This is a genomic window from Fibrobacter sp. UWH9 (genome assembly GCF_900129715.1).
Lineage (GTDB): Bacteria > Fibrobacterota > Fibrobacteria > Fibrobacterales > Fibrobacteraceae > Fibrobacter.
Window position 1 is genome coordinate 1 of the sequence record NZ_FQWP01000006.1, and the last position, 57,671, is coordinate 57,671.

The 57,671-nt window shown below is 49.4% G+C and carries 46 protein-coding genes (1 of these 46 running past the window's edge); 26 read left to right on the forward strand and 20 right to left on the reverse strand.

Annotated features, from left to right (window positions below; translation table 11 throughout):
- Both BUB94_RS16710 and BUB94_RS06920 read left to right on the forward strand, forming a co-directional pair.
- Positions 1–384, forward strand: a 384-nt coding sequence (locus BUB94_RS16710; protein ID WP_175549689.1) for a hypothetical protein, incomplete at its 5' end; no start/stop codon positions are given.
- Positions 385–603: 219 nt separating this feature from the next.
- Positions 604–1,293, forward strand: a complete 690-nt coding sequence (locus BUB94_RS06920) for a PD-(D/E)XK nuclease family transposase (RefSeq protein ID WP_073157374.1) — start codon at positions 604–606, stop codon at positions 1,291–1,293.
- Here BUB94_RS06920 and BUB94_RS16715 read toward each other — a convergent pair.
- The 3 genes from BUB94_RS16715 to BUB94_RS06930 all read right to left on the reverse strand — a co-directional run bounded on the left by BUB94_RS16715 (position 1,290) and on the right by BUB94_RS06930 (position 5,482).
- Complete coding sequence (locus tag BUB94_RS16715) at positions 1,290–1,445, reverse strand: hypothetical protein (RefSeq protein WP_170932261.1); 156 nt, start codon at positions 1,443–1,445, stop codon at positions 1,290–1,292. The genes BUB94_RS06920 and BUB94_RS16715 overlap by 4 nt on opposite strands.
- Before the next feature lie 12 nt (positions 1,446–1,457).
- On the reverse strand, positions 1,458–3,257 hold the full coding sequence (locus BUB94_RS06925; protein ID WP_073235455.1) for a hypothetical protein: 1,800 nt from the start codon (positions 3,255–3,257) through the stop codon (positions 1,458–1,460).
- A gap of 746 nt (positions 3,258–4,003) precedes the next feature.
- Positions 4,004–5,482, reverse strand: a complete 1,479-nt coding sequence (locus tag BUB94_RS06930) for a GGDEF domain-containing protein (RefSeq protein ID WP_073287559.1) — start codon at positions 5,480–5,482, stop codon at positions 4,004–4,006.
- Between the two features lie 346 nt (positions 5,483–5,828).
- Here BUB94_RS06930 and BUB94_RS06935 point away from each other — a divergent pair, with 346 nt between their 5' ends.
- From BUB94_RS06935 to BUB94_RS06955, 7 genes are all read left to right on the forward strand, one after another.
- A complete protein-coding gene (locus BUB94_RS06935) occupies positions 5,829–6,836 on the forward strand; it encodes a hypothetical protein (RefSeq protein ID WP_073235460.1) in 1,008 nt (335 codons plus the stop codon).
- A gap of 11 nt (positions 6,837–6,847) precedes the next feature.
- Positions 6,848–7,000, forward strand: coding sequence for a hypothetical protein (locus tag BUB94_RS16720; RefSeq protein WP_175549690.1), 153 nt, complete (start codon positions 6,848–6,850; stop codon positions 6,998–7,000).
- Between the two features lie 68 nt (positions 7,001–7,068).
- Complete coding sequence (locus tag BUB94_RS16725) at positions 7,069–7,245, forward strand: hypothetical protein (RefSeq protein ID WP_175549691.1); 177 nt, start codon at positions 7,069–7,071, stop codon at positions 7,243–7,245.
- Between the two features lie 65 nt (positions 7,246–7,310).
- Positions 7,311–7,796 (forward strand): 2-C-methyl-D-erythritol 2,4-cyclodiphosphate synthase, encoded by a 486-nt coding sequence (gene ispF / locus BUB94_RS06940; protein ID WP_073235462.1) that lies wholly within the window; start codon positions 7,311–7,313, stop codon positions 7,794–7,796.
- A 182-nt stretch (positions 7,797–7,978) separates the two neighbouring features.
- Positions 7,979–9,682 carry a Na/Pi cotransporter family protein gene (locus tag BUB94_RS06945; protein WP_073235707.1) on the forward strand — a complete coding sequence of 568 codons (1,704 nt, stop codon included), beginning with the start codon at positions 7,979–7,981 and terminating at the stop codon, positions 9,680–9,682.
- Positions 9,683–9,814: 132 nt separating this feature from the next.
- Positions 9,815–12,178, forward strand: a complete 2,364-nt coding sequence (locus BUB94_RS06950) for an ATP-binding protein (protein ID WP_073235465.1) — start codon at positions 9,815–9,817, stop codon at positions 12,176–12,178.
- Between the two features lie 52 nt (positions 12,179–12,230).
- Positions 12,231–15,974, forward strand: coding sequence for an SNF2-related protein (locus BUB94_RS06955; protein ID WP_083538155.1), 3,744 nt, complete (start codon positions 12,231–12,233; stop codon positions 15,972–15,974).
- A gap of 158 nt (positions 15,975–16,132) precedes the next feature.
- Here the strand turns inward: BUB94_RS06955 and BUB94_RS06960 are convergent, their stop codons facing one another.
- On the reverse strand, positions 16,133–18,208 hold the full coding sequence (locus BUB94_RS06960) for a glycoside hydrolase family 5 protein (protein ID WP_073235469.1): 2,076 nt from the start codon (positions 18,206–18,208) through the stop codon (positions 16,133–16,135).
- A gap of 202 nt (positions 18,209–18,410) precedes the next feature.
- A complete protein-coding gene (locus tag BUB94_RS06965) occupies positions 18,411–20,543 on the reverse strand; it encodes a glycoside hydrolase family 5 protein (protein WP_073235472.1) in 2,133 nt (710 codons plus the stop codon).
- 396 nt (positions 20,544–20,939) lie between these two features.
- Between BUB94_RS06965 and BUB94_RS06970 the strand changes: the two genes are divergently transcribed.
- The gene (locus BUB94_RS06970; protein WP_073157339.1) at positions 20,940–21,503 is read left to right on the forward strand and encodes a GNAT family N-acetyltransferase; all 564 of its coding nucleotides are present in this window, start codon (positions 20,940–20,942) and stop codon (positions 21,501–21,503) included.
- A 79-nt stretch (positions 21,504–21,582) separates the two neighbouring features.
- Here BUB94_RS06970 and BUB94_RS06975 read toward each other — a convergent pair whose 3' ends face one another.
- The 7 genes from BUB94_RS06975 to BUB94_RS07005 form a co-directional block, all read right to left on the reverse strand.
- Positions 21,583–23,028, reverse strand: coding sequence for a glycoside hydrolase family 5 protein (locus BUB94_RS06975; protein ID WP_073235475.1), 1,446 nt, complete (start codon positions 23,026–23,028; stop codon positions 21,583–21,585).
- 123 nt (positions 23,029–23,151) lie between these two features.
- Positions 23,152–23,748: a hypothetical protein gene (locus tag BUB94_RS06980; protein WP_073235710.1), complete on the reverse strand. Its 597-nt coding sequence runs from the start codon at positions 23,746–23,748 to the stop codon at positions 23,152–23,154.
- A gap of 151 nt (positions 23,749–23,899) precedes the next feature.
- Positions 23,900–26,737 carry a DNA polymerase I gene (gene polA, locus BUB94_RS06985; protein ID WP_073235478.1) on the reverse strand — a complete coding sequence of 946 codons (2,838 nt, stop codon included), beginning with the start codon at positions 26,735–26,737 and terminating at the stop codon, positions 23,900–23,902.
- A 19-nt stretch (positions 26,738–26,756) separates the two neighbouring features.
- A complete protein-coding gene (locus BUB94_RS06990) occupies positions 26,757–28,364 on the reverse strand; it encodes an NAD(P)H-hydrate dehydratase (protein ID WP_139258216.1) in 1,608 nt (535 codons plus the stop codon).
- An 18-nt stretch (positions 28,365–28,382) separates the two neighbouring features.
- Positions 28,383–29,090 carry an outer membrane beta-barrel protein gene (locus tag BUB94_RS06995; protein WP_083538158.1) on the reverse strand — a complete coding sequence of 236 codons (708 nt, stop codon included), beginning with the start codon at positions 29,088–29,090 and terminating at the stop codon, positions 28,383–28,385.
- Positions 29,091–29,120: 30 nt separating this feature from the next.
- Complete coding sequence (locus BUB94_RS07000) at positions 29,121–30,941, reverse strand: hypothetical protein (RefSeq protein ID WP_073235484.1); 1,821 nt, start codon at positions 30,939–30,941, stop codon at positions 29,121–29,123.
- 14 nt (positions 30,942–30,955) lie between these two features.
- Positions 30,956–32,338 (reverse strand): hypothetical protein, encoded by a 1,383-nt coding sequence (locus BUB94_RS07005; protein ID WP_073235487.1) that lies wholly within the window; start codon positions 32,336–32,338, stop codon positions 30,956–30,958.
- A 292-nt stretch (positions 32,339–32,630) separates the two neighbouring features.
- Between BUB94_RS07005 and BUB94_RS07010 the strand changes: the two genes are divergently transcribed.
- The 8 genes from BUB94_RS07010 (at position 32,631) to BUB94_RS07045 (ending at position 41,189) form a co-directional block, all read left to right on the forward strand.
- Positions 32,631–33,065: a metal-dependent transcriptional regulator gene (locus BUB94_RS07010; RefSeq protein ID WP_073235490.1), complete on the forward strand. Its 435-nt coding sequence runs from the start codon at positions 32,631–32,633 to the stop codon at positions 33,063–33,065.
- Positions 33,062–33,346, forward strand: a complete 285-nt coding sequence (locus BUB94_RS07015; RefSeq protein ID WP_083538159.1) for a FeoA family protein — start codon at positions 33,062–33,064, stop codon at positions 33,344–33,346. The genes BUB94_RS07010 and BUB94_RS07015 overlap by 4 nt, the downstream gene beginning before the upstream one ends.
- Positions 33,346–36,186: a ferrous iron transport protein B gene (gene feoB / locus BUB94_RS07020; RefSeq protein ID WP_073235492.1), complete on the forward strand. Its 2,841-nt coding sequence runs from the start codon at positions 33,346–33,348 to the stop codon at positions 36,184–36,186. The genes BUB94_RS07015 and feoB overlap by 1 nt, the downstream gene beginning before the upstream one ends.
- Positions 36,187–36,461: 275 nt before the next feature.
- Complete coding sequence (locus BUB94_RS07025) at positions 36,462–37,595, forward strand: hypothetical protein (protein ID WP_254793698.1); 1,134 nt, start codon at positions 36,462–36,464, stop codon at positions 37,593–37,595.
- Positions 37,596–37,731: 136 nt separating this feature from the next.
- Positions 37,732–38,283, forward strand: a complete 552-nt coding sequence (locus tag BUB94_RS07030; RefSeq protein ID WP_254793704.1) for a DUF3793 family protein — start codon at positions 37,732–37,734, stop codon at positions 38,281–38,283.
- Positions 38,284–38,308: 25 nt separating this feature from the next.
- Positions 38,309–38,737 (forward strand): flavodoxin, encoded by a 429-nt coding sequence (locus BUB94_RS07035; protein WP_073235495.1) that lies wholly within the window; start codon positions 38,309–38,311, stop codon positions 38,735–38,737.
- A gap of 86 nt (positions 38,738–38,823) precedes the next feature.
- Positions 38,824–39,051: a DUF1490 domain-containing protein gene (locus tag BUB94_RS07040; RefSeq protein ID WP_073157310.1), complete on the forward strand. Its 228-nt coding sequence runs from the start codon at positions 38,824–38,826 to the stop codon at positions 39,049–39,051.
- 35 nt (positions 39,052–39,086) lie between these two features.
- The gene (locus BUB94_RS07045) at positions 39,087–41,189 is read left to right on the forward strand and encodes a heavy metal translocating P-type ATPase (RefSeq protein ID WP_073235498.1); all 2,103 of its coding nucleotides are present in this window, start codon (positions 39,087–39,089) and stop codon (positions 41,187–41,189) included.
- Here the strand turns inward: BUB94_RS07045 and BUB94_RS07050 are convergent.
- Complete coding sequence (locus BUB94_RS07050) at positions 41,186–41,791, reverse strand: HD-GYP domain-containing protein (protein WP_073235501.1); 606 nt, start codon at positions 41,789–41,791, stop codon at positions 41,186–41,188. The two genes, BUB94_RS07045 and BUB94_RS07050, sit on opposite strands and share 4 nt — an antisense overlap.
- A gap of 121 nt (positions 41,792–41,912) precedes the next feature.
- Here BUB94_RS07050 and BUB94_RS07055 point away from each other — a divergent pair, with 121 nt between their 5' ends.
- Positions 41,913–42,164: a hypothetical protein gene (locus BUB94_RS07055; RefSeq protein WP_073235504.1), complete on the forward strand. Its 252-nt coding sequence runs from the start codon at positions 41,913–41,915 to the stop codon at positions 42,162–42,164.
- 134 nt (positions 42,165–42,298) lie between these two features.
- On the opposite strand, the gene BUB94_RS07060 is transcribed toward BUB94_RS07055, so the two are convergent.
- The 3 genes from BUB94_RS07060 to ispD form a co-directional block, all read right to left on the reverse strand.
- Positions 42,299–44,584 carry an SUMF1/EgtB/PvdO family nonheme iron enzyme gene (locus BUB94_RS07060; protein ID WP_073235507.1) on the reverse strand — a complete coding sequence of 762 codons (2,286 nt, stop codon included), beginning with the start codon at positions 44,582–44,584 and terminating at the stop codon, positions 42,299–42,301.
- 12 nt (positions 44,585–44,596) lie between these two features.
- Positions 44,597–45,979: a hypothetical protein gene (locus tag BUB94_RS07065; RefSeq protein WP_073235510.1), complete on the reverse strand. Its 1,383-nt coding sequence runs from the start codon at positions 45,977–45,979 to the stop codon at positions 44,597–44,599.
- A gap of 87 nt (positions 45,980–46,066) precedes the next feature.
- Positions 46,067–46,786 (reverse strand): 2-C-methyl-D-erythritol 4-phosphate cytidylyltransferase, encoded by a 720-nt coding sequence (gene ispD, locus BUB94_RS07070; protein ID WP_073235512.1) that lies wholly within the window; start codon positions 46,784–46,786, stop codon positions 46,067–46,069.
- A gap of 268 nt (positions 46,787–47,054) precedes the next feature.
- Between ispD and BUB94_RS07075 the strand changes: the two genes are divergently transcribed.
- Together BUB94_RS07075 and BUB94_RS07080 are read left to right on the forward strand one after the other, a co-directional pair.
- Positions 47,055–47,339, forward strand: a complete 285-nt coding sequence (locus BUB94_RS07075) for a type II toxin-antitoxin system RelB/DinJ family antitoxin (protein WP_073157293.1) — start codon at positions 47,055–47,057, stop codon at positions 47,337–47,339.
- Entirely contained in the window at positions 47,320–47,580 is a 261-nt protein-coding gene (locus BUB94_RS07080) for a Txe/YoeB family addiction module toxin (protein ID WP_073157425.1), read from the forward strand. Before BUB94_RS07075 ends, BUB94_RS07080 begins: the two co-directional genes overlap by 20 nt.
- Before the next feature lie 86 nt (positions 47,581–47,666).
- On the opposite strand, the gene BUB94_RS07085 is transcribed toward BUB94_RS07080, so the two are convergent.
- Complete coding sequence (locus BUB94_RS07085; protein WP_073235515.1) at positions 47,667–49,109, reverse strand: alanine/glycine:cation symporter family protein; 1,443 nt, start codon at positions 49,107–49,109, stop codon at positions 47,667–47,669.
- Positions 49,110–49,419: 310 nt separating this feature from the next.
- Between BUB94_RS07085 and gltX the strand changes: the two genes are divergently transcribed.
- The 4 genes from gltX to queA all read left to right on the forward strand — a co-directional run bounded on the left by gltX (position 49,420) and on the right by queA (position 54,254).
- Positions 49,420–50,892, forward strand: coding sequence for a glutamate--tRNA ligase (gene gltX / locus BUB94_RS07090; protein WP_073235518.1), 1,473 nt, complete (start codon positions 49,420–49,422; stop codon positions 50,890–50,892).
- A 77-nt stretch (positions 50,893–50,969) separates the two neighbouring features.
- Positions 50,970–52,214 (forward strand): BON domain-containing protein, encoded by a 1,245-nt coding sequence (locus BUB94_RS07095; protein ID WP_073157284.1) that lies wholly within the window; start codon positions 50,970–50,972, stop codon positions 52,212–52,214.
- Positions 52,215–52,227: 13 nt separating this feature from the next.
- Positions 52,228–53,208: a WYL domain-containing protein gene (locus tag BUB94_RS07100; RefSeq protein WP_073235524.1), complete on the forward strand. Its 981-nt coding sequence runs from the start codon at positions 52,228–52,230 to the stop codon at positions 53,206–53,208.
- A 2-nt stretch (positions 53,209–53,210) separates the two neighbouring features.
- Entirely contained in the window at positions 53,211–54,254 is a 1,044-nt protein-coding gene (gene queA, locus BUB94_RS07105; protein ID WP_073235527.1) for a tRNA preQ1(34) S-adenosylmethionine ribosyltransferase-isomerase QueA, read from the forward strand.
- Positions 54,255–54,311: 57 nt separating this feature from the next.
- On the opposite strand, the gene BUB94_RS07110 is transcribed toward queA, so the two are convergent.
- From BUB94_RS07110 to BUB94_RS07115, 3 genes are all read right to left on the reverse strand, one after another.
- A complete protein-coding gene (locus BUB94_RS07110) occupies positions 54,312–54,677 on the reverse strand; it encodes an SH2 domain-containing protein (protein ID WP_073157275.1) in 366 nt (121 codons plus the stop codon).
- 27 nt (positions 54,678–54,704) lie between these two features.
- Positions 54,705–54,836 (reverse strand): hypothetical protein, encoded by a 132-nt coding sequence (locus tag BUB94_RS17305; RefSeq protein ID WP_254917571.1) that lies wholly within the window; start codon positions 54,834–54,836, stop codon positions 54,705–54,707.
- Between the two features lie 192 nt (positions 54,837–55,028).
- Positions 55,029–55,787 carry a nitrilase-related carbon-nitrogen hydrolase gene (locus tag BUB94_RS07115; protein ID WP_073157272.1) on the reverse strand — a complete coding sequence of 253 codons (759 nt, stop codon included), beginning with the start codon at positions 55,785–55,787 and terminating at the stop codon, positions 55,029–55,031.
- A 36-nt stretch (positions 55,788–55,823) separates the two neighbouring features.
- Here BUB94_RS07115 and BUB94_RS07120 point away from each other — a divergent pair, with 36 nt between their 5' ends.
- Positions 55,824–57,671: the 5' portion of a peptidase associated/transthyretin-like domain-containing protein gene (locus BUB94_RS07120; RefSeq protein WP_073235530.1), read on the forward strand. Its footprint extends 498 nt past the window's final position; only the first 1,848 of its 2,346 coding nucleotides appear in the window; it begins with the start codon at positions 55,824–55,826; its stop codon lies off the right edge, out of view.

A 57,671-nucleotide genomic window follows, 5' to 3' on the forward strand; every position in this document is an offset into this window, starting at 1 on the left:
AAGTATGCTTTCGACATGGCAAAGTACGAGTCCTTGCTGCCGGAAATCGAGAAAAAATTGCGTGTATTGCCCAGCAGCGAAAGTGCTTGCCTTGTAAGTAAGATTGAGTTATATTTGAGGGAGTACATTAGCCCAGAGGCATTGGAGGTTCTGAAAATGGCATTCCAGAGTATTGGACAAAGGCTTGGCTTTGTGAGCGCCGGAGACGAATACCGCGCCCTTGAACGCAAGGTTCGCAGAATGGAGTCGGCAAGCAAGGCAAAAGATGCAAAACTGGCTGCGAGTGAAGCTAAACTGGCCGACCAGGCCAATGCTCTTGCCGATAACGCTGCTGAAATTGCTGCTCTCAAGGCAGAAATCGAACGGCTTAAGAGTGGCAAATAGCTGCTGCAAGCATTTCGCATAACGTCAGGACCCCTCGCGGGTCCTTTTTTTATTGTATAAAATGAAAACCCCCAGCCGGTGGGTTCCTTTTTTGTTTTTGGGATGAAAAAAATCAAAAAAAACGGGAGCGTCGTCTTGAAAAAGTCGTGTTATATAGCAGGTGGATAATTCACTCCGCCTCAACTGCTGTTTGGCATTTGAACAAGAATAAAGAATAGCATGACACGAGAAGAATTTGCCGAACTTTTGAAAAAATTGAGGGTGGCGAATGAAAATCTTGACTTGACCACGGATCTGGTGAATGCAGCTCTTAATTTGCAAGGCGAAGAACGTATAGAGAATCCGACACTCACGAATCCTTACATTCCCGGAGAACTTGGCTTTAAGAACGTTGAACCTGATGTTTTGCTGCGGAAAGTTCATCCTGTATATTGCGGAACAAAGCCTCCTGATGATATCATCTCAGTGGAGGTTCAGCACAATGGTAGCTCGATTTTTAGCGATCGGTTGATGCTTTATGTTGCCCGTCATACAAGCCGTATGGTGCCCCCAAACGACATGCGTCCGCTGGACAACTTGAATCTAATTAGCTTTCAACTTTTCGATACGTACCCGTGGAAAGTTTGCAAGGATTACCGTTATACAATCCAGATGCGGACTCAGAACGATCTCGTGTATTTCAGTAAACAGACAATCACCCTCGTGGAGGTGAAAAAGTTCTTGAAACACGCTGAGTACTTCAAGGATGACCATAGTCGGCTGGCTCAGTGGCTTCGTGCTATTGACGCTTTGAATAGGGAAGAATCTGCGGCCTTTGCAAGGTATGAAAAAAATTACCACCGAATTTTATTGCATAAAAAAGACCCGACTTCAATGAGGCCGGGCTTTTTCAAGATTCTCGAAACTTAGGCGTTCTTCTTGTTTTCAACATCGAAGTTGAGGCCGAACTCGCCTTCGTATTCCGGAACATCGGGACCCTCACCAGAGCCTGCAAGCAGGGAAGATTCAAACTTCATGTCGACGATGGTCATTTTCGGTGCGACGTATTCTTTCATTTCCATTTTCCTATTCCCTTATTTGATAATGACCTTTTGGCCCTTGTTGTAATATGTTCCCTTGACAGTGGGCTTCTTGTTCATCATGCGGCCCTTCATGTCAAACCACTTGTTTTCGTCCATGGTGATTTCGCCGGTGATGGTGTTCATGGTGCCGGTGGCGGTTGTTGATCCGTCGCCATCAATAAACTTGACCACGATTGTTTCCGGAAGATCTTCTTCAGCGATTTCGGTGCCGGCTGCAGCCTTGGCAAGAACGCCTGCGCTGTTGTACTTGAGGTAAGCGCGCATGGGCGGAACAGTTGCTCCTGTACCCGCCTTTATGAACTGGCCTGCGGTAATATTGTCTCCTTGAGAATTCCCGGCGAAACCATAGACGCCCTTCTTTGAGGATTCATTGAAGGTGATCTTTTCGTAGGTGCCCTTGAATGTCCAAGTTCCGGGGAGGCCGTCTACATTAGAGAAAACAGTATCTTCTAGGACATTAGAGTACGTTATATTGTACGCACACTTTTTGTATCCTCCATTGATAGCTCTATTGAAGATGATATTTGTGTCGTTTGCGAGAACGATGTAAGGGTGGTTGGGGATAAGGGGCTTGGAATTATCTCTTTGTTCAACCATGATTTGCCAAGTGAGGTTATCTTCTTGTCCCCAATTTCGAATGTTCAAAATGTCAAAAAAAACTGCATTTGAAATGCACTGATTTTCGCTAACGGTAAAAGGAAGAACTATGGTAGATGCAACTGCCGGATTATTCCACCCACTACCTATGGCAAAGGTGCGGTTGTATGCGATAGAGTCAACTGTCACATCCTCAGGAATGCTCAACGTCTGCAGTCTTGCGTCGCTCTTGCCGTCGATACAGGCTGTTCTTGCATACTGTGCATCACCGTTGTCATCAAGAACAGAGTTTCCTTCGGCGTCTTTCACGAGTACATTTTTAACTTCGAAAATGCCATCGCCATCTTGGAAGCATTCTGCATTTTCGATAACGTCTATTGCTGGGGGGAGCAAGTCGGAGTTGTCTGCTGCGGGTGCAAAAGACAATCCCGGTGCGGCTTTTCCCATGGTTCCCTGACTATTGTAAACAAGGTATGCTCGCATAGGCGGAACACTTGCTCCGGTACCTGCTTTCACGAATTGTCCAATGCTGAATTTTCCTTCTGTCTTGGAGGCAAACCCATAAACGCCTTTCTTGGTATTTTCGTCGAATACGATTTTTTCGTATGTTCCCTTGAATGTCCAGGTTCCTTTTAAGCCAGTGGATTGTCCCATGTTGTCGAGACTAGCGTCAAACTCTTTTTTGGGAATGGAGGATGTGTTTAGATTAAAAGTACAACCTCCGCCAAATCCGATATATCCAATACCATCCTTTACTAATCCGTGGGTATAGCTGAACAGGTAAGGAGTGTTGGCGGTCAAACTATCTTTGGTCATGTCGATATAGTCTGCTCGGGCTCTCCACACTGCATCCGTCGCGTTGTAAGTGATGCTTGTGATGCGTTTTAGGGTTGATCCGTCAACCTTACACCCTTTTTTTACTTCAAAAGGCAAGAATAGTGTTGAATTGGCGTTCATTACATCTTCGGCGCCATTTCTGAAGTAGTAGACGGAGTCTACCGTTACCGTATTAGGGATGTTGATTGCATCGTTGCGTTGATCGCCGGTTGCGTCAATTATGGCAACGCACTTGTTGTCGCCGTATGACTTGAAACTGATTGCTCCGTAGCTTTCGCTAGGGCAAGTGGCGGCCTGGGCGACGGAGAATGCTCCGGCGATAGCGATTGCTGCTGAAATTTTTAGGGTACGTATCATGTTGTTCCCACTTCTTAGGTAAAATTCAGTTCCAAATTTAGTTAAGTGGTCTCTTGGTGTCACTAAAAAAAAGTCGCAATAGATTGGAATATAGGGGAAAAAGGTGTTTTTTTTTAGGAGTGTAAAATTTTTATAAAAATCGTAGTGATGAATATCACAAGGGGGTTGGGAAAAAAATTTACAGCTTATAATCCGTATTTTTATTTTTGTAACAAAATAAACCAGGTGGAAACATTATGTTAATAAAATGGATTCCCACTGCAGAAGTAAATATGGTTAAAAATTCTCGTGGCTGTTATCAGATTAGAACGGCTGCGGATCTTTATCGCCTCAATTCGTGGTTCCTTCTACAGCAAGCAAGCAATCGTCAAGTAAGGAGTGAAAAATGAATATTAACGAAAATATCGAAAAGAAAGAATGCGTCCTCCTCAAATGACCGTTTTGAAGATGGACGGTGTTGCGACTCCGCTCTGTTGTTCTGATAATTGCGGTTATGGTTCCCAGTCGCTTAATGATGAAGGTGAATCCCTGGATTAACTTTCGTTCTATCGATATGAGAACGTTCTTGTAACACTCTAGTCGAAGCAGAACAAATACAGCGTTAAAAAATCCCGCAGAGCGGGATTTTTTTGTATCCTTCACGAAAAAGTCGGGGCGATTTCCTTATTTCGGGGGCGACTTTTCTCCCAGCACTCACGAATAAATGTTGGTTTTAAATAGGGAAGAATTTTGGGGATTGTTTTCGCTTAACCGCGGTAGAACGTGAAGGACTTGCCGGGAACTTTCTTGCTTTCGTAAGTGCAAGCGTCCGCCTGCTTGTAAAGCTCATCGAAGTTTGCTTCGCCGCCCTTTGCGATAGTTGCACCTAGGCTTACAGAAATGCGATAATCTTCAAGGCCCTTCACCTGGGTGTTTTCCAGCGTATTAAAGAATCTCTGGATAACCCTTGCGCCCAGTTCCTCGGTAGTGATATCCTTGGCGAAAAGCACAAATTCGTCACCGCCCAAGCGCATCAGAATGTCGTTGTCGCGGAAAGCCTTGCGCAGTGCCTTTGCGGTAGCGATAATCACCTCGTCGCCTGCCTGATGCCCCAGCGTATCATTCACCTGCTTGAACTTGTCGATGTCGAAAAGGCAGAACATACCATCCACCTTGTTGAACAATTTTTCCTTGATCTTGGTGGATCCGGCCTGGCGGTTGAACAATCCCGTCATGGCGTCGGTTTCTGCCATGGAAGTCAAGTGTGCTTCGCGGTTCTTCTGTTCGTCGATATTTTCAACCACATAGATGACGCGGTGCAGAACTTCTTCTTCGCTATCTTTCACGGCGATGAAACGTGCGCGGCACCATCCGAAATGTTTTCCCAAAAATTCGTGGGTGATGGTGTTCTTGTCCTTCAGTCGATCCTTCAGGGTGGTCATGTCGGTAAAGGCGAGAACCTCTTCCAAGTAGTCGGGATCCGTGGTGGCTTCCATCACTTTTTTGACGCAAACGGTAAAATTCTTTTCGGTGGGCAGGGAGTCCTGGATAAACTGGTTGGTTCGCATCATGGTGAACTCGTCGGTATCCATGTCGACCTGCGCCATAGAAATGTAGATGTTGGCCATGGACTTCCACTGCAACAACTGCATCTTGCGTTCCTTACTGTTGGCCAGGTTTTCGCGATGCTCAAAAACAAAACGCTCCAGCAAGGCCTTTTTCACGCAGCAGCCCAGGAATATACCCACGCAAGAGAAAATGGTCGAATTGACAATTTCCTGCATGCGGATTGCGGCGGGTTTTATGTCGGTGCCGTAATAGAGGGCGATAAACGATAGGGCGACAACGATGGTAAGGACTGTTACTCGGAAAGGCCTTGTGGCGAAAAGTTGAGGTACGATCAGGTACATGCCGAATAGGGTAATGGTCAACTGTTCCGGGGAATTGACGAACGTCAGGAACATGCCTGCGGCATAAAGCGCACACTCGAACGCAAATTCCAATGAGTGCAGAAGTTGTGGGAATCTGGGCACGAGCAACTTGTTGGCCAGAAAGATCACTATTGACAGAACCAGGGCTGCGATGTAACCCGTGGCCTTCTGCGAAATACCGTTGATGTCTGCTGAAAGTGCGGCCGCGGTCGCCGCTGCGAAAGCTGCCATGGAAAGCAACGAAAACGCATTTAGGGTTCTGCGGTTTCTGCTATCGATGGCCTCCTGGGAGGCTCGAAGCTCCTGGGGATTCATATGCGCATTTACGAGAAAACTCTTGATTTCTGTAAACATAAGACACCAAACTTTTTTTTAAGGCTATGAAAAAGATAGGAATAAATCGATGAAAAAGTGTAAGTTTTTTGTAAGTGCCTTGAAAAAATATGTTTTTTATTATGGACATCAAAAATCAAGTGCTAAATGTGATAGAACATACAGAAAAAGCAGGCCGAATATTGCCATATATATGGTAAAACCTAAATTTGGGACGAAAAGTTTTTAGGTCGTAAAGAACATAGCCCAATTTTAAAATATTGAAAATTTTTTTCTGTTTTTTTAAATTTTCCCTGGTTTGGTAATGTTATCAAAGGGAGTCTTAAGAATGAAACGTTTGTTCCTTTCTCTGTTTGCAGGCGTATTTGCCGTATCAGCTCACGCCGCCGATACCAAAAGCGTGGAAGATCTGAATGCACTTTCCAATGGAAGTGTTGTCTTCACAAAAGAAAATGACAAGTTGGTCGCTACCATTACGGACACCGCAAGAGTGTTCAACATTAGTAAAGATGTGGACGTGGACGAAGTTCGCATGGAAAGAGTATTTGCGGCTAATAAGAATGCGACGGTGGTGCTCCCGTTTGAAATTGATACAACAAAAATTGTCGGTGGCCAGGTTAGAAGATTGCAAACCGTAGAAAATGGAAAAGCCGTTTTTAGCCCTGAATACGTTGGAAAAGCATTTGCTTATGCTCCGTATCTTTTGGAACTAAAAGGAAATGCGACGAAGTTGGAGTTTTCTGGTCCGGTAAAACTAATAGCGACTACGCCGGAAAATACGAGTTCTGAAAAAGCCTGGATTAATCCTTGCGCAAATAATGGAGGGTGGCAGGTTATTGGCACTACCGCCCTTAAGGGCTGGACTGCTAATGGTGTGTATAAGGATGAAATCGGTTCTGTCTATGGCTTCATGGGCAAGGATCTTTCGGGTACGGATGCTTCTAATACGGTTGAGGGTGTTAATGAACTTCATGTAGGCGATTTTGTAAAGATCAAAAGTGCTAAGATTCAGGCTATGCGTGCCTATTTGAAGTATGATCCGAGTGCTTGCCCTGTTAAACAAGGCAAGCCCGCTGCTCCTGGTGCTGCTTATGCCCCCGAAGCTCCCGCAACTACCGTGTATTCCATTGACGATTTGCCGGAAACCATGAAGGTCATCATTCGTAATCCTGTTTCTGAAGGTGGTGACGAAGATGATGTTACTGCAATCAAGTCTCTTAAGCCGGTTGCTGCACCTAAGGCTGATGTATGGCATGATGCTGCTGGCCGTAGCATGAATGCTCCCAAGGCTCATGGCGTCTATCTCAACGATCGTACCCCGGTAATTGTCAAGTAAGGAACTGTAGAATGAATATCAAGATGACTGAAGAAAAGAAAGAATACGTTGTTCCTCAGATGACCGTTATGGACATGAAAATTGAAACTGTTCTTTGTGCATCTGGTGATCTTGATGATACTGCTGATGCTGAGGGCTGGGATAACCTTCCTGGTTTGAACTAACTCTTTCAAAAATTTTTTCTCTAATCCCCAAGACTCGCGACCCCGTCATCGCCGACGTATACCGCCGCATGATGGTAAGCGCATTGGAAAAGAACTTCATCACGGAGGTTGCAACAGGTATGGTTGCAGAAGCTGAAATCAGCATTCGCGTCGGAACCGCCCGCCGCGAAGGCCGTGAGGAAGGTCGTGAAGCTGCCCCGAAGAAATCAAGGTGCTCTAAAGTTACTCACGCTCATGATCTTTAAAAGATTCCCGACGCATCATTCCTGCGTCGGGGATTTTTATATTTGTCAAAAAAGAGGTTTTAAATATGGAAAAGGTTTATCGCTCCGGCATCGGATTTGACGTTCACAAGTTGGTGGAAGGCCGCAAGTGCATTATCGGCGGCGTAGACATTCCCTACGAAAAGGGTTTGCTGGGTCATAGCGATGCCGACGTGCTGCTCCACGCCATTAGCGATGCCTTGCTGGGTGCTGCTGGCCTGGGCGATATCGGAACCTACTTCCCGGACACCGACCCTGCCTTCAAGGGTGCCGACAGTCTGGAGCTCTTGCGCAAGGTGGGTGAGGAAGTGGCGAAGGCTGGCTACGACATCATCAATATCGACGCCATTGTCATGTGCGAACGCCCCAAGGTGAACCCCCACAAGGACCAGATGAAGGCGAACATCGCCCGTGTGCTGAACCTGGATGTAAAGCAGATCGGCATCAAGGGCACCACCACCGAAAAGTTGGGCTTTACGGGCCGCGGTGAAGGCATTGCCAGCCAGGCTGTTGCCATGGTCCGTTCCAAATAAGCACATGTTTTTCTATATTTAGCCGCACTTGATACAAACAGAAAACTACGCCGTGAGCCCGGACTAGCAGAACTACTGTGAAAGCGCTCTTGCGAATGCGAATCCGCTTGTACGATCCGATAACGGCGCAAAACTCGGCCCTGTGGATGGGCTAGATAGGAAAATATATGCCCGCTGTGGACATGAAACTCGCTGTGCTCACCCTTCTTGGGTGTCTTGCACTTTTGATGTTCGGTATGAAGACCATGTCTGAAGGTCTTCAGAAACTCACCGGAAACACTCTGCGTACCATGCTGGGTACCATGACTAAACACCGCGTAATGGGTGTGGCCACCGGTACCGCAGTCACTGCCACCATCCAGTCTTCTACCGCTACTACCGTGCTCACCGTGAGCTTCGTTAATGCTGGTCTGCTTACTTTGAAGCAGGCCATTTCTATTATCATGGGCGCCAACATCGGTACCACCATCTCTGGTTGGATCATGGTGCTGGGGTTCAAGTTCGACATGCTCTACCTGGTTTACCCCTGCTTTGTGCTGGGTATCATCATGAGCTACTCCAAGAAGAACGGGACCAAGAGCTTTAGTGAATTCCTGTTCGGCTTGGCCTTCATGCTGTTCGCCATTACCACCCTGCGAACCACGGGTGCCTCTATGCACCTGGGCGACATCCCGGCGGTGCAGAGCTTTGTGCAGTCCTGCGGCCAGTGGGGCTTTGCCAGCACCTTGCTGTTCTTGCTGATCGGTAGCATTATGACCATGTGTGTGCAGTCTTCTGCCGCAGTCATGGCCATCACCTTGATCCTCTGCTCCAGCGGCGCTCTCGAAATTTACCAGGGTATCGCTCTGGTGATGGGCGAGAACATCGGTACCACCGTCACTTCTAACGTGGTTGCCCTCAGTGCTTCGACCCAGGCTCGCCGTGCGGCCCTTGCCCATATGCTGTTTAACTTGTTCGGTGTGGTGTGGGTGCTCTGCGTGTTCCATCCCTTCATCAACTTGGTTTGCAGCCTGGTGGGTTTCGATCCTTCTATCAAGCCTTCTACTCCCGAAGAAGTCAAGGCCGCCCAGGATGGCGTTACCTTTGCGGTGGCAGGCTTCCATACCATGTTTAACGTGTGCAACGTGCTGATCCTGATCTGGTTCATCCAGCCTATGGAAAAGCTCATCTGCAAGATTATCAAGGACAAGGCCGACGACGACGAATTCCGTCTGAAGTTCATTACCGGCGGTATCCTCAGCACCGCAGAACTTTCTCTGTTCGAAGCCCGCAAGGAAATCGTGCTGTTCGCCCAGCGCTGCAAGAAGATGTTCAATATGGTGCCCGACCTTCTGACTACCAAGGACGAAAACGAGTTTACCAAGATCTTCAGCCGCATCGAAAAGTATGAAGGCATCAGTGACAGCATGGAAGTGGAAATCGCCAAGTACCTGAACCAGGTCAGCGAAGGCCGACTCTCCCTTGAAAGTAAGAGCAACATCCGCTCCATGCTCCGTGAAATTTCTGAAATGGAAAGTATCGGCGACGCCTGCTACAACATGGCCCGCGCCATCAACCACAAGTTCCGTAGCAAGGACGACTTTACCGAAGATCAGTACAAGCACATCAACCACATGATTGAACTGTGCAATGTGGCTCTGGACTATATGATTGAGGTGGAAGAGGGCAAGCCCGGTGCCGACTATAACCGTTCCCGCAATGTGGAAAATGAAATCAACAATTACCGCAAGAGCCTGAAGGAACGCAACGTAGTGGACATCAACGACAAGAAGTATGATTACCAGATGTCGGTGCACTACATGGATGTGGTGAATGCCTGTGAACACCTGGGCGACTACGTGATCAACGTGGTAGAAGCCCACGTGAACAAGAAGCAGACTTCCTAATTCAATCTTCTAGACGAAAATAGGCCCTGTTTGCGGTCTAGATTGGAGAGTCCCCTCCGGGGGACTTTTTTTTTGTTTATATTTCGTGATGTAAGATTTTTGTAATTTGCCGCATTTTTATAGAGGTGAGAAATGGCTGACAGTTCCGAGATTCTTGAGCAGGTTTTTGAGCATTCGAACCAGATTATTATCGTGTGCGATTATGTGACTCACGAGATTCTGTATGCGAACCCTGTTGCACGAAGCCTGGCCTTTATTCCCGGAGCCTCTGTGTCGGGGGCGGTCTGCCATAAGTATCTGGTGGGTCTGGATAACCCCTGCCCGTTCTGTCTGCTGGAAAAGATGGATGGCGAAAAGATCAAGGAAGACGAACTTGAAGTGGGCAAGCGCGTGCTGTCGCAGAAGTTCGTGGTTTCGGAATGGAAGGGACGCAAGGTCTTTATCGAGTACGCCTGGGACATTACCAACATCCGCCGTACCGAGAAGCTTTATGAAAGCCAGGTGAGCCTGCTGTTCGCTTCCATTCCCGATGCGTTTGGAATTTTCCACCTGGATGTAACCGATAACGTGGTGCTTGGCCTGAACGGGAAGTCCCGCTCTGTAGAAAGCTTTAGGAACTGCCGTTCCGTAGACCAGTTGATTGCTTACATGGGACGTTTTATTCCCGATGAGGCGTCACAGATCCGCTTTGTGCAGAACTATTCTTGCGAAAAACTGCAGAAGTTCTTTGTAGACGGTAATATTTCCTTTGACCAGGAATACAACATTATTGTGGACGAGGTCTTGTCGCCTTGCCGTATTCATGTCCGTTTGCTGATGAATCCCAGAAATTCACACCTGGAATGCATCCTGTATGGCCTGGATATTACCCAGGAAAAGAAGGAAAAGGAACGCATGACCATGTTGCTGGATGAAGATAAATTCCGCAAGAAGGTTTTTGCCGCCCTGGAACGGGCTTACTTCTGTGTTTACTATGTGGATTTAACGTCGGGCAAGTTCCGCGAACTGGGACACACCGATGTGGATGCCATCAAGAGCTTCATCGGTCAGGAAGGGGATGCCCGTGAAAAGTTCAAGGTCATGAGCGAACAGATGGTGGAGCCCGGCTACGAACAGGTTATTACCGACTTTACCAACCTGGATACCTTGCCTTTGCGCATGGGTGGCCGCGAGTCCATTAGTGTCCGCTTCAAGGGTACATACATTGGCTGGGGTGAAGGTCAGTTCATTGCCATGGAACGTGATGACAATGGCCGCTGTATCAGTGTGCTGTGGGTGATCCGCTCTGTAAGCGACGAGGTGGCCCGTGAAGAAGTTTACAAGGCTCAGCTGAAGGCCGCAGCCCAGAAGGCGGAACGTGCCAGTGCTGCCAAGTCCAGCTTCTTGACCCGCATGTCCCATGATATCCGCACTCCCCTGAACGGAATCCTTGGTTTGCTGGAACTGGACGAGATGAAGAAAATCGAGGGCGAGGCCCGCGACGAGTTCCGCAAGAAATCCCGCACGGCGGCCAACCACTTGCTCTCCTTGCTGAACGACGTTCTGGAAATGAGCAAGCTGGAAGATGCAGACACGGTTCTGGCCGAGGAACCCTTCCACCTTTATGACTTGCTGTCGGATGTCTATACCATTGCCGGTTTGCGTGCTGTCGAAAATAACGTGACCCTGGATCATGACTGCGGCGTAAGCCTGAAGCATAGGGATCTTATTGGAAGCCCGCTGTATGTCCGTCAGATTTTTCTGAACTTGCTGACCAATGCCATCAAGTACAACAGGCACGGCGGCTCCGTGTTCTGCCATTCCGAGATGATTAGCGAAACGGAAGACCAGGTGGTGTACTGCTTCCACGTGGATGATACGGGCATTGGCATGAGCAGCGATTTTGTTCAGCATATCTTTGAACCGTTCGCCCAGGAGCACTCCGACGCCCGCAGCACCTACCAGGGATCCGGCATGGGCATGGCTATTGTAAAGCGCCTGGTAGACAAGATGAACGGCCATATCGAAGTCCATAGCGAAGAGGGCATGGGTACGCGCTTTGCCGTGACGGTCCCCTTCAAGATCAACCACAATCCCCTGGCTAGGGAAGAGGTTTCTACCGAGAATGTGTCGGTGGAAGGCATGCGTGTGCTGCTGGTGGAAGACAACGCCCTGAACATGGAAATCGCACAGAACTTCCTGGAAGACATGGGCCTGGTGGTGACTTGCGCTAACAATGGCGAAGAGGCGGTAAAGGTTTTCGAACGTACCCCTGAAGGTAGCCTGGATTTGATTCTGATGGACCTGATGATGCCTGTGATGAACGGCTATGACGCCACCAGGAGGATCCGCCTGTCTGAAAAGAAGGATGGCAACCTGATCCCCATTATTGCCCTGTCTGCTAACGCCTTTGCAGAAGACGCCCAGAAGTGCAAGGAAGTGGGCATGAACGGCCACCTGGCAAAGCCTATTAACGTAGCACAGCTGAAGCAGACCTTGGCTAAATTCAGAAAGTAGAGCGCGAAGAGCTGCACAAAAGTGCCGTAATTTTATTACATTTGCGCTCGTTATGGAATATGGAGTTTATGGAGGGACGTGGTGGAGCAAGAAGTGGCTCGACACCTTGCTTGCCGGCGTATCGTCCCATGATGTAGAGGTTGCCCTTAAATATGTGGCGAGGGGTCAAGTCACGTTGCTAGACGTGATGGATAACCGTGTGCGTTCCGAGGTGAAGGGCCCCAATGGGGGCTCCCACGACAACTACATCGTATTTCCCAAGTTCCCCAAGGAACAGGCCGATATTTTCGTAGGGCTCTTGAAGCAGCAGCCTGCAGACCTGGTGGCCATATCCCACGATTCCATCAACCCTTCCATCGAGATCCTGCTTGAAAAGAGCGGCCTTGCTCTGTTTGACGAAGCCCACCGGGTGAACATGAACTGCGATTGCAGGGATGCTCTGCCCTGCAAGTACGTGATTTCCACCTTTCTGAAAATGGCGGAAAAGATTGCCGCTGACCCGCTGGTGCTGTTCAAGATTCATGGTCTGGACCTGACGTTCCTGAAGGATTACAAGCCCGAGAATGTGGAAACGGATGTGCCCATGGAGCGGGCGCTGGTCCATGTGTTTCCCGGATTCCGCGAAGAGACGCCCCGCGTTCCCATGTTCCGTTTTGAGGACTGGCGGGACTATTCCCATGTGCTGCCGGCCATGCTCACCAACTTCCCGGATTTCTGCCCCGGCGGAAACTTCAAGAAGAGCTTTGTCGACGAACTGGAACGGTGCCGCAGCTTTTACAATCATTTCGAAACTTTCGAACAGTTCGCCCAGGACTTCGGCATTTATCACGCCCGCACCTTCCTTATGGAAAAGGAACGGCTGCAGGTTATCCATGCCAAGGGTTGGTCCTGGACTTTTGACCAGCTGGTAGAAGACCGCGTGGTGGCTTCTGGCCTTGCGGTAGAGAACATCATGGGGGCTCTGTGCCGCCTGAACCAGAGTTGCGTGTGGCATAACCATGTGACGGTGCGCTACCTGCACCAGCTTTTGACGGTGGCCTATTACCTTGTCCGTTGCGGTGCCATTTACCCCCAGGTGTTCTGGGTCAACAGCTTTACGGCACAAGTCCGCTGGCTCCCTGCTGAAATGCTCCCCGACGTCTTGAATGTTGTCATGGAACTGGAAAAGTTCGTGCCCGACGATTTCGCCTTTGACGAGAAGATGGTGGCCAAGGAAGGGGCTGAAGACGATTCCGGGAACCCGCCTGAAAAGGTGCCGGTGCGCAAGGAGTTGGCCCAGGCTGCCGAACATATCCTTTCCATTTTTATCGGTCGACTTTTGCGGTTTTCCCGCACGGCCCAGAGCAGCAAGAAAAGCGTTCACGACAACTTGCTGGGATTTTTCTTCGACTGCAAATCCGGGCGCCTGGCTGCCGGCGGCCTGAAGATCCCCTCAAAAATCCAGAAGTGGTTCTCGGTTTACAACTCCCTGGATTTCAACAATCAGATTGTGTTTGTCTGCGGTGAAGTGGGCAAGGCTGTTGGCCTGGAAGTTTTTGTGGAAGAGGATGGCGAGACCAAGGTGCGCTCGCCCCTGGCTAACCTTTTTGCCGCTAACGACCCGAGGCTTCTGGCGTTGATGAATGTGCTGAACTGCGTGGCCGAAACCTTTAAGCCTATGAAGGTTTATTTGGAAAATCGCGGGTCGGAAACGCTGATTTTGGAAGGTGCCGAATTAAAGGAATTCGTTACCTATGGAATCAAGAAGTTTGAAGTATTCGGCATCAAGACAGAACTGCCCAAGTCGCTGTTGAATATTGCCAAGCCCAAGGCCCAGATGAGGCTTAAGGGTAGCCTTGGCATTGGCGCCTTTAAGGCCAGCGACCTGTTGGACTTTGACTGGGAAGTGGCCCTTGGCGACGAGACTGTTTCTGCCCAGGAATTTTTGAAGCTGGCGAAGAACGCCGGCGGTCTTCTGAAGATGAAGTCCCAGTATGTGGAATACAGCGAAGACGACTTGAAGCTACTGGAACAGCGACTGCAAGACAAGAAGGCTTCTGGAAAGGCTGGTGCCGCTGGGGTGGATACGTCGGGTGAGGGCACAGCAGAAGGCTCGGAAAACGGCTCGTCTGAGGATTCGGAAGAAGAATCTTCACAGACCATATTCTCTACGGCACGTCTGCTGCAGGCTGCCTTGACGGGCCGCTGCGACGAAGTTCCCATTACTATGACCGACGGGTTGAAGGCCCAGCTGGATGAATGGCGTGCGGATACTTCCCTTACGTTACCCGAAGGTCTGAATGCCACATTGCGACCCTACCAGGAAAGAGGCTATGCCTGGATGCATAAGAATCTTGAAATGGGCTTTGGCTGTATCCTGGCCGACGACATGGGTCTTGGTAAGACCCTCCAGGTGATTACCTTCTTGCTGAAGATCAAGCAGGAAGGCAAGATTACACCCCGGGGGTGGTTTGATGAACAGGGTATCCCTGGCCCCGGCTCCGTGCTGGTGGTTGTGCCTGCAGGCCTTTTGTGCAACTGGAAAATGGAAGTGGCCCGCTTTGCGCCGGAGCTTTCCGTTTATACTTATCACGGCCCGGGACGCAAACTGGACAAGTTCCAGCACCATATTTTGCTGACCACTTATTCCACTTACCGCCTGGATCACAAGAAGTTGCGTGACATGCGCTGGCAGGTGGTGATTATTGACGAAGCCCAGAATATCAAGAATGCCGACAGTGAACAGAGCCGTCTGTTGCGAGCCCAGCAGGCTCCCATGAAAATTGCCATGAGCGGTACGCCTGTGGAGAACCGTCTGCTGGAATTCTGGACCATCATGGACTTCTGTAACCGCGGTTTTTTGCCGGGTCAGGCCGAGTTCCGCGACAAGTACGAGACTCCTATTCAGAAGTTCAATAACCAGGCGGTGGCCGAACGGTTCAAGAATATTACCGCACCCTTTATGCTTCGCCGCATGAAGACTGACAAGACCATCATTAGCGACCTGCCCGATAAGATCCAGCAGGACGAATACGCCGAACTGACCAAGAGCCAGGCGGCTCTCTACAAGCATACCCTGGACGATTTTATGGCCCAGTTGGCGGCTATGAATGGGGAATCCGTCATTTCTATGGATGATTCCACGGCGGATGTCCTGGAAATGGCCGAAGTGCCGGCGGGTGGCAGCCTGTTCAAGCGCAAGGGTCTGATTCTTCAGATGATCATGGCCTTAAAGCAGATTTGCAACCATCCCAGAACATTCCTGAAGGTGGGGGAGGGCAAGGTGGAAGATTCCGGAAAGCTCCGTATGCTTTTGGACCTGCTGGCCTCTATCCAGGAACAGGGCGAAAAGACTTTAATCTTTACCCAGTTCCGCGAAATGGGCGACCTGCTCCAGGAAGTGATTCAGCGAGAAATGGGGCTGCCGGTGGATTTCTATCACGGTGGCTGTTCCCAGACCCAGCGTAACGCCATGGTGAAGAACTTCCAGGAAAATCCTGATTCCAAGGTGCTGATTCTTTCTCTGAAGGCGGCGGGAACGGGCTTGAACCTGACGGCGGCTTCCCAGGTGATCCATTATGACTTGTGGTGGAACCCGGCTATCGAAGCCCAGGCCACGGACCGTGCCTTTAGAATCGGGCAGACCCGCAATGTGCAGGTCCACCGCTTTATTACCAAGGGTACTTTCGAAGAAAAGATCAACGCCCTGCTGGAATCCAAGAAGGCTATTGCCCAGATGACGGTGAACGCCGGCGAAACCTGGCTTGCCGACATGGACGACAAACAGCTAGACGAAATCTTCAGACTGGACGGATAAAAAAAACGGCCGCACGTCTGCGACCGTCTTCCCAAACCAAGGGACCAAATTTTTGGCGACAATCTCCGGGTCGGCTATGTCGCCACTTTACCGACCCGCCTTGCGGAACACACTCCTGAGTCGCGCAAGGATTTTGAGTTTTTTAGAAGCGTTACCGCTTACTTCAGGGTTACCTTCTGAACATACTTCACGTTATCCTGCTTGATGACCAGGAGAGCGGAGCCGCGGTAATCAGTCTTCAGCTGAACGGTGCTGAGGCCCTGCATGGCGGTGTAGTTCTTGGAGGCGATTTCCTGACCAAGGCTGTTGAGCAACTTGACGGAAGCCTGGCTGCTTCTGTGGGCGTTGAAGGTGGCGGTAACGAGACCGTTCTGGGCGGTGACCATCACCTTGTTGTTGGTAGCGGCGATGCTCTTGATGGCGGCAGTAGTAGATGTACCCCAGTCGCCGGTTGCGTTTGCTGCAATGAGAGAACCGCTTGCGATACCATCGAAGGTGCCAGATTTCTTGTCGAAGTTGTTCAGGGTGTCAACAGTACCGTCGGCCTTCCACAGGAGCATATTGTCCAGGTACATGTCGCCGGTGAACTGGGTGCCGTAAATGTTGATGCCGATAGCCTTCATGCCCTTGGCGTCGACGATAGCCATCTGGTTGGCGCTTTCACCAAATTCAACCTTGTAGTTCTTCAGACCCAGTGCAGCGAGGGAATCCACGTTGCCCAGGCTGACTTCCTTCCACTTCCAGTTGCCGGACATGTTGAACAGGGAAACGCTTGCCCAACCGTATTCGCCGCAACCGTCGCGAGTCTGATCCAGGCAGGGGCCTGCAACAGTACCGGCGACGCGCATGTCGAAGGAAATGGCCACATAGTCGCTCCAGTTTGCACCGCTCAGGTCGATACGGAAGGTACCTGCTTCGCTGGTGTCAGACTGTACGGTCTTGTAAGAAATGTGAACAGCCTTGTCGCCTTCCACAACCTGGGAGGAGCTGGGAGTAGAGGCGCCGCTGATGGCGGGGAGACCATAAACTTCGCGGATGGCGTTGATGGCGCCTGCGTCAAGCAGCTTGCCCATGGGAGCGGACTGACGACGGAGATAAGCCATATTGTCGTAAGCTTCGGTGCTTTCGTTACCCATGTCCCAGATAACGGGGATGACGCCGTTCTTCTTGGCGGCCTTGGCCACGTCGCGGTGCCACTGGATACGGCCTTCGATGTGCTTCTGCAGTTCTTCGCCGCTGAGTTCCGGGTAGCGGATGTTGGCGCCGAATTCACCAATCAGGACGGGGATGCCGTAAGCCTGGGCAATCTTCTGGAACTGATTGTCGACGTAGGCGCCGGTGCTGACGGTAGCGTCGACGGAATTTGTCCATGCGTTGTAGCCTGCGTTGCGCTTGGCATCGGCACTCTGGTAATCACCGTAGAAATACTGGGTCAGAATCTTTTCGCCACCAGGTGCGCCCCAGTCCTGTTCGCTGGGCATGATGGTGTACTGGTAGGGGCTATAGTAATGGACTTCGAACATCATGTAGCCTGCCTGCTTGTCGGTGGGGAGCATGTTGGGCTTGATGTGGGTGACAGACTTGTCGATGTCGGTGTTGGTGCCCTGGATAATCAGGGTACGAGTTTCGTTGTTGCCGCCAGTAGCGCGGACAGCGTCAATGAAGGTCTGGTAGTAATGCATCAAGGTCTGAGCATGGGCTGCGTTCCAGTCATTATCACCCAGGTTAGAGCCCGGTTCGTTGGCACCAGCAAAAAGCAGGTGTTCGTCGTAATCCTTAAACTTGTTTGCAATCTGGGTCCAGTAGTTCTTCATCTTGGTGTCGACTGCGGCTTCTACAGTTTCGCCGATGTGAGTCTGGAACCAGCCATCTTCGCCTTCGTGGTGGATGTTCAGTACCACATAGAGGTCGTTCTTGATTGCGAAATCAACGACGGTCTTTACGGAGTCCAGCCAGGTTTCGGTAATGACACCGTTAGGAGCGTGAGAATCCCAAGCGCAGGGAATACGGACGGTAGAGAATCCAACAGCCTTGATGGAATCCAGCAGTTCCTGGGTGGGGAACGGGTTGCCCCAAGCTGTGGGGTTGCTGGGGACTTCCAGGGAGTTACCGATGTTGAAACCGAATCCCATCTTTCCTGCCAGATCGGCGGCCTTGGGAAGTGCTGCGAATGCAGAAGCGCTTGCCAGCAAAGAAGTGGCGCAGGCGAGACCGAATGCATTTTTGAAGTTCATAATTGCTCCTTAGTTTTATTTAAGGACAATTTATATTCCGGATTGGAGCATTAGTTGTTTTTTCGTGCCGCTGTTGAAAAAGCCGGTGTAGAGTTCTCAACATGGGTATCGGAATTTACAACGCATACTTTATAAAGAAACGGCCCCTCCAGGGAAGGGCCGTAATCAAAGGTATGCAGTACTTTTTTGCGAACCTAGTTCATTACTTCAGGATGACCTTCTGCATGAACTTCTGGCTGCCCTGCTTGACCAGCAACATGGCGGCGCCGCGGTAGCCGGTGGTGAGCTGAACCGTGTTGGCCCCTGCATGGGCGGTGAAGTTCTGGGAGGCGATAACCTGACCCAGACCGTTGATCAGCTTGGCGGAAGCTTCACCTGCCTTGGCTGCGGTAAAGGTGGCGTTCACATAACCCTGCTGCACGTTCACGAACATCTTGCTGTTGACAGCGGCCACGGCCTTGATGCCTGCAACAAATTCGGGACCGGTGCCGTCTGCGTTGGCGTCAATGAGCTGAGCCTTGGCAATGCCATCGGTATCCGGCAAATCAGCGTCGAAGCTCTGGAGGGTATCGCAAGTGCCGTCAGCCTTGATCAAGACGATGTTGTCCAGGTACATGGTGCCCTGGAGCTGAGTGGCGTAAATGTTGATTCCGAATGCGGTCACCTTGGACTTGTCCTTGAACTTGAGACCGTCTGCCTTGTCGCCATCGGCGTCAACCAGCTTGATGGTAACAGTGTTCAGTACGCTCTTGAAATCTTCCATGGCTCCCAGATGGAAGTCGGACCAGCTGCTTGCTGCCGTGCTCATGCCAAAGGCGTCGACACTTGTCCAGGCGTAGCCATTGCAACCCTTGGTCGAATCACCGACGCAACCAATGACGGAAACAGGTTCGGTGCGGAGCTGGAAGGAAATTGCTGTGTACTGGGACCAGTCTACGCCACCGTTGAAGTTGAGGCGGACGGTACCAGTTTCGCTTGCGGTGCTGATCTTGGTGTTGTAGGTAACCCAAAGTGCCTTGTCGCCTTCCTTGACTTCAATCTTTTGTGCGGGGGTGTATTCTTCTGCAGCGGCGAACTGAGTGACCATGGCGTTCATGACCTGCTTGTCAACAACGGAACCCAGATCGGAACCGTAAGCTGCCTGACGGCGGATAATGGTAAAGTTGTTCACGTTGATGGAGCCGTCTTCGATCTTGGCGGAGGTGCCTTCAAAGCCGGTATCCCACACAACGGGAACGAGGCCGTGCTTCTTGGCGGTTGCCACGGTGTAGCCGTACCAGGCGGCGCGAGCCTTCTGGTGCATTTCCAGGTCGGAACCGCTAAGGGTGTAGTGGCCTGCAATACCCATTTCACCGATCACCACAGGGATGCCCTTGTCAGAGAACAGCTTCTGCATCTTGGAGAAGGTCTTTTCGATGTCGCTCTTGGAACCGGTTGCGGAACCGGAACAAGTATGGGCGGCGTCAGCACCGGTGGTCTGGTCTTCCCAATAGTAGTACACCTTGCCCCAGCTTTCGTCGGCGGGCATAAAGGCCAACTGGTAGGGGTAGTAATGGAATTCGGCCATGGTGTAACCTGCACCGGCCGGATCTTCGGGATACTGGGCGCTGAGCAAGTCGGCCTTGTCGTGTTCAGTACGGGGAACCTGCACGATCACGGTACGGGTTTCGTTGTTGCCGCCAGTTGCACGCACTGCCTTGAGGCAAGCTTCGTGGTAATCCTTAAGGATGTTCATTCGGTCTGCACCAAAACCCAGCTGACCGTTGTCGGTGTAGGCGGCGCCAGAACCGCGGTGGTCGTTAACGCCCGGTTCGTTGGCGGAGGCGAAAATCAGGTGTTCGTCGTAGCTCTTGAAATAGTTGGCGATCTGGGTCCAGAACTTGCCCTGGAGTTCGGCGATGGCCTTGGCGTCGGTAGTGCTGTTCTGTCCGTTGCGGTCGATATGGGCGCCGTCGAAAACGTTGTCTTCCAGCCAACCGTTATCCCAGTGGCTGTTCAGCATCACGTACATGTCGTTGGCGATAGCCAGGTCGATTACGTCCTTGACGGTCTTGAGCCAATTTTCGTCAATGACGCCGTTTGTAGAATGAGTGTACCATGCGCAGGGAATGCGGATGGTGTTAAATCCGGCTGCCTTGATGCCATCGATAATGGTCTTGTTCGGCACAATGTTGCCCCAGTTGGTAGGATCGTTGGGCACTTCCATCGTGTTGCCGATGTTGTAACCCAAACCCATCTTGGGGTAAATATCAGAAGCCTTGGGGAGGGCGAAAGCGGAAATGCTTGCCATGAGGCCAAAGCCTGCAACCAGGCTCAAAAGTCTAGAGACGTTCATCGTTACTCCTTTTTGCGGGAAAATCCCATTTAACCAACCAAAAACCAAACAACCAAGGCTAAAGTTAAATAGGGGATGGCTGTTTGGGACCATTACTTTGATGTGCGTCAAAATAAGCGGTGCAATATCTTCAACAAATGTATATGAAAGTTTACCTTCCCGGTCGGCTGTAAGCCATAAAATGTGTTCCAAATCAAAAGATGAGGTCTACGTCACACCAGAGGCGCGCTATGTAAAAATGGCGAAATTTGCGAAAAATAAGAAATTTGACCTATTTTTCTGCCCATAAATAACATACTTTAGGTTTAACTGGATTGGAAGGGCTAGGATATGGAGTTCCGTTTAGCGAAAAAAGAAGAACTAAAGGAATGTATTAGGGTGTGCTCCGAGGCTTTTATGCCTTACGAGTTCAGCAATATTTACCGCCCCAAGTGCGAAAAACGCTACCGGAGGTTTACCTGGGCCATTCATCGTACGGCGGTGAACATCTATTTCAAGCGAAAAATGCTGTTTGTGGGCGTCGAGGGCGATCGTATCGTCTGTTGTGCCTGCATGGACGCTCCTTGGCACAAGACCATGACTTTGGGGGAATACCTGAAGAACGGGGCGCTCCGGGCGGCATTTCCCGGAGGAATGTTTAACCTGCTGGGTTATGCCAGTATGATGGACCGCCTGGAACGTCATTGCAAAAGCATCAAGGAACCACACTGGCACCTGAGCAATTTCGCCGTGGCGCCTGAATGCCAGCGAATGGGCTACGGATCCCGCATGCTGCAAGAAGGCATTTTCTCTTACATTGCCAAAAATGGTGGCGGCGACCTTTACCTGGTTACCAATTCCCAGAACAATGCCAAATTCTATTCACGGAACCGTTTTAGGGAAATCGTCTACGAGGATTTGCTCCTGAACAAGAAGCATCTTGGAAACTGGACTTTCAGAGCGAAAATTTTGGCGGTTTAAAGCCGACAGAAAACGTCTAACAAAAAAAGAAGCTGGCAATTCGCCAGCTTCTTTTGGTGAGGAAAGAAAACTTGTCGGACTATTTTACGTTAAAGCGGGTGGTTGTACCGCCCTGTTTTGATATGTAGGAGCCGGGACGCAATTTGCCGCGAACCAGGTTTCCGTTCATGTCAAAAATACGGTTGTCGCCTGTAGGTGCCTTGATGTTGGTAATGGGCTTCGTGCGAATCTTGTTTGTATTCTCGCTGGTGAAGTCATCGACGTGGGTGATGCCTGTGTTCACGTAATCTCCCATGCCGTAGACCTTTCGCAAGGCGTTCAGTATCTCGACATCGAAGACCGCTGCGTCAACTGATTGACGCTGAATGATGGTCATGTTATTTTTGCCTTCGTGGCCGGTATCCCAGGCGATGGGAACAACCTTGTTTTCTAGAGCGGCCTTGGCTACGGCGGTGTACCAGCCGATACGTCCCTTACGGTGCCTTGCATAGTCATCACCTTCAAGAATATTCACGCGGTCATTGGCGCCGTATTCCCCGATAATTACGGGGATTCCCTTGTCCACGTAGTTTTCCTTCATCTTCTTGAAGGCCTTCATGGCATCGTCGGCGCTGCAGGGGGTTCCCATAGCGCCACCCCAGGGGTTGTAACCGCAGTTATGAACGATGTCTGCGCCGGTGGCGTAATTTTCTTCGCCCCAGTAATATTGCGGTTCCACAATGGCGCCCCAGTTTACTGGCTCGTCTACAATGGTGTACGGTGACGGATCATAGTAATGCACTTCGAACATAAGTCGACCATCGATTACATCCTTAGGCATCTTGTTTGCCGGGTAGACTTCTACGGAACGGTCGATGCTAGTGGAAGGTCCTTGAATAATCAAGGTACGGCTTGCGTTATTTCCACCTGTTGCACGAACTGCATTTACGAACGTCTGATGGTAATCCATCAGGATTTCTGTTTCATGTTGGTAGTTGCCGTCGGTCGTAGCGGGCTCGTTCGCGCTGGCAAAAAGCAGATTTTCGTTATAATTCCTAAAGCGGGTGGCGATCTGTGTCCAGAAATCTTTCTGACGTTCGTTAACCTTTTCTTTATCGGCGTCGTTCAGTTTTTCTTCTAACCAGCCGCTATCCCAATGGATGTTCAAGATGGTCACGAGGCCTGCACGCATGCAGTAATCGACAACGGTCTGTACTGAATCCATCCAGCTAGAAGCAATTTCATTGGCGCTGCCTCCGGGGACAATATCTGTTGTGCTGGAGTCGCGACTCATGGCGTTGGAATGGCTATACCAGGCGCAAGGAATGCGGATGGTGTTGAAGCCGGCGGCTTTTACTGTGTCGATATAAGCTTCTGTAGGGAACTTGTTTCCCCACCAGGTGGGATTTACCGGCACTTCCATGGTGTTGCCGATGTTGATTCCCAAACCCATCTTTTCAAAAATTTCCGTGGCGGTAGGAAGCGGTTCTGCCTGGGCAAAACCAAACGCAGCTACAAGAGCTGCTCCCAATACACTCTTTTTCATAATCAACCCTTTTTTTTAACAACAAATACCAAACTATATAAATAAAGGGTGGAACGTACGAAAAAAAACGTCTACCCTTTTTATAAAAGTTGAAATTTACTCAACGGGATAAGTCTATGATGCTTATGGATTGCAGTCGAGGCAAGTCCATTCCACAACGCCGGAACCTTGCCCTCCGAAACGGGCCTTCGTGTTGACCTCGATATCGATGAGGAATCCGAGAGCGCCTGCATTCCTGGTACAGCAACCGTCGCAGTCTGCGTCAGAGCACATATCGTACACTACGGCGTCAATTTCGTGACCGCCTTTACGTAATCGGAATGTCTTTAACTTGTATGTATTCCAGTCCTTTTCGTGAACGGCAATGATGTTGTTTTCGGCCACCCATTCTGGGGTCTGTTGTTCATCTAGACCTGCAAACCAACCTGCCCATTCGCAACCATTATATTCAATGCACTCTTCGCTGCCTTCATCAGGGTAGGATTCGTACCAGGTCAAGTTGGCGCGATTCCACTGAATTTCGTTTGCGGAGGATTCTGGTTCGGCGGGCGTATTGTCGCTGGAGGATTCGGGGACAGAGACTGCCCCGCTGGAGGATTCGGGGGCGGAAACTTCAACGCTTGAAGAAGACGGTTCGGGAATCGAGCCCACGTCTGCAGAAGAATCGTCACTGCAGGCGACGAAAAACAAAGCCGTCAAAATTGCCGGGAGCAACTTCATGTTTGCGGACATGTTATCGTGCCAGCAGAACAATGGCGTTGCACAAAACCAGCAGACCGATAATCAATGCGATGGCGGTCTTGTTAGACATTTTCTTTTGGGGTTCGTTGGCCATATATTCCTCTTTTTTAAGGTTAGTGCTGGGCAAATTTTAATGGGCGATTAGCCAGTTTTCGCCAAAGCCTACGCTGGCTACCAAGGGAACTTGAAGTTTCATGGCGTTTTCCATTTCGGATTTGACCATGGCGGAAAGTTCGTCGACGCGGTCGCGGGGACATTCGAAAACAAGTTCGTCGTGGACCTGCAGCATCATGCGCAGAGGCAAGGCTTCATCGTTAATGCGCTTCTGGATGCGGATCATGGCAATCTTGATCAGGTCGGCTGCGCTGCCCTGCACAGGGGTGTTTACCGCCATACGTTCCGCCATCTGGGATTCCATGCGGTCGGAACTGTCGATGCCTGCGATGTAGCGGCGGCGGCCGGTAAGGGTTTCAACGTAGCCGTCGCGGTGGGCGTTGGCCTTGGTGCTCTCGATGAACATCTGAACGCCCTGGAACATGTCGAAGTAGCCGGTAATAAAATCCTTGGCCTGACCCATGGGAATTTTCAGATCGCGGCTCAGGCGGAAGGCGGTCATACCGTAAAGCACGCCGAAGTTCACCACCTTGGCATCGCGGCGCATATCGCTAGTGACGTTTTCCAGAGGTACGCCATAGATGGCGGCGGCGGTACGGGCGTGAATGTCGATGTTGTTGCGGTAGGAATCAATCAGGGCTTCGTCACCGCTTAAATGAGCCAGCATGCGCAATTCAATCTGGGAGTAGTCCACTGCAAGAATTACGTTCTCGGGATCCTGGGGAACAAAGGCCGCACGGATCTTTTTGCCCAGTTCGCTACGCACGGGAATGTTCTGCAAGTTGGGATCGCGACTGCTGAGGCGACCTGTTGCAGTACCCCACTGCACAAAGCTGGTGTGGATGCGCCTGGTTTCTGGATTTACCAGAGTGGGCAGCACGCTGATGTAGGTGCTCTGCATTTTCTTCAGTTCGCGGTATTCCAGAATGGCTGCAATAAAGGGACTGGCGGTTTCGTAGAAAAGTTCTTCCAGTACGGCGGCGTCGGTGCTGCGCTTTTTAACCTGGCGCATGCCTAAGGTGTCGAACAGGACTTCTGCCAACTGCTTGGGGCTGCCGATGTTGAATTCGCAGCCAGCCATGTCGCAGATTTCCTTTTCCAGATTTTCGATGCGGCGTTGCAGTTCGTATTCCAGAGTTTTAAGGCTAGGAACGTCAACGGCGATGCCTACGGTTTCCATCTGGTACAGAACCTTGAGCATGGGCATTTCTTGCTGGTAGAAGTACTTTTCGTAATCGTACTTCTGCAGCTGCTTTTGCAGCGGAGCCCACAGGCGCAAGGTGTAAACTGCATCTTCGGCGCCGTATTCGGTGGCCTGGGGAATGGGAGCGCGGTCGAAGGTAATTTGGTTCTTGCCGCGGCCAATGAGATTCTCGATAGGAATCATCTCGTGCTGCAGTCGCTGCATCACCTGGTTATCCAGACCCAGTCCATTTTCGCCGGGGCTTAACATCCAGGCGGCAATGAGAGTGTCTATAATGTTTGCTTTCTCGATCTGCTGTAATGTCAAATCAAAGGCGCGGGCCAGAACGTGCAGGTCGAATTTTGCATTGTGGAATACAAAGGTGTGCTGAACTTCTGCCGATTCATCCTGGCTAAAAATCTCAACGAACCACTGCTTAACGGCGTTGATGTCGAAGTTGGCTCCCTTGGCCACGGGCAGGGGGAACCCGATTTCGTCGTGATGGTTCAGGGGGATGTAATAGCCCTTGGCTTCATCTGCAGACAAGCATAATCCAACCAACCCGCACTGCATGGGGTCCAGGCCGTCTGTTTCCGTGTCTACGCCAATCAGGGGGGCGGCTGCAAACTCGGCCTTCATCTGTTCAAAGATTTCAGTGGAGTCTACGCAGATGTAGGTGGGGAGAATATCCTTGGGCAAATCGAAATCGACGCGGATTACTTCCTTGTTTTCTCCAGTAGTTTCGTCTGCGGCATTGTCGGCGTCTGCCGGCTTCACAAAACCAGTCTTGCTCGGAACTTTTTCCAGCAATCTCAACAGACTGTTGATTTCGTGCTCCTTGAACATGTCGGCCAAGGTGTCTACATGGATGCCGTTATATTCCAGGGCATCCAAATTTCCGTTAAAGGCTCGCTTGGTCTGAAGCGTTACCAGTTCGCGGCTCAGGAATGCCTGTTCCTTGTTGTTGGCCAGATTGTCGTGCAGACCTTTCTTCTTGATGTTGTCGATGTTGGCGTAAATATTATCCATGTCGCCATACTCTTCAAGCAGGGTAATGGCGGTCTTGGGGCCAACCTTGGGAACGCCGGGAACGTTATCGCTGGCGTCTCCCATCAAGGCCAGATAGTCGCGGATTTTTTCAGGCGGAAGGCCGTACTTTTCCAGAACCTGTTCCGGACCGAAGTCAATACCGTCAGCGCCTTTTTCCAGATGGAACAAATGAATCTTTTCGTTCACGATCTGGCTCATGTCCTTGTCTTTACTGATAATCAGCACATGGTCAAAACCGGCCTCGGAGGCAGCCACGGCGGTACTTGCCATCACGTCGTCCGCTTCGTAACCCGGTTCCGACAAAAGGGGAATGCCGCTTGCCTCCAGAGATTCTCCAAGCAGGGGCATCTGGGCGGCCATTTCTTCGGGCATGGGGCCGCGATTGGCCTTGTAATCCGGGTACAGTTCGTGGCGGAACGTTTTTGTATGAGCCACGTCGCGGGCGATGGCGAAATGGGTGGGTTTGTGCTTTGCAAGAATCCTAAGGACGGCGCCCCAGTAGCCATGCATCATGGACACATCTTCGCCAGCGCTGTTTTTAAGCGGGTTCTGGGAATAGGCATAGAACATGCGGAACGCGAGAGCGTAGGAGTCGAGCAAGAGTAAAGTTTTTTCGGCCATGGTTCGAAAGTAGAATGTTCTAACAGAAAGCTCTGTACAAGTTCTTGATGACGTCGCTGGGGAGCATGGAGAATGGCCCCAGTTCTTCGCGGGTCAGGCGGCCTGCCTTTTGATGAATCAGCACACCGAGAACGGCTGCTTCGCCAGTGGGCATGCCCTGAGAAAGCAGAGAGACGATCACGCCTGTAAGCACGTCGCCGCTACCGCCCTTGGCCAAGCCGGAGTTGCGTGCGGGAATCACATATACGCGACCGTCCGGGAGGGCGACGTAAATGGGGGAACCCTTCAGCACGATAGTCAGCTGGAACTGCATGGCGAAATGACGCAAGTATTCCGGGTAGTAACTTTCGTTGGTCGGCAGAGGTCCGAAGTTGCGTTCCCATTCGCGCTTGTGGGGCGTAATGATGGCGTTGGCGGGGCCGCCTTCCATGCAGAAGTATGCGGAACCGCAGGCGTTAATGGCGTCGGCGTCAATGACCACCGGGGTGCTTAAGCCTGTCAGGAACATACGGACGGCGTCCTGGGTTTCCTGGGTGGTTCCGATGCCGGGGCCGATGGCGATGGCCGTCTGCCTAGAGGCGACACTCTGAAGGTGCATCAGGTGCATTACAGAAAGACAATCGCAACTGTCATCTCCAAGGCCGCAGAATACGGGCTCGCTAAGCTTTGCCTGCAGTGTGCGCAAGTTAGACTTGGGTGTGGCCAAGGTGACAAGGCCTGCGCCACTTCTAAGAGCCGATGCGGTGCAAAGGGCTGCTGCGCCGGGCATATTGGAAGAACCGGCGATAATCATGGCGGTTCCCTGGGCGCGCTTGTCGCCGATTTCGTTGCGTTCCGGCAGAAGGTCGGGAATCATGCTTTCGTTGGCCAGGAATACGCCTGCGTCTACCCTGCGGATCAATTCGTCGGGGTAGGGGAGCTGTGCCAAAAGTGCGGTTCCGAAAGCGGCGGCGCCTGCAGAGGTGTAGGCGTCCAGACGGGGGAGGCCAAACTGCAATGTTTCTGCAGCGTGGATGCAGGGGTCGCACATTATGTGCTGCTGGGAATCATAACCGGTAGGGGCGTCTGCAGCCAATACGGGAATTTTCCAGCTGTTGATGGTGTTTACCGCTTGTGCGAAGGCGGGACGTAATTCTCCGGAGGCCCCGTTACCCAGCATGCAGTCGACTATTAGGGTAAAGTGGGGTGCTAGGGGGAGCTGCTCACAGGAATAAAGTCTGCCTCCTGCCGATATAAAATCATCGCAGGCCATGCGGGCTTCGTCCTTGAAGGCATCGGGCTTTGCAAGAGAATAGACCGTGCAAGGAATGCCGTCTTCGATCAAGAGCTTTGCAAGAACAAGACCGTCGCCGCCATTGTTGCCGCCGCCAATAAAGACCGCAACGCTCTTGTGCATTTTTTTCTTTTTCAGAAAATCCAGCACTGTGTCGCGGAGGGCTTGGGCGGCCTCCTTCATCAAGATGTAACCTGCTCCAATGGGGGTGTTACTGATTCTGGAAGCATCGGCAGACGATGCGAAATCGTTTCGGGTGTTGTAGACCTTTGTGTCGTTATCTAATGCCCTCATGGCGTCGTTAGACACGATGGGGAGGCATTCGCTATACGAAAAATCGGTTAGCAGTTTCATGCTGAAAAAAACAACGGATTAGATGAACCAGAAGTTAACGCCGAGCTTGATGCTCATCATCTTTGCACCAGCCATATCGATGGAAGACGGGTGCTTGATTTCATCCATGTTGCTGAATCCACCGCCGATGTAATCGGCGTCGGGGAACAGTTCGGACATGCCCATGTAGAAACGCAAATCAATGCTAACCTGGTCCATTACGAAAACTCCTCCACCGGCCACAATGCCGAAGCTGAAAGCTCCCTGTTCGAAGTCATCCATTTCTTCCTTGACTTCCTTGTGGGTAATCGGGTCGGTGTGGTATGTGGGGGCATCTACGTTGCTGGCGAGACGGAGATTCAGCTGGGCACCTGCATTCACGTAGAAACGTTCTGCTACAACGCCGCGGAACATCAGGGGGATTTCCAGATTCATGCTGGAGTAGGTTCTTTCATTTCGGCCTGCGCTGTGGTTTGTGCTGCTGTAATTGAAGTCCACTTCCGGAACGAAGTACAGATTGTTTACCATTTCAACGCGTGCAGTAAGACCCGCTTCAAAACCGAAGCCTGTGGGGTCGTCAGTGAAGTCGTCATCCGGTTCTTCAAAACCGTACATCATGTCGTAATCAAAAGCGACACGAACGCCAACGCCTGCATCATGACCCTTCTTTGCGGGGGATTCCTGGGCGAGGGCTGCAGAGGCGGCGAGGCCTGCGATCAATAACATCTTTGTAAATAAAGTTTTCATTTTGTTCTCTTTTCGTATGGGTTGAAATTATTAAAGGTGATTAGGTATAGTGACGTTGGGGTTTATTGTCGTGATTTTGTAAATGGTTGCTTTGGAAGAAGTCTTATGATCGTTTTTCCATACAAGGGCGATTTCGTTTATTTCTTCTAAGAACGTATTGAAACCCGCTGTTTTGAAATTTTGAAATTTCTCAAAAGGTACCATAAGTGGATGAGATGTTCCCCTTTCGGGAATCGCGGCCGATTCCCAATTTTCCATTATCCACCCAGAGGAGATTAACTTTGAAATTTGTAAAGATAAGGAGTCTTCCGAAGTGTATTCGATACAGAGACCTTTCCATTCTCTCGCATCGATTGTCTTTTCGCTCAAAACATCCGCTACAGGTATGGTAATGTAGTTTTCGGTCGTATCGTTAGAAAAAAATAGGTCGAGTCCGTCCTTGGTGGAATTTTCTGAATGATTTGTACTTGAGATCTGTAATGGGTATCCTTGTAAGGAAGAGTTTGATTTCTTTTTTGCATTATAAATTTCTTTGCCGCCGCAAGTGGCTGGCTTCAAAAGGCTGTCTTCGGGCACGTTGGCGATTGTGGTAATCTTGTTGATTTTGACTGATCCCGTAGAATTGGGATCATCGAGACTGAATGAAATCACGCTTGAGGAATTTATGATGTTATTCCTATAATAGCCGTTGGATTCAGACCATTCGTTCCAATAAAATTGTCTGGACTGTAGTAATCCTTGTGTTGTGTCGTAAATTTTCAATACTTGAGGATGATTGTTTTGGTCTTGTTGTTTTTCGGCATCGCGTACAGTAACGGTTAAATCAGCTGTCGCTGAGTATTCTATGCATAGACCGTCCCAGTGTATTATGCTGTATTTATTCAAAAGGACTGATTTAACTGAATCAAGGTAAAAGAACACTTGATTATTAGAACTATTGATGGTTAGATCTTTTAAGTTAACAACATTATCTGCATCGAAAACTTGTCCCAATTTGTATTTGCCATTTTCGTAAATAGCCGTACCTGTACAGTGTTGCTCCGTGGAGGTGTTTTCCTCCAAACTGACGTTGGCGAGTGTTGTGATTTTAGAGACGGTTATATTTGTTGGGTCTGACTTTTCGTTCTCGAAGGAGAGGAATTTTATCTTGTTTGTTGAAAAATTACCTTTTATAATATTGTTGCTATTCTTGGGGTCTTCCCATGATAATTTGAATGATTTCTTTTCGCCGTTAGTTATTGGTAGCACTTGTAGTCTGTAGTTGTTTTCAATGCCTAGGTATAGGTTTGCAGGACCATCGGTGGCGTATTCAATGCAGAGGCCTTCCCACGATGTAATGTTCCTTGTTGATGAGGAGTCGTCCGAGGAGGCAATGTCTGTTATTAATGAGTGAAGTTTTGTGCTATAGTAGATTTTTGCGGTTGCTCCGACATCCTTTATGAAACTGACGCTGTCGTTCGCTTCTATCGGATTGCCAAAAACGTTTTTGTTGACGTCTTTATTTGCGTCGTAAATGACTGTGCCCGTACAACCTTCATCGTTTAGGCCAGTCTTCTGCTCGCTGCTGGAAGAGGTGTTTCCATTTGAAGTGCTGGAACCGTTGTTTGCGTTGCTGCTACTTGAACCGGCTGCGTTATCTATTGCGCTGCTGGTTTCGCTGCCGTTACCGCCCGCGGAATTGACATCACCGTTGTTGCTTGTAGAATCAGTGTCGTCGCCGCTTACCACTTCTGCGAAGTCGTTGCCGTCATTATACTTGTCCTGGAAATTTTCCAGATAGTCGGTGCAGGCCGCGAACGCAAAAAGCGATGCGGCTACGGCAAGGTCCTTTGCTACGCTAAAAAACTTCATCTTTCTTCTCCGTCCTAAAAAAGCAGCGTTACGCCTACGCCTACGAGGCCAGCGGCGGCTATGCCAAAACCGACGGCGCGCATGTTCTGGGCGCTCTTGATCTTATCGCAACGGTCGTCGTACTCAGATCGGGTAGACGCTTCCTTTTCGCTTTCTTTTTTTGCCTTGTTGTTGAATACGGCGGCCATGACTCCGCCTCCAATCATCACCACGCCTGCAACGGCTGTAGGAATCCAGGATTTCTTGGAACCGCTGTTGTTCTGTGCGGCGTCTTTGGCGGCGTTCTTGGCGGCTTCATCTTCTTGCTCGTTGACATCTGCAGTGTCCGCTACAGAAACAATCAATGCCGTGGTATCAAGAGAAGCCAACTTCTTTACCACGGGGGCGGGCTTGGATGTGTCGCCAGTGACTACATTGGCGGCAATCTGGCCCTTGACCTTTGCTCGTTTAATTTCTTTTTGATTTCCCCATATCCAGCGTCCCATCAAATCTTTTTCTTGATAGGCAGCTGTAAATTCCACACGTCCCCTAAAATTCTGCAATTTCGCTTGAGTACCCAGAGGCTGCTCCACCTTCTGGTCGCGAAGGTTTACCACGAAGTGAGCGTAATCCATGCCGGAGGGAAGGGCTGCCACGTCAAACAGTTGGGCTCCGCTCAAGAAATAGGCTCCGGAAACGGGTTTGCTTAAATCCTGGTAAATGTCTAGCTTTTCGGAATTCAGGATAATCTTGATGTTGACGTTATTTTTTTCAAGGGAGTCGTTAACGGCATTGACTCGATCGACAAACAAGGGGGCAAATTCATCGCCGGCCTTTCTAATCACCACGTCGCCACATTTTTCCATCCAGCGTTCCACTAGAGTTTTCTGCTGCTTCAGTCGGCTGGGGTCAAAATACAGGGTGAAGTCGTAGGTCGCGTCAAAGGCCCCTGCAAGATCAAGGGGTTCCAGGTCCACTTTGCCGTCCAGTTTTAGCAATCGCTCCCTGGGAACGAGAATGCCGCCAAGTGCAGAAGCGCAAACCTGGATCTGCTCGGTTCGCTCGGCCAGGGTGTTGCCCATTTTGACGGAATTCAGGCGCACCTCGCCGGTCACTTCCATATACATATCTTCGAATTCGGGAAGGTCCACCGAGTAGAAGTGACTACATTCGTCGTCCAGAACGTCGTTGATGGAAATCATGGAACAACGGTTGTTCATTTCTGCGATTTTACTGGCTCGATTCAGCAAATCATCCACTTGAGGGTTGCTTTCGCCCAGCTCTGTCTTAAGGTTTTCCAGGTTCTGCTGGAGGTTTTCCAGTTCGGCCGGGTCCTTAACGAAAATGGATGTGGTCTGGCTAGCAAAAGAGGCTGCTGCCAGTATGACCATAAGTTTTGCAATGTTCAAAAAGTTCATATCCTAGAAACCGCCAAGCCCAGGCGGCTTTAACTAAAAACCGTCTGCTTGTTTGTGTGAATGTAATAAAATAATACGAACACATTTTAGATACTGGGGGGACGTAGGGTGTGTAAAAGTCTGATTTTTAACAAAAGTTAGTTAAAGATAATTTTTTATCAAATTTAGCCTTGACTAATTAGTCTTGGTTAACTAAATTTAGTCTTGCCTAATTCAATTAGGCTTGTCTAAATATGGCTAGCGCGCAAATAAAGCCGTATTTAAGCAAGGTTCGAACTAAAAAGAGGTGACAATGGAAAACGAACACATTAAGCTCAGCCAGAGCTTGGAAGATTACCTGGAAATGGTGCACATGCTGCGCCTTGCCCATGGTATCGCTCGCGTAAAAGATATCGCCGCTGCTCTGCAGGTAAAAATGCCCTCCGTGGCAAAGGCCATTCTGGAATTGAAGAAGCTTGGCTTGGTCACCCAGGAACCCTATAGCGGCATTGAGCTGACTGAAGCTGGCCGCATGGCTGCCAACGATGTGCTGAATCGCCATATCCTCCTGAAAGGTTTTTTAATTCGTCTCGGTGTCTCTGAAGCTATTGCTGATAAGGACGCTTGCTGTATGGAACATATCCTGTCGGCAGAGACTCTGTCTAAAATTGAAGACTTCATGAAGCCTTCGGAAACTGTAATCACAACTGTAAAGAAGTTGAAGGTTGCAAAGGGTAACAAAAAATGAGCTGTAATTGCGGCTGTGGCTGCGACGGAAAAACAAAAAAGTGGAACGTCGAGCCGAAATTCTCTGAACTGAAGAAGGGCGACAAAGTCGAAATCGTTGGCTACAACGATGGCGATGCCCGTTACAAGTCCAAGTTGCTGTCCATGGGCCTTGTCCGCGGCGTCACTTTGGAAGTCATGCAGGTGGCACCTCTCGGTGACCCCATTGAGGTGAGTGTTCTTAGCTATCGCCTTTCCCTGCGTAAAAATGAAGCTGAAGTTCTTAAGTTGAAGAGGATCTAATGTCTCCCAAGCCGTTTACTATTGCTATTGCAGGTAACCCGAACTGTGGTAAAACTGCTCTGTTTAACGCCCTCACTGGCTCTCGTCAGCATGTGGGTAACTGGCCTGGCGTTACCGTCGAAAAGAAAGAAGGCTTTTTTGATTTAGGTGATCGCCATATTCGCGTGGTGGACCTTCCGGGTACCTACGCTCTCTTCGCCAATGCTGAAGATGAACGTGCCGCTGTTGACTTCCTCCTGACTCGCGAAGCCAACTTGATCGTGAATATTGTTGACGCTACCAATATTGAACGCAACTTGTTCCTCACTTCCCAGATTGTGGATATGCAGCAGCCTATGGTTATTGCTGTGAACATGATGGATATTGCTGAAGCTCGCGGCCTCAACATTGATTTGGAAGCTCTTTCCAAGCGCTTTGGCGTACCGGTAGTACCTCTTTCTGCTGTAAGCGAAAAGAGCATTACCAATTTCATTAGCCAGATGACCCATGTGATTTCTAGCGCCATCACCATTCCTACCGCTCTTACTTATGGCGAAAAGGTTGAAGGTGTCGTTAAGGAATTGGAGCCGGTCGTTTCTCCGGTGGCAAAGCTCTTGGATGCTGAATCCCGCTGGGTTGCCCTTATGTACTTGGGTAACGAAAAGAGCTACGCAGATAAGTTTGCAGAAGCAAAAGTAACGCTGAACAAGGCTGACATCACCGCAAAGCTGGGCGAAGAATCTGAATTCGTTTTGGCCGATGCTCGTTATAGCTTGGCTCACGAAATTGCTGGCGAAGTTCTTGTTGGTGATCGCAGCAAAAAGACATTCTCCGACAAGCTTGATTCCATCCTTTTGAATCGTTGGCTCGCCTTGCCGATTTTCTTGCTGATCATGTACCTGGTGTTCTGGGTTGCAGTGACTATCGGTAGCGCATTCATCGACTTCTTTGATATTCTCTTTGGTGCTGTTTTTGTAGACGGCCTCGGCTACTTGCTGGGTGACGTCATTGGCGCGCCCGCCTGGATTACCGCAATTCTTGCTGATGGCGTTGGTGCAGGTATCCAGACGGTGTCTACCTTCATTCCGGTCATCTTCTTCATGTTCCTCTGCCTTACCTTCCTGGAAGACTCTGGCTACATGGCTCGCGCCGCCTTCGTGGCAGACCGCTTTATGAGATTCCTGGGCCTCCCTGGTCGTGCATTCGTTCCCATGATGGTGGGCTTTGGCTGCGGCGTTCCGGCCATTATGGGCTCTCGCGTTCTTGAAAGCAAGCGCGAACGATTCCTCACTATTTTCTTGGTGCCTTTCATGAGCTGTGGCGCTCGCCTTCCGGTGTATGCCTTGTTCGCAGCAGCCTTCTTTGGAAAACAGGCAGGAACCATTGTGTTTGCCCTCTATTTGGTTGGTATTCTTTTCGCTATCGTTTATGGTCTGTTCCTGAAGAAGTCTCTCTTTATGGGACAATCCAGCAACTTTGTGATGGAACTTCCCAACTACCATTTCCCGAAAATCAAGGCTCTCCTGATCCACTCCTGGCTGAAGTTGAAGGACTATGTGCTTCGCGCCGGTAAGGTAATTACCATTGCAGTGGCTATTCTCGGCTTCCTCAATGCCTTTGGCTATGTGGATGGCAAGTTTACCGCCGGTAACGCAGATTCCGAAAACAGTTTGCTTTCTTCTGTGGGTAAGACCATTACCCCTGTGTTTGAACCCTTTGGTGTCGAAGAAGATAACTGGCCGGCCTCCGTTTCCCTCTTTACCGGACTCTTGGCTAAGGAAGCTGTCATCGGCACCATGAACTCTCTGTACTCCATGGCTCCGAAGAGTGAAGCGGTGGAAGGCCCTCAGGCTGAACCCGCTGCACCTTCTGAAGCCGCAGAAATTGTTGCTGAGGAAGCCCCGGCTGTTGAAACCGCCCCGGCACCAGAAGGAGAAAGTGTGGCTGTTACCGACAGCACTGCTGCTTCTGCTGACTCCAACGTCATTCTGAGCGAAGGCGAAACCGCATCCCGTGTCATTCCGAGCGAATCCTCCGCTGTCATTCCGAGCGACTCTCCTAGCGTCATTCTGAGCGCAAGCGAAGAATCCAGTGCGGAACCTGCCGAAACCGCCGCAGTTGCAGAACCTCCCGCCGAAGAAGAAAAGCCTCTCATCGCAGGTGTTGACGAATGCCCTGCAGAAGAAGAGGAAGATGGTGCTCCTGATCTCAAGGCTGCATTCATTGAAGCAGTTTCTTCTATCCCTGCAAACCTCAGCGAAGTCTTTGGCTCTCTTACGGACATCCTGGGAACCTCTGGCGAACTTGAAGCCCAAAGCGCTGCAGAACTGAAGAAGGAAACCTTGGATAAGATCCAGGAAGCCAAGGTCTTGACCTGCGAAGAATATGCCGCTATCGAAACCTTCGGCGAAGAAGAAGGTGACGAAAAGACCCGTGAAGAAGTCTTTGCAAAGCTTGCCGCTGCCGGTATTGAACTTGATGAAGATGCTATGGGCGCTCTTGAAGAAGGCGACCTCAGCGAAACTGCCGATATCTACGCCAACCTCCGTTCCTACTTCCATAACGGCGGTCACGACGGGTTCAACTGGCAGGTGTTTGCCTTCCTGGTATTCATCCTGCTCTATGTGCCTTGCTTGGCAGCCATGGGCGTGGTGGTTCGTGAAATCGGCCTGGGTCTTGGAATCCTTATGGCTACGGTTCAAACGCTTCTTGCCTGGGCCATTGCAGTGCTGCTCTACCAGATACCTGTTGGTGGACAAACCCACTGGATCGTTACCGCAGTCATTGTTCTGATCGGTACTGGAATCTTCCTGAAACTCTTCGGCATCAAGGCTAACAAGCAGAAGAGATTCGAAGACTGATGAGGTTCCAGGTTCGAGGCGCGAGGTTCCAGTTTTAGAAATTGTAATGTAGCGTTCGAAGATGGAAATGAGTGTGAATCGAGAAACACAAAAAACGTAAATCGGGGCCGTTGGAACGTGTCTCCTCCAACGGCCCTAATTTACAAACTCGTGGTTAGTCTAGTCTAATAAAGTTTACTTAAGCTAAAAACAACTGCGCGGCGATTATCCATTAGATGATGGCAATGCCCGGCACAGCCTTTAAAGTTTATAACAAAAAGAAAAAAGGAAAAACAATGAAATACAATATTGCATTCGGTTTAATGACCGCCTCCCTCCTTGCAGCAAATACTTTTGCAGAAGAAGCCGCTTCCGCTGAATCCGCTGCAGAATCCAAGGGCCCTGAAGTCGCAATTTCTGGCGAAGTCGAGTTCGATGCCTACACCGGCGATCTATTCAATGACGACGAAGTTACCCATAGCTACGCCTCCACCTTTGATTTGAATTTTGCAGTAAAGTTCAATGATCAATGGTCTGCAGAGGTGCAGTTGGAAGCGGATGGCGAATCTACTGATCCTGCCGCTATTTACAATGGCGCATTCGTTCAGTACACCAAGAGCGAAAATTTTGTGGTCAAGGCCGGTGACTTGACTTTTTCTGAGGGAGCTTTCCTGAACTACTACGGCTACGACGATCCTGCCGACAATGCCGCTGGTATGGCTGAACACGATATTCGAGGAGTTGAAGTTGACTTTAATGGTTTTGTTTTTGGCCTCGGCTTTGGTCGCGGTGACAACGACAATCAAGTTTGCGCTGAAGAAGATGGTGAGGAAACGTGCGTAGGCGTCGCCTATGACGCTCACTTGGCTTATGAATTGGGCTTAGGTGAACACACTTTGCGCCCCTATGTGGATTACAAGTCCTATCAGGAACCGAAACACAATGAACTCCACGCTGGTGTGGATGCCAACCTGAAATTTGGCGGCTTCGGATTCCACGCCGTGTATGGTCTCCATGTGGATGCCCTTGGTGAAGATGAACCGGGTGCAACTCATGCCTTCCTGGTGGAACCCTCTTTTGAAGTGGGTGGCTTTAACATCAAGGCAACCGCATTCTACGCTCTCTTTGACGAAGATGCTCCCATCGATCACGGTGAAGAAATCCCGGAATACTTCTTTGCCTATGTGGAACCCAGCCTGAATTTGGTGGGCGCTCTTACCTTGGGAATCCCGCTGGAATTCCACAGCAACACCTTGGATAGCGATGAGGATTTGGGTTCCTTTGCTGCTGGCCTCCGTCTTTACTTTGCCCCTGTAGAAGGTCTTGAAATTACCGGCTTCGGTATGCTGAATAAGCCCCTGGGTGATGACTATGGCGACAATGACGACATTAGCTTGCAGCTTGGTGTGGAAACCGTCTTCGCCTTTTAAGAAAATGCCATAAAACCTCCGCCAGCTCGAAGTTATGTTACCTCATTGAGCTGGAGGGTTTCCCGCCCCGGTAAATGCCGCGGGCGGGATATATTTGACAAAAATTTGAAGTTAGACTAATCTAATTATGGCTAGAATGTTTGATTCATGTCTCGTTCGGCAATGTGCGCCTACACTAGCTGGCGTAAAGGTGGGGAATTTATTCTGCCTTGAAATTGCCGACGGCCTTCTGTTATGCAATCTTCTTTCCCGCTGGAATAAGGTTTTGAATCCTAAAGGCGTTTTTGTCAAGGTTGTTGCAGAGAAAAGAGGCTGTTATTACATCTATGTCTATAGGGATTGTGCGCTTAGATCTCTTACCTGTTCTTGTGAAATCCAGAATTTCCTGAAAAGATTCGGGTATGCGAAATTCGATGTGGATTCCTTGCTAAAATCGTTTCGAAAGCGCATGATGAAATCTGTTTGTTTTCCCCATGAAGTAGGGGTTTTTCTGGGATATCCCTTGGATGATGTGCGGGATTTTATCGCCAACGGAGGCAGAAATTACAAGCAAATAGGCTGTTGGAAGGTTTATAACGACGTTCAAAATTCCATGCATATTTTTGAGGTCTTTAAAAAATGCAAGGAGATTCTTTGGACTCGATTTGAACAGGGTGCTTCCTTGGAACGCTTGACTGTCGCAAGTTGATTTACTAAAAAAAAGGAAAAATAAAATGAGTAAAATTGCAGTTGTTTATTGGTCCGGAACCGGAAATACCGAAATGATGGCGAAGGAAATTGCTGCTGGCGCACAAGGTGTCGGCGGAGACGTTTCAATTTTTCATACCACCGAGTTTTCTGCAGATTCTGCAGCGGTGTTTGAAAAGTTTGCTCTAGGTTGCCCTGCCATGGGTGCCGAAGAATTGGAAGACAGCGAATTTCAGCCTCTTTATGAAAAGATGAAACCTGCTCTTGCTGGCAAGAAGGTGGCTCTTTTCGGTTCATACGGCTGGGGCGGCGGCGAATATATGACTCCCTGGAAAGAGGATGCAGTTGCCGCGGGCTTGAACCTTGTGGATGAACCCTTGGCTGTTGAAAATGCTCCCGATGACGACGCAAAGGCTAAGTGTCAGGAACTGGGCAAGGCTTTAGCTTTGGCTTAAAATAAAAGTTAGCTGGTCTAACAAAGTTAAATTGGCTAACAAAATTAGAGTGTCTAACTTAGTTAAAAATTAACAAGGAGTAACCTATGTCTATCTTCAAAAATGAAAAGTTCTGGTTGGTGGTTGCTGGTGCTGTTGGCTCCGCTATTACCAAGAAAGTGCTCAAGGCAAAGAAAACTCGTGAACTTGCTGTAACTGGCCTTGCTCACGGCATGAAGTTCTCTGCCGATGCCAAGGCTGCCTTCCAGGATATGAAAGACGAAGCTAACGACATTTGCAACGACGCCAAGTCCGAAGCAGGCTTGGACAAGTAATTTTTCTTGTCAAGTCATCTTGTGTAGGTAAGTTTATGAAATTCAGAATCGCATACGATCGGCCGGGGCGTATCCGTTTTCGCTGTGGTCCTTACGCCTTTGAACCTAAGTTTGAAGGCCGTATCCATAAGGCTTGCGTGGGGATTCCTTGCGTAAAGTCTGCGGTAATCCATAGTGCCAATGGAAGCCTTTTGCTGAACTATGGCAGCGATGAATCTGCAGAAATAACTGCTGAAAATCGCCAGATGATTCTGGATTTTGTAACTGCCTTAAAACCGAGGGAATTGCCCGAAGTGGATCCGGATACGGATTACCAGTTGCAATCCCTGGATGACAATTTCCAGAACAGCCTGTGCAAAATGATAGCTCGCCGCTATCTGATGCGCTGGTTTGTTCCTTTGCCGATTCGAACGGCCATAACGGTTTTCCGCGGCCTCAAATATGTGGCTAAGGGATTATCCACTCTTGCAGAAGGTAAGTTGACCGTCGAAGTTCTGGATGGTGCCGCCATTGGAGCCTCCATGCTCCAGAAAAATTATGAGTCCGCAGGTACGGTTATGTTCCTGCTAGGGGTTTCTGGCTTATTGGAAGATTACACCAAGGCTCGCACCCGCACAGCGCTTACGGGCAGCCTTGCTGTAAAAGTGGACAAAGTCTGGGTGGTTAAAAATGGCGTGGACACCTTAGTTGACTTGAAGGACGTGGTGCCGGGTGACTTGGTGAGAATCCGCGATGGTGCCATGATTCCTGTGGACGGTACCGTTGTAGAAGGGGAAGCCTTTGTCAACGAATCTACCATGACCGGCGAGTCCAAGGCGGTGCTGAAGAACGAAGGTAAGACTGTTTTTGCTGGCACCATTTTGGACGAAGGCTCCTTTGTGGTAAAGGTCCGTGCCGTTAATGGAAATACAAAAATCCAGAAGATTATTGAACTTATTGACCATAGCGAAGATTTGAAGGCGGGCATCCAGAGCCGTGCGGAACATCTGGCTGATAGCATTGTTCCCTTCAGCTTCCTTGGTTTTGGGCTGACATTGCTGTTTACCCGGAACATAACCAAGGCTGTTTCCATCTTGATGGTGGATTATTCCTGCGCCATTAAACTTTCTACCCCGATTTCTGTGATTTCTGCATTGCGCGAGGCGGCGGATATGAACATGACCGTAAAGGGCGGCAAGTATCTTGAGGAATTTGCCTTGGCAGATACTGTCGTTTTCGATAAGACGGGAACTTTGACCAAGGCAGAACCGAAGCTTCAGAAGATTATTGCCTTTGGTGGTCGTTCCGAAGAAGAAATTTTAAAGATAGCTGCCTGCATCGAGGAACATTTCCCTCACAGCATGGCCCGCGCTATTGTAAATGGTGCCGCGGAACGTGGCATCGATCATGCCGAAGAGCATGCGGATGTAAAGTACATTGTGGCTCATGGTATTGCCACAACCCTTAGAGGTGAGAGGGCTGTCATCGGTAGCAGGCATTTCGTAATCGAGGATGAAAAGGTTCTCGTGACGGAACAACAGCAGGCGACCATCGAAGAAGTGGGCGGTGCCGCATCCGTCATCTACTTGGGTATTGGCGGCAAGTTGGCTGGTGTCTTGTGCATTAGCGACCCTCCGCGAGAAGAGGCTGCCGTCGCTATCAAACGCCTGCGAGAAACGGGCATCAAGAATGTGGTCATGATCACCGGCGACAGCCAGAAGGCTGCGGAACGTACCGCTGAAATCCTGGGAATAGACACGTTCTACGCACAAGTTTTGCCCGAAGACAAACACAATTACGTGGAACGGATGAAAGCAGAAGGCAAACGCGTCATTATGGTGGGGGATGGCATTAACGATGCTCCCGCCTTGGCTGCCGCAAACGTTTCTGTAGCCATGAGCGATGCTTCCGACATTGCCCGAGAAACTGCGGACGTAACTCTCCGAGGAGAAAATCTGGAAGACTTGGCTGAGCTTCGCGTTCTGAGCCAAAAGCTGATGGATCGAATCCAATCCAACTATAAGTTCATCGTCGCCTTTAATACGGGTTTGCTTGCGGGTGGATTCTTCGGATTCCTTTCTCCCACCACGTCGGCATTTTTGCATAATGCGTCCACTATGGCTATTTGTGCCAAGAGCATGACTAAAATTGGAACTTAACTCTGCATGGCGCAGACGGCAGTGCCCGATTTAATTAAATCATCCCAATTTTCCAAAGCGACTTTAACCACGTCGGGATCGTACATGATTCCGGCGTTCTTTTTTATTTCTTCCTTACAGATGGAAACGTCCATTCCCTTGCGATACGGACGGTCTGAAATCATGGCGTCGATGGAATCGGCGATTGCGATAATTCTTGAACCCAGGGGAATGTTTGCTCCGGACAGTCCATCGGGATAACCTTTACCGTCCCAGCGTTCGTGGTGTCCGCGTACAATGATAGCTACGTTCTCAAATAGCTTTGCCTTCCGTAAAATTTCGTAACCTTGCAAAGAATGGGATTTCATGATTTCCCATTCTTCATCATTCAATCGTCCTGCTTTTAAAAGAACGTCGTCGCGTATGCCAATTTTCCCAACGTCATGCAAGTGTGCCGAAATATGGAATAGTTCTTCCTGATCGCCGGTGATGCCTAAAAACCTGCAAAGGGCTTCCACCATTTCCGCTACGCGGGAGGAATGGAAACTGGTGTAGGAATCTCTTGCTTCCAGGGCGGAAACGACGCACAAGATTAAGTCATGGTATTGAGATAAGGCTGACATTTATCCTCCTACTTACTCAAATAAAGTTAGATAAATCTAACAAAAATGTAAATGGGTTTGAGACGAAAAATGAAGAATAAAAATTATAGTGAAACCTTAATCTTTTACATATTATCAAACGATGGAATCACCCATAGCCGCATTGTTTGTTGCGTTGTTGCTGCTTTGTGCGCAGTTCTATGTTTTTTGTCTAACGGAAAATTTCGCCGATCAGCAGAAGAAACTTCGTGAAAATATTGCTGCAAAAATCACCGCCATGAATAATGGAGAAACCGGCGAAGTTGCAGTTTCAAAAAACACATCCTGGAAGGAACTGATTGGGGTGGCTGGCGGCCTTGTGGTGTTCCTTGCGGGATTGTTTATGCTGTCGTAGTGCTGATTGGCAGAGGAATCTTCTTGAAACTCTTCGGCATGAAGGCTAACAAGGAAAAGCGATTCGAGGATTAAAGTCCTCGTGTCATCCTGAGCGAAGCGCAAGCGGAGTCGAAGGATCTAGCGGATTTTTATTTATTTAGCGTCTTGTACGCAACGGACGTTGGCGTAACCGCTTTGATTAGAATCATTCGAAAGATACATATCACCATTGGTTGGAATTTGCTGGGGGCGGAATTCAGCAAATCCTCCTTCGGCTGTCCAGAAACCTAATTTGTATTTTATTGAATTGTTGGAGACACAGTATCCGTAGTTGTTGATAGGCTCATCCCCAAACAGGAAGTGGTATGTGTTTGTTGCGTCGTTTCCCCAATGGTCGAAAGTGGATAGTAAATTTTCCCATTCTGTTTTTGTTGGCAGTCTCCACGTTCCATTTGCATCAGAAAGTTTATTGCAATACGTTTTAGCGCCCTCGTAAGAGTAAAGGGTAGGATCATTTGCATTTTTAATGTCCTTTATTTCGCAGACGTCATAAGCCGTACTACCTGAAAAATCTGGCCAAGTCCGGTCATGCAACTGCCAATTTAACAAATCGACTCTTGCAAATTGAGCTTCTGTTAACGAGGCTTTTTGAGGGTTGGATGTTGTCTTCTTTGCTGTTGTAATTCGGCGGATGTGGACCGCACTTTTATTGCTATTGGTAGACGGGGATACTTGCAATATTGCTGTATTGGATGCGATGGCGGGGCCGTTGGGGCTAAAGTCATTCCACATCCATGTTTTCCTTTTGGTTTCTCCATTTGTTTTGGGAAGAGTTGCTTTTGAAGCAACTCCATTTCGTAAATTGCCGTAACTTGCTGTATTTATACTCAAATAAATGTCTTCTGAAGCTTCGTAATCTACGCAGAGTCCTTCCCAGCTTGTAATGTCAAATGTGGAATCGGATGTATAGGTTGAGGAAAGTGTATACAGGTAAGAACTTATTTCTCCTTCGGGGATGGTGAATTCGTTACTGGAGACTACGCTACTATTGTTTGGTATAAAACTTTCACTAAAATTGTTATTGCTATTATTTTCGTCAAACACAATATCTCCAGTACAGGGCCCATTATCGAATGCGATGCTGCTGCTAGATTCTGCAACAGAAGAAGAACTGCCTGGGTCAACCTTTGCGATGGTTGTAATTCTTGAGATGGTTACTTTTTTGGTAGTGTTTATCCCGAATGAAAAAGAATCGAACTTATTGAAGGATACTCTACCTCTACCATTGATGGAAATCTTTCTGGATGTTGTGTCTGCCCAACTGATTTCCTTGAAGTGATCGTTTGCAGGTAGATTGATTTGCTCTATGTTATCTAGCAAATCGGCAAGGTAAAGTGGTATATCTTCGTTAGACGAGTATTCTAAACAAAGACCTTCCCATGAAGAAACGTCGTGAAGATCGTTTCCGCTCAAAGCGAAGATTGCATAATTTTGCTCAGTATTGCTTGAAAGTTCAATGCCTTGTCCATTTTCCGGTAACTTCGTGGTAGTTGCATTTGGTAAGAACTGTAAATTGAGCCCAAGTTTTCCCGGGTTCTTGTAATCATAAATTACGGTGCCCTTACAGGGCTCGAAAGCGCTGCTAGATTCTGCAACAGAAGAAGAACTGCCTGGGTCAACCTTTGCGATGGTCGTAATCCTGGAAATGACCATGTTTATTTCATCGGAGAAGTCAAAAAAGAACTTTCTAAAATCATTGAATGAAATATTTTCTTTATATGCAGGGTCGTCCCATTTGATTTCTTTGAAATTGTCGTTTGCAGATAGATTGACCTTTTCTGTTTTTTTGCTGTCGCCAAGATAAAGAGAAACGTCTTTGTCCGTTGTATATTCTATGCAAATGCCTTCCCATGATGAAACGTCGTAACTTCCGTTCCATCGGAAGCCTGCGTAATCTTTTTCTTCTAAGCTTGAAAAAACAATTCCACGTTCGTTTTCTGGCAAAGTTGAGGAATAACTTGACCTAAAAAACTGCAAATCAAACCCTAGTTTTCCTTGCACTTTGTAATCATAAATAACGGTTCCGCCCTTGCAAAGGTTCTCTTGGTCTGCGACGCTGCTGGAACTATTCTTGCTGTCGGAAGATTCTGCATCGCCGTTGTCCTTGCTGGAAGAACTGAGTTCGCTTTCGCCACCGTTGGAAGAACTGAGTTTGCTGTCGCTGCTGCCGTCGTCGTCACCATTGCCGCCGTCGCTGGATATTTCAGCGAATGCGTTGCCGTTGTCATACTTGTCCTGGAAGTCTTCCAGGTAGTCGGTGCAGGCTACAAGTGCGACGAGGGAGGCGGCAAGGACTGGATTCTTCGCTTTGCTCAGAATGACGCGGGCGAGGTTACTCAGGATGACACGGGAGGGATTGTTCAGATTGTTCATTTTCATATCATCCTCTCCTTAGAAAAACAGTGTGACGCCTACGCCAACAAGGCCTGCGGCGGCAATTCCCAAACCTACGGCGCGCAACGTCTGTGCGTTTTCAATCTTATCACAACGGTCGTCGTATTCTTTACGGGTAAGCGTTTTCTTTTCGCTTTCCTTCTTGGCCTTGCTGTTGAAGACTGCGGCCATTACACCACCGCCAATCATGACAGCCCCTGCGATAGCGGGCGGAATCCAGGACTTCTTGCTTCCCTTGTCCTGTGCGGAAGCGTCCTTGGCAGCATCGTTGGCGGCAACATCCTTTGGTGTTTCCTGGACTGCGGAATCTGCTACAGAAGTGATGAGTGCAGTTGTGTCAATGGAAGCCAACTTCTTGACGACTGGTGCAGGTTTTGAGGAATCACCCATAACAACTTCAGAGGAAATATCTCCCTTCGCCTTGGCGCGTCGAATGTCCATCTGGCTTCCCCAAATCCAGCGGCCCACCAGGTCCTTTTCCTGGTAGGCGGCAGTGAATTCCACACGGCCTCTAAAGTTCTGCATTTTGCCGTCGGTTCCCAGGGGCAGGTTCACTTTCTTGTCTACTGCACTGACGATGATGTGCGAGAAGTTTCTGCCGGAGGGTAGGGATTCAACATTAAAGATCTGCGCTCCGTTTAGAAAGTAGGAACCCGCAACCGGTCTGTTCATATCCAGATAAAAATCCAGGTATTCAGGTTCCAGCACGATCTTCATGTTGGCTTTGTTCTTTTCTAGAGAGTCATTTATTACTTTGATTCGATCGACGAATAGGGGTGCGAATTCATCGTGTGCTTGACGGACTACGACTTCGCTGCACTTTTCCACCCAGCGTTCCAGCAGGTTTTGCTGCACCTTCATGCGCTCTGCATCAAAGTATAGGTTGAAATCATAGGTCGCGTCAAAGGCCCCTTCTAGATTCAAAGGTTCCAATGCGATCTCGCCATCCATGCGTAACATCTTTTCCTTGGAAACGAGAATTCCGCCCAGGGCGTTTGCGCAGACCTGAATCTGTTCGGTGCGCTCTGCCAGGGTGTTTCCAACCTTAACGGCGTTCAAGCTTAATTCACCAGTCAGTTCCATGTACTGGGCTTCGAATTCGGGCAGGTCCACGGAATAGAAATGTCCGCATTCCTCGTCCAGCACGTCGTTGATGGAAATCATGGAACAGCGGTTGTTCATTTCTGCAATCTTGGATGCTCGGGTCAACAGCTCGTCAATTTGAGGATTGCTTTCGCCTAAATCGGTCTTGATGTTTTCCAAGTTCTGCTGAAGGCTTTCTAATTCGGCAGGGTCTTTCACGAAAATGGATACGGTTTGGCTGGCTATGGAAAATGCTGCCAATGCACCGATAAATGCCGCGACTCTTAAAATGTTCATATCCTAATTCACCAACAAGGTTGAGTTTCCCAAAACTCCAATATACTGAATTACCAATGTAATAAAATGATATGAGAATCCTGTTTGTTACTTCAGCTTTGCAGCGAAGATTTCGAAGTCTTCGGGGGTGGTCAGCTTGTCGTTGGCTGCGGCACCCTTAACGATATAGACCGGCTCTCCAAAGAATTCCAGGATGCTGGCTTCGTCTGTAGGAATAAAGTTCAACGGCTCTGCAGCGATACGCTTGTACAGCGACTTAAGAACGTCGATGCGGGCTGCCTGGGGGGTCTGTGCCATCCAGACGGTATTGCGGTCGATGGTCTTTTCAACGCGGCCGTCTGCTGCGATCTTGATGGTATCTACAGCGGGTTTTGCCACAAGGCATGCCCCCTTGGTTACCAAGGTGTTGCAAACGTCAAGAATGATCTCCTTGCTAATAAAGGGACGGGCTACGTCGTGAACGAGAACGTATTCCGCAGAACTGGTCAGGGCATTGACACCGTTTTCCACGGACTGCCAACGTTCTGCACCGCCCACAACGATTTTCAACTTGGCGCTCATTTCTGGAGTGAGGCTGGAGTTGCTCGTGTCTGCGGCCGACCCGAAAAGTTCATCTTCAAAATGGCTTTTCCAGTCGACAGGTACAGCCATCACCACTTCGGCAATTTCGTCCATCTGCAGGAACGTCTCAAGGCAATAACGGTAAACAGGCTTGCCGCCCAAAAGCATCAGCTGCTTGGGAATGTTTCCGCCCATGCGCTTGCCCAGGCCACCGGCCGGGAGAACCACTGCAAATTTCTTGTCCATGTGACCGCCTATGAAAGGAGATTGGTAATTGTGCGCTTCAAATTAGTTTTTTTACAATCATTTTACGCAAGAATGTGAAACATTTTTCCCTTTAAAAACGTGTATAGAAAATAGCAGGAACACTTTCTTGCTTCAGGCCATAACAAGGCTTGATTTGCGAAACATAACGTGAAAAAGGAAAAAGATGGCTGAAATATCGGTAAAATGTTGTGATAACTTGCAAAATGTAAGCGAATGTATTACATTGTCGGAAAATGGAGGTTTAATTATGGCCCTTTCTACAATTTCCGCAAGAATCGAAACCAAGGACAAGGAACGTTTCGACAAGTTCTGCGAAAAGGTGGGGCTGTCTACGTCCTCTGCCCTCAACTTGTTCGTCAAGGCGGTTCTCAGGGAGAATCGCATCCCTTTCGAAATTTCCCTTCCGGATCCCTTCTATAGCGAAAGCAATATGAAGTTCTTGGAAGAAGGCGCTGCGGCCATTAAGGCTGGGAAGGGGGTTGTTCATGAACTGATTGAAGTTGGGGGGGATGATGAAGAAGAACTGGTTTGATAAAGCCTGGGAAGATTATCTCTACTGGCAGTCCCAAGACAAGAAAACCCTGAAACGAATCAATCAACTCCTTAAGGATGTTGAACGAAGTGCCGAAGATGGAATCGGCAAACCGGAGCCTTTGAAAGGTAAACTATCCGGTTTCTGGAGTCGTCGAATCGATGATGTGAATCGCTTGGTGTACCGAGTTAATGGAGACGTCATCGACGTGATTTCCTGTAAGGGACACTACGAGGATTAACTGACAGTAAAAAAAACAGATGGTTCGTCGCCATCTGTTCTTTTTAATTCTAGCGCTTGGTTTCTGCGCTATTGAATCATTGATTTTTATTCGCCCACCTTGCCGTCGTGCAAGCGATCCAGGAAGTCCCTGGTTTCGAGAGCTACGATGCCGCTCAGCAGAATCAAGGCAATCAAGTTGGGGAATGCCATGAGGCCGTTGAAAATGTCAGCGCAAGTCCAAACGGCGCTTACGGTGAGGTAGGGGCCGATAAAGATGGCTGCAACATAAATCCAGCGGTAGGCGAGGATTGCCTTTTTCTTCTTGCCGCCGATCAGGTACTGCAGGCACTTTTCAGAATAGTAGGCCCAACCCAGAATGGTGGTGAATGCGAAGAACACCAGAGCGATTGCCAGGAAGTAAGGAGCGATGGTTGCGCCGCCGGGGAAGAATGCGAGACCGCGGGAGAAAGCTTCCATGGTGATGTTCACGCCTTCCAGGCCAAGCTTCGGATCCCAAGCGCCAGAAACCACAATGGCAAGGCCGGTCATGGTACAAATGATGATGGTGTCGAAGAAAGTACCGGTCATGCAGACCAGACCCTGACGTACAGGTTCGTTGGTCTTTGCGGCGGCCGCTGCGATGGGTGCGGAACCGAGACCAGCTTCGTTACTGAAGATACCGCGGGCGATACCTTTCTGCATGGCGATGAAGATGGTGCCCACCACACCGCCGGTCACAGCGCTGGGGTTGAAGGCTGCGCGGACGATGGTCTGGACCGCTTCGGGAATAGCAGCGAAGTTCATCATGAGCAACAGCATGCAAGCGAGAATGTAGAGGATTGCCATGACAGGAACGATATAGGTAGAAACCTTGGCAATGCGCTTCAGACCGCCGATAATCACGAAGGCGGAGAATGCTGTCACCAGAACGCCTGCGATGGCGGTGGTGATGCTGACGGAGTTTCCGCCGATGTTCACGAATTCTGCGGCGTTAGGAGTGAGGCGAGCCATGGCGCTGGTAATGCCGTTCACCTGGGTGATGGTGCCGATGCCCATGACGCCTGCGCAGACGCCGAAGATGGCGAAGAGCACTGCCAGCCACTTCATGTTCCAGCCGAAACGTTCCTTAAGGCCTGTTTCGATATAGTAGAAGGGTCCACCCAGAACCTTGCCGTCCTTGTCCATCTTGCGGTACTTCACGGCCAGAACGCCTTCGGCGTACTTGGTTGCCATACCGAAGAAGGCTGCCATTTCCATCCAGAAGAGGGCGCCGGGTCCGCCGGTGCCGATAGCAGTTGCCACACCCACGATGTTACCTGTACCGATGGTGGCAGCAAGAGCGGTGCAAAGTGCGCCGAAGCTAGAGACTTCGCCCTGGCCGCCCTTTTCGTTGTGGAGCATGTAACGCAGAGCGTTGGGGAGGTTTACCACCTGCAAGCAGCCCAAGCGGACTGTAAGAAGGAGGCCTACAAAAAGAATGACGACAATGAGGGGTACACCCCAAACATAGCCATCGATGGTATCAAGAAAAGCGGTTAAAGCTTCCATATCGATCCTTTGGCTACGCGGATTTGCCAAAAGACAAATTCGCTATGAATAAATTGCAGACGAAATGTAGAAACATATGAGTCAATTTGTTGATGCTCAATGGGAAACGTGATGGGATTGGGAAAAATATTCGCTAAAATTGTCTGCTCGTGGATTGGTTTTACATTTTATGTAGGTGCTTTGTTAGCCTCGTGGGAGACTGCGAGGAAATCTTGTTTTTTTGAAATTGCTAAATTTTGACATAGAAAATTTTAAACTATGGAGCTGTGACAAGATCTCTTGCGCGGCTGCCCTAAAAAAGGAATACAATATGTGCGATTGCTGCAATAACAAGCGTCCCGTCCGTGTACGTTTTGCCCCCAGCCCCACCGGTTACCTCCACGTTGGCGGTGCCCGTACTGCTATCTACAACTACTTCTTTGCAAAGGCCATGGGCGGCGTGTTCTACCTCCGTATCGAAGATACCGACCGTAAGCGTTATAACGAAACTGCACTGCACGACTTGATGCGCGACCTGAAGTGGCTTGGCCTCCAGTGGGACGAAGGTCCGGGTTGCGAAAAGGATTGCGGTCCTTACTTCCAGAGCGAACGCTTGCACATCTATAACGAACAGATCAAGAAGCTCCTTGACTCTGGCGATGCCTACTACTGCTTCTGCACCGAAGAACGCCTCCAGGAAGTTCGTGCCGAACAGGAAAAGGCCGGCGTGTCCGTGACCGGTTATGACCGCCACTGCCGTAACATTCCTCGTGAAGAAGCTGAAGCCCGCATTGCCGCTGGCGAAAAGGCTGTGATCCGCTTCAAGGTTCCCGAAACTGGCGTTACCGAATTCGACGACATGATCCGCGGCCACATCTCTTACCAGAATGAACTGCTGGACGACCTGGTTCTCATCAAGCGCGACGGTTACCCCACTTATCATTTCGCAAGTGTTTGCGATGACCACCTGATGGGTACTTCCCACGTTCTCCGCGGTGACGAATGGATTTCTTCTACTCCCAAGCACGAATTGCTGTACAAGGCATTCGGTTGGGAACCTCCTGTATGGTGCCACCTGCCGGTGATTCTCGACAAGAACGGCGGTAAGCTTTCCAAGCGTAAGGGTGCTGCCTCCGTGGGTGACTTCCGCGACCTGGGCTACCTGCCCGAAACTCTGGTCAACTACCTGGCTCTCCTGGGCTGGAATCCGGGTGACGACCGCGAAGTCATGACCATCAAGGAAATGATTGACTGCTTCACCCTGGAACGCATCAACCCCAAGCCCGCAAGCTTCGATGAAAAGAAGCTGCAGTGGATGAACGGCCAGCACATTCATATGTGCGACGACGCCATGCTCCTCGGCATTATGAAGGAAGGTCTGGCTGCCAAGGGCTTCGACCTGAGCGCCGAACCTGAAGCTCGTCTCCTGGAAATTGTTAAGCAGCTGAAGCCCCGTGCACACTTCGTGCAGGACCTGGCAGAAATGTCCACCTACTTCTTCAAGGCTCCGGAAACCTACGACGAAAAGGGCGCCAAGAAGCACTTTGGGGTCGGCTCCAAGGAACTTTGCCAGCAGGTCCGCGACATGCTGGCTTCCATCGAAGACTTCAAGACTCCGGTCATTGAAAAGGAATTCTACGCTCTGGCAGAACGCATCGGCCACAAGGTGGGCGAACTGGTGGGCGCTCCCCGCTTGGCAGTTTCTGGCGTTACCGCTGGTCCTGGCCTGTGGGAACTCTTCGAACTCCTGGGTAAGGAAGAAACCCTCCGCCGTATCGACGTAGCCCTCCCGCTCATGGGGTAACAAATAGTGTTTAGTAAACAGTGGTTAGTAAACAGTAACAACTAACCACTAACCACTAACCACTAACCACTCAATCAATGCGTGTTCAGTTTCCTCATAAGTTGTATAGTCAGAGGCTATTCTGTTGCCGTTGCCAGAAGGTAACGGACCACGATATTTTTGCCCAGGAAAACTATACCACTTATGGGGGCTTGGACCCTCATATTCCGGTGCTGTGCTGCTGTACCCGCTGCACGGCCCTTTTTGTTGCCTTTTCTAACGAATTTTGTTTCTGCCGAAAGGAACACATCAATTCCGACTACGCCAAGATTTTCGGGCATAACCGTGTGGCTCCGGGTAACTGGCTCTACTTCAAGAAGAGTCTTAAGCCTGGTCTTGTAAAAAGTGTCTTCCAGGGCCCCGAAAAAGATATCATGGTTCTGGATTATGGTAGCGGTCCCGAAAAAAAGGTAGAATGCCCCAAGGTGACAATCCAGAAAGAAGAGTCTACGGATGGTTACCGGTTGCTGCCGGCACAAAGTGCCCATACGCTTCTTGGAGATCAGGTCTACCATACCATTCGCGACCAGTTCGGCGTTGCCGTGGGCATGGTGAACGATGGCGAAAAAGACAAGCTGGCTGTTTTGTTAAAAGACAAAACCCTGTTGTTCATTACCTTGCCGTTGCAGGCTCAGAATGCGCCTAACGATAAACTTACCCAGGCGGTGTTGGGCAAGGTAAAACAGGTGTTCCCGCAGGATGCTTCCAAGGTTTCCATTGAAGTGGGGCAGGGTGTGGTTTACCTTAAGGGAATGGTCCGCAACCTTTCCATTAAACGTGCCATGAAGGCTTGCATTAACGGCCTCCCTAAGGTGCGTGGTTGTGTTGACTTTACCCGAATCCAGACGGACTCCTACATCACGGATACTCAAATTGAACGTGCGGTTATCGCCTTGCTGGAATCACCCAATGTCCACCTGTTCAATTATGATGTAAAGGTCCTATTCGGCCGTGTAGAAGTTTCCGCCTATTGCAACGAAAAATATTACTCCAGGGATCTGGAAAATAAGGTGGCTGAAATTTCTGGTGTGTTGGCGCTTCATTGTGCCATTTCCGTGATTCCTGCCGATCAAGTTGAAAATGAAATGCTGTGCAAGGAACTGGAAACGGATCTGGCCTTGCATTCCATTATGCAGGGGGCTGTGGTAAAGGTTTCCTGCGTGAACAAAAAATTCCTGCTGGAAGGTCATGTGCGTTCTGTTATTCAAAAACAGGCTGCGTTCCTGTCTGTGGTAAAGAAGGCAAAGACCGCTTCCATTGAAAACCGTTTAAAACTTCTGTAACTGGAGAAATCCTATGGCAAGTGGTTACGAAAAAATCAATAATATCAAGGGCTTCCTAAAAAGTAAGGTCACTGTAAAACAGCTTGCCTCTTTGTTGAATTGCGGCCCTCGTACGGTATTCCGTCATCTGGATGTCGTTGCCAAGGAAAACTGCGGACTCCGTAAGTTTAAGGAAAATGGCGAAACTTATTATGTTATTCAAACTGACAAGGAGATGAACTTCAACCAGGAAGTGGTTCGTCAACTTGAAAAGGTCAAGAAGAGCCTTTCTGTCGCTAACGCGGCCGACTTGAAGACTATCAAACTGCTGGAAAAGGTGATTGATTCCATGCAGACCACCGATCCCGAAGACTTCAAACCCGATGCCATTTCTACGGACCCGGACTACATTCTGGATTACGGTCCTTTCTGCGATAATAAATTGCAGGATTCCATGGTGAACAAGGTGCTGAAAGCCATTCACGATGGTTCCATGATCCGCATAAATTACACTCACTCCGCCTCTTCTGAAAAACCAGAGACGAAGATAGTGAATCCTATCAAGGTCATTATGCGTATGGATACCCTGTATCTGATAGCCGCAGATGAAACTTATGAAGAAACTCAGGTGTTCAAGAACTTCATGTTCGAAAAAATTTCCAACGTGACGATTACGAATGTTCCCGCACCTAAGCTGCCCTTCGATGCGAAGATCCATTATAAGTATGCTTTCGCCAAGTATACCGATTCTAAAATCACTCCTGAAGATGTTTCCCTGTTGGTCAAGACCAAGTGGCTTCAGACTCAGTTTGAACGTTCCCACTTCTTCCCGGAAGCAACCCGCCGTCTCGATAAGAATGGCAATATGGTTGTGGATGTAAAACTCCGCATCACCCCTGATTTTGTTACTTGGCTCATGGGTGTTTCTACGGAAATCTCTATTCTTAAGCCGGAATCCCTCAAGAATAAGGTTCGTGAAAGTTTGCTGAAGGCTTTGGCCGAAATGGATGCGTAACCATGGAACATAATCTTTCTGACTACAGTTTTGAATTTCCTCCCGAACTGATTGCCAGCCGCACGGCGGGCAAGGGCAAGACTCGCATTTTGCATTGCCCTAAGGACGGTGGTGAACGTCATGTCATGAAGGCTGCCGATATCGTAGATCTTTTCAGGGCCGGTGACTGCCTGGTGGTGAACAACACCAAGGTGATTCCTGCCCGCCTTTATGGAAAGACCATGCACGACGGCGAAGTAGAAACCTTGCTGGTGCAGGCCATGATTCCTGCCGAAGATGGTTCTGCCCGTTACGAGGCTCAGGTTCGCCCGGGTAAGGCTTTTAAGGTGGGCCGCGAATTGATAATCGCTGGCGTTAAGACCACTGTAGAATCTATCAACGAAGACGGTTCCCGTGTTCTGCGCTTTGCCGTAACGCCCGTTGAACTGGAAGCGGTGATGAATGCCCAGGGACACGTGCCCCTGCCGCCCTACATTAACCGCCCCGATGACGAAGAAGACAAGAAGGCTTACCAGACTATTTTTGCCAAGTATTCCGGTGCCGTTGCCGCTCCTACGGCAAGCCTCCACTTTAGCGAAGAGATGCTGCAGGCTCTAAAGGACAAGGGTGTCAAGGTCGCCGAAGTTACACTGCATGTGGGACCCGGTACCTTCCAGAATATTTCTGTAGAGGATTTCACTCAGCACAAGATGCACGGTGAACACTACGAACTTACAGAAGAAAATGCTCGCATCATTAACGAGGCAAAAGCCGCCGGTGGCCGCGTTGTTACCGTGGGTACCACAAGTACCCGCGTGGTAGAAACCATCGCCGACGACAACGGCGTTGTCCGTGCCCAGAGCGGTGTCACTCACGCGTTCTTCTATCCGGGTTATCGCTACAAGATCGTAGACGGCTTGCTTACCAATTTCCATTGGCCCAAGAGTTCCCTGATCTTGCTGGTGTCTGCTTTCTATGGCCGCGAAAACACTCTGGCCGCCTACAAGATGGCTGTAGAAAATCGCCTGAAGCTGTTCAGCTACGGCGACGGCATGCTGATCCTTTAGAATCCAAACGTCACCCTGTACGTCACCCTGAATTTATTTCAGGGTCTCAGGGACTCCCTACTTGTCCTTGCGTTGCGGGAGCGTCCCGAAGTAACCTTGCTGCCTTAGGGCGGCAAGAACTTTCAGCTGATTTTCCTGAGTCTCGTTCAATATTTCGTCTAAAACAAACTGAGGAATTCTCTTCAGTGGCTTAAACTCGTTGGGAACGCCTGAGTAGTCGCTCAACTGCCAGGCCACCATCATCTTCTTCAGAAATTCGCTCCAGGGAAAATTGTCCTTGATAGACATATAGAACTGGGCTGGTTTCTTTCCGTCCTTGCCTTCTAAAAGCAGGGATCCGTCGCGAAAGCATGATAAAAGCACAGCCTGCCGTTCCTGATTTAGGGTGGCAGGCTGCGCGGGTATAACAAGGATTATTTTCATTTTTTGAAGCTAAATTGCCTTGGCTTTTTAGGCGGCGAGTTCGCGGCGAATTTGAGAATACTGGTAGCCAGAAATCGAGGTAATCTTGAGGACCAGTTCGCGGGTAACTCCTGCTTTAATCAACGCCTTGACATACTGCAACTTATTTTCGTTTGACATGATGCACCTCTCTCTTTTTTGACGTTGATATCCGTTTTACATGAAGAAAGATACAATTAATTTTTGACATTTGGCTGTCATCTACATCACATTTTCAAAGAAAAATTTTTCAAAAGATTTCGTAAGTTGTTGATGCTCAATGAGTTGCCGAAAATGACGTTGTTTTAATATTGTGATTTAAATCATTCCAATTTAGACTATTCCTTTCAGGACGGGAAATGCCTTGCGGTATTCCTCTTGCGGAGCCGATAAAATGGTCCCCTGGATCACTTTTTCTCCCATTTCTCCCTGGGCGATAACCTCGCCGGTGGGGGAGATAATCATGGAATTTCCGTATTGGTTTGCGGCGGCTACATAAACCTGATTTTCGATGGCGCGGGCTTTCAGCAGGGTGATCCAGTGTTCCTTGCGAATGACGGGCCAGGCTGCCTGAATGGTAATTAGTCTTGCCCCGGCTTTTACGGCGTCGCGGAACAGTTCCGGAAAACGCAGGTCGTAGCAGATGGCGGCGGCGACATTCCACTGGTTTATTTTGAATAAGCTAACGGAATCGCCAGGGATGAAATCCACTTCGGGGAAGAAGGGCTTTCGCTTGTTATAGCAGGCGGCTTCCTCTTTGCGACCGGGCAGATAAAGGCTGGAATGGTTTTGCATCAGGGGGGCGTTCTGACCTTTATTGGGAACTGTAGAAATTCCAGCGCCAAGGACTGCACATCCAGTTTCGTCGGCCAGTGTGCTCAAGAAGTTGGCGGTGAGTCCTGCATCTGCATGGCCGAAGTCTTCTGCATATTTGGCAGGCTCTTCGGGAATGTACCCTGTGGCGAACATTTCAGGGAGAATGATAAGGCCGTCCCTGGGATTGCATTCGTCTAATAGTTGACGGACTTTCCTGAAGTTTGCGGTTTTATCGTTTAAAACCGCTTCCATCTGTACTAAATAAATCTTGAGCATGGTATACCGAAATATAAAATTTCTAATTTAACTAGTATGAGTATTCGACGCCTTATCGTTTTTCTGTCTGTGGTATTTTTTGCTGTCGTAGCATTCGGTGCTACGCCGACCCTAATTTCGGGTGTGGTTCTTGAAGCCGAAAATGACTTGCCCATTAAGGATGTGACTATTACCTATGTGTCGGGTAAGTCCGTGGGTGAAACGAATTCAGATGGCCGATTTGAGTATACCGTAAGCTCCAGTAATGCATCCCTCGTCTTTAAGAAAGATGGCTTTGATAGCGTTGTGGTGGAACTTCAGGATTTTGCCGACCTGTTCGATATGGTGGTTACCTTGAGTACCAACGTTCGTAGCCTGGGTGCAAGTACCATTGTTGGCGGTAGCGCCGAAAAAGTTCAGTGGGAAGTTGAACGCAAGATTAATCTGGATAAGCTTGAAGATGCTGCCGGTATGCGTTTCGACCTTACGGAACATTTGAGTCAGATGCCTGGTATTTCTGGCCAGAAGGATTTTAGTAGTGCTCTTTACTATGATGGTTCCCGTGCCGGTGATGTGGCTTACCATCTAGGTCGTCTCCGCATTCCCAACATGCGTCATCTGGATGTGGGATTCCCGGGTAACCTTTCTGTGATTAACCCTCATACCTTGAGCGGTATCGAAATTCATGACAACTATGGCGAAGGTCCCATCGGTCAGGGCCTGGCAACTTCTGTGCAATACATTCCCGAACAGACCAAGGGCGATTGGGGCTTGAGAGGAACTGCTGGCATTACCATGAGAGAAGTTGTGGTGGATGCTCCGTGGCTCTTCTGGGATAGTTTCCGTTTTGCATTCCGAATGCTGGACGCAGACATGTTGAAGAACATGGGAGAAAAGTTCTTCTCTGAGTTCCGTAAGAATACCGATGATTGCAAGGATTGCAAGGTGGCTGAATCGAACCCCTATGACCTGAGCGCCATGGATGTTTATGCCCAGTTTAACGGCTCGGATTCCGAAGGAAATACCTGGGCTCTGCGAACCTTGTATAGTTCCGACGAATATAGCGTACACCAGGATACTTCTAGACGCATTGATTCTGTGGCCTTTATCGATATCATTGAAGGTGTGCAGTCTTACTTGGTCATTGGCGCCGAATATGAATCCCGTTTTGGTACCAACTTCCACGCAGGTATGGTTCGCGAACATGTGGGCGACACCTTGCGCGATACGATTGGTTTCCGTAGCCCGGGCAGTACCGACCAGGATATGGCAAAGGCTTTCATCGACAGCTACGAACAGACCCACACAACTCTTAGCGGTGGCCTGGATAAGAAATTCAAAGGTGATATCTATGGATCAAAGTTAAGCGGAGCTCTTCTGTATGAACATCATGTTCTTGAACATAAGTATCCTGAATTTGGTGGTGTTCAATCCAAGGATCATCAGACGGGTGTGCTTTCTGGAGCGGGGCGTCTGAACTGGAAGAGCGACTACTCTCAGAAGATTCTTTCTTTGGGTGCTGTTGCCGATGCGGGTGAACATGAAGCCGCTCCTACGGCCTCTTTCGATTATCAGCAGAATCTTTCTAAGACCGATACTGCTTTCTGGCGCCTTTTTGGTAATGCCGCCTACCGCAGCGACTGGAAACCTTACTTTGATGATGGCGAACTGACGGGACGTCTGGAATCGGGTGTTTCCGCTAAGCTGGGCCTTGGTTATAATTCCAAGTACTTCATTGCCCAGGCTTCTGGTTTTGGTCGTTATTATGCGGATCCGCTGCTGCCCTTGCCTAAGGCCTATGCCCGTTATAATGATGTGACTCCGGTGGATTTCGCCTGGGTAGCCGGTGCTTCGGGTTCTGCAGAATTAAAGACTTCTCACCATTTCTCCATGGCGACAAACATC

Excerpts from the sequence above, each read along its gene's own strand:
- BUB94_RS16715 (WP_170932261.1), bottom strand. The coding sequence starts at position 1,445 with ATGGAAATGAAAGAATACGTCGCACCGAAAATGACCATCGTCGACATG.
- BUB94_RS07115 (WP_073157272.1), bottom strand. The coding sequence starts at position 55,787 with ATGCTCAAGATTTATTTAGTACAGATGGAAGCGGTTTTAAACGATAAA.
- BUB94_RS07050 (WP_073235501.1), bottom strand. The coding sequence starts at position 41,791 with ATGTCAGCCTTATCTCAATACCATGACTTAATCTTGTGCGTCGTTTCC.
- BUB94_RS07025 (WP_254793698.1), top strand. The coding sequence starts at position 36,462 with ATGAAATACAATATTGCATTCGGTTTAATGACCGCCTCCCTCCTTGCA.
- BUB94_RS07055 (WP_073235504.1), top strand. The coding sequence starts at position 41,913 with ATGGAATCACCCATAGCCGCATTGTTTGTTGCGTTGTTGCTGCTTTGT.
- BUB94_RS06950 (WP_073235465.1), top strand. The coding sequence starts at position 9,815 with ATGGCTGACAGTTCCGAGATTCTTGAGCAGGTTTTTGAGCATTCGAAC.
- BUB94_RS06945 (WP_073235707.1), top strand. The coding sequence starts at position 7,979 with ATGAAACTCGCTGTGCTCACCCTTCTTGGGTGTCTTGCACTTTTGATG.
- BUB94_RS07035 (WP_073235495.1), top strand. The coding sequence starts at position 38,309 with ATGAGTAAAATTGCAGTTGTTTATTGGTCCGGAACCGGAAATACCGAA.
- BUB94_RS06930 (WP_073287559.1), bottom strand. The coding sequence starts at position 5,482 with ATGAATCCCCAGGAGCTTCGAGCCTCCCAGGAGGCCATCGATAGCAGA.
- BUB94_RS06990 (WP_139258216.1), bottom strand. The coding sequence starts at position 28,364 with ATGAAACTGCTAACCGATTTTTCGTATAGCGAATGCCTCCCCATCGTG.
- BUB94_RS06980 (WP_073235710.1), bottom strand. The coding sequence starts at position 23,748 with ATGAAGTTGCTCCCGGCAATTTTGACGGCTTTGTTTTTCGTCGCCTGC.
- BUB94_RS17305 (WP_254917571.1), bottom strand. The coding sequence starts at position 54,836 with ATGTCAAACGAAAATAAGTTGCAGTATGTCAAGGCGTTGATTAAAGCA.
- BUB94_RS07015 (WP_083538159.1), top strand. The coding sequence starts at position 33,062 with ATGAGCTGTAATTGCGGCTGTGGCTGCGACGGAAAAACAAAAAAGTGG.
- BUB94_RS07110 (WP_073157275.1), bottom strand. The coding sequence starts at position 54,677 with ATGAAAATAATCCTTGTTATACCCGCGCAGCCTGCCACCCTAAATCAG.
- BUB94_RS06975 (WP_073235475.1), bottom strand. The coding sequence starts at position 23,028 with ATGAAAAAGAGTGTATTGGGAGCAGCTCTTGTAGCTGCGTTTGGTTTT.
- ispD (WP_073235512.1), bottom strand. The coding sequence starts at position 46,786 with ATGGACAAGAAATTTGCAGTGGTTCTCCCGGCCGGTGGCCTGGGCAAG.
- BUB94_RS07085 (WP_073235515.1), bottom strand. The coding sequence starts at position 49,109 with ATGGAAGCTTTAACCGCTTTTCTTGATACCATCGATGGCTATGTTTGG.
- BUB94_RS06960 (WP_073235469.1), bottom strand. The coding sequence starts at position 18,208 with ATGAACTTCAAAAATGCATTCGGTCTCGCCTGCGCCACTTCTTTGCTG.
- BUB94_RS07095 (WP_073157284.1), top strand. The coding sequence starts at position 50,970 with ATGCGTGTTCAGTTTCCTCATAAGTTGTATAGTCAGAGGCTATTCTGT.
- ispF (WP_073235462.1), top strand. The coding sequence starts at position 7,311 with ATGGAAAAGGTTTATCGCTCCGGCATCGGATTTGACGTTCACAAGTTG.
- BUB94_RS06995 (WP_083538158.1), bottom strand. The coding sequence starts at position 29,090 with ATGAAAACTTTATTTACAAAGATGTTATTGATCGCAGGCCTCGCCGCC.
- BUB94_RS16720 (WP_175549690.1), top strand. The coding sequence starts at position 6,848 with ATGAATATCAAGATGACTGAAGAAAAGAAAGAATACGTTGTTCCTCAG.
- feoB (WP_073235492.1), top strand. The coding sequence starts at position 33,346 with ATGTCTCCCAAGCCGTTTACTATTGCTATTGCAGGTAACCCGAACTGT.
- BUB94_RS07030 (WP_254793704.1), top strand. The coding sequence starts at position 37,732 with ATGTTTGATTCATGTCTCGTTCGGCAATGTGCGCCTACACTAGCTGGC.
- BUB94_RS06965 (WP_073235472.1), bottom strand. The coding sequence starts at position 20,543 with ATGAACGTCTCTAGACTTTTGAGCCTGGTTGCAGGCTTTGGCCTCATG.
- BUB94_RS07100 (WP_073235524.1), top strand. The coding sequence starts at position 52,228 with ATGGCAAGTGGTTACGAAAAAATCAATAATATCAAGGGCTTCCTAAAA.
- BUB94_RS06955 (WP_083538155.1), top strand. The coding sequence starts at position 12,231 with ATGGAATATGGAGTTTATGGAGGGACGTGGTGGAGCAAGAAGTGGCTC.
- BUB94_RS07005 (WP_073235487.1), bottom strand. The coding sequence starts at position 32,338 with ATGAACTTTTTGAACATTGCAAAACTTATGGTCATACTGGCAGCAGCC.
- BUB94_RS06925 (WP_073235455.1), bottom strand. The coding sequence starts at position 3,257 with ATGATACGTACCCTAAAAATTTCAGCAGCAATCGCTATCGCCGGAGCA.
- BUB94_RS06920 (WP_073157374.1), top strand. The coding sequence starts at position 604 with ATGACACGAGAAGAATTTGCCGAACTTTTGAAAAAATTGAGGGTGGCG.
- BUB94_RS06970 (WP_073157339.1), top strand. The coding sequence starts at position 20,940 with ATGCCTTACGAGTTCAGCAATATTTACCGCCCCAAGTGCGAAAAACGC.
- gltX (WP_073235518.1), top strand. The coding sequence starts at position 49,420 with ATGTGCGATTGCTGCAATAACAAGCGTCCCGTCCGTGTACGTTTTGCC.
- BUB94_RS07040 (WP_073157310.1), top strand. The coding sequence starts at position 38,824 with ATGTCTATCTTCAAAAATGAAAAGTTCTGGTTGGTGGTTGCTGGTGCT.
- BUB94_RS07000 (WP_073235484.1), bottom strand. The coding sequence starts at position 30,941 with ATGAAGTTTTTTAGCGTAGCAAAGGACCTTGCCGTAGCCGCATCGCTT.
- polA (WP_073235478.1), bottom strand. The coding sequence starts at position 26,737 with ATGGCCGAAAAAACTTTACTCTTGCTCGACTCCTACGCTCTCGCGTTC.
- BUB94_RS07045 (WP_073235498.1), top strand. The coding sequence starts at position 39,087 with ATGAAATTCAGAATCGCATACGATCGGCCGGGGCGTATCCGTTTTCGC.
- BUB94_RS07060 (WP_073235507.1), bottom strand. The coding sequence starts at position 44,584 with ATGAAAATGAACAATCTGAACAATCCCTCCCGTGTCATCCTGAGTAAC.
- BUB94_RS07080 (WP_073157425.1), top strand. The coding sequence starts at position 47,320 with ATGAAGAAGAACTGGTTTGATAAAGCCTGGGAAGATTATCTCTACTGG.
- queA (WP_073235527.1), top strand. The coding sequence starts at position 53,211 with ATGGAACATAATCTTTCTGACTACAGTTTTGAATTTCCTCCCGAACTG.
- BUB94_RS16725 (WP_175549691.1), top strand. The coding sequence starts at position 7,069 with ATGATGGTAAGCGCATTGGAAAAGAACTTCATCACGGAGGTTGCAACA.
- BUB94_RS06935 (WP_073235460.1), top strand. The coding sequence starts at position 5,829 with ATGAAACGTTTGTTCCTTTCTCTGTTTGCAGGCGTATTTGCCGTATCA.
- BUB94_RS07010 (WP_073235490.1), top strand. The coding sequence starts at position 32,631 with ATGGAAAACGAACACATTAAGCTCAGCCAGAGCTTGGAAGATTACCTG.
- BUB94_RS07075 (WP_073157293.1), top strand. The coding sequence starts at position 47,055 with ATGGCCCTTTCTACAATTTCCGCAAGAATCGAAACCAAGGACAAGGAA.
- BUB94_RS07065 (WP_073235510.1), bottom strand. The coding sequence starts at position 45,979 with ATGAACATTTTAAGAGTCGCGGCATTTATCGGTGCATTGGCAGCATTT.